The following is a 55,890-nucleotide window of genomic DNA, read 5'->3' as shown; positions in this document are numbered from 1 at the left end:
CGCCCAGGTCCCGCTCAGCTCGCGGGTGACCAGAGCGATCAACTCGTCCCCGGTCACCGTGGCCCCGGGGGCCGGCACCACGTACGCGTACGGCACCTCGCCGGCCACCTCGTCGGGCACCCCGATCGCGGCCGCGGCGCGTACCTCCGGGTGGGCGGCGAGCACGTCCTCGATCGGGCGGGAGTAGATCGGCCAGCTGCGCTGCCGGGTGAGGATCCGGTCGGCGAGCCGGTCGACCAGGTAGAGGTAGCCGTCGTCGTCCAGGTGGCCGACGTCGCGGGTGCGTACCCAGCCGTCCACCAGCGTCTCGGCGGTCAGCTCCGGCTGGCCGTGGTAGCCGGCGAAGCTCAACCTCGTGCGGACCCACACCTCGCCGTCGGTGCCGGCCGGCAGCACCCGGCCGTCCGGGTCGCGGATCTCCACCGCCACGTCCCCGTAGGGGCGGCCGCAGGAACGCAACCGCTCCGGGTGTTCCGGGTCCTCGGTCAGCCCGGGCAGCGCGCAGATCACCACGGCCTCGCTGAGCCCGTACACGATGCGCAGGCACGGGCCGAAGCGGGCGATCGCCTGGCGCAGCCGGGCCGGCGCGGCGGGCCCGGCGCCCACGTTGAACATGAACATGTGCGAGAAGTCCGCGCCGTCGAGGGCCGGGTGGTCGAGCACCTCGTAGAGCATCGGCGGGGTGACGAAGGTGGAGGTCAGCCGCTCGGTGTGCACGGTGCGGACGAACGCCTCCGGGTCCCAGCGTTCGCGCAGGAAGAGCACCCCGCCGGTGAACAGGTTCATCAGCGTGGTGATCTGGCCGCTGGCCAGCCACATCGGCGAGTGCGACAGGTGCCGCAGCAGCGGGAAGCCGGCCGCGCGGAAGTCGGCGGCCAGGGCGAGGACCTGCCGGTAGAAGCTCTCCCGGTGGTGCACCAGCTTCGGGGTGCCGGTGGTCCCGCTGGTCTGCAGGAACGACTCCGGCGCGGGCGGCTGCGCGGGCAGCGCCGCCGGCGCGCCGTCGGTGCCGGCGGTGAGGTCGGGTCCCGCGCCGCCGGGGCCGAGGCAGAGCACCGGTACGCCGGAGAGCCCGGCGGCGATCTGCGCGCCGAGCGAGTCGGGCTCGCGCGGGTCGAACACGAAGGCGTCCGGGCGGGCCAGGGCGACGAACTCGTCGACCTCGCGGCGGGAGGTCACCGGGGCGACCCACATGCTCCGGCAGCCCAGCAGGTGCAGGGCGAGCTGGAGCAACGGCCCCTCGACGGTGTTGCCGAGCATCACCAGGACCGCGTCGCCCGGGCGTACCCCGTGCCGCCGCAGCGCGCCGGCCAGGCCGCGCACCTCGGCGGCGACCTGCCGGTAGGTCAGCCGCCGGCCCGCGCCGACGAGGGCCTCCCGGTCGCCGAACCCGGCGAACAGTTCCAGTGCCTCGTGCACGTAGTTCGGCCGGTCGGTCATCGGGCAGCCCCCATCGTGATCCGTGGACGGCCGCCCACCCCGGTCGGGGGTGCCACGACGGCCGTCGACGCCAGCGTCCGGGCCGGTTGGCACCGGGACGCGGCGACAGGTGCCAGGGTCGGCGACCGCACCGCCGCCAGCACCGAGCCTAGGCAGCCCCGGTCCACGGCGGACAGAGCCGAACGGCGTCCGGTGGCACCCCCCGGACATTTGATCATGTCGATCAGGTCGATTGACGCTCGTCACCGCCGACGGCTAGTTTCCGGTCCATCGCCCGGTCGGCGGCGCCGATCGTGCCGCGTCCGGGGCTGCCGACGATGGAGGATCAATGCCGACCCCGAAGAGATGGCACGTCATAGCGTCCGCCGCAACGCTGCTGATCGCCGGCACCCCCGCGGTGACCGCCAGCGCCGGCCCCGCCGACACCGACCGCGCCGCGCCCGGACGCACCGTGTGGGCCGGAAGCTGGGCCGCCGCGGTGACCCGCGGCAACACCGTCGGGCTGACCAACACCGGCCTGAACAACCAGAGCATCCGGATGACCGTGCAGACCACCGTGGGGGGCGACCGGGTCCGGATCCGGCTCACCAACCTCTACGGCGAGCAGGCCGTCAAGGTGGGTCACGCCACCGTGGCCCGGCCGAACACCGCCACCGCGGACGACCGGTCCGACGTCGTCCCGGGCAGCGTACGCGAGCTGACCTTCCAGGGCGCCGCCTCGGCCACCATCAACAAGGGCGCCGAGCTGCTCAGTGACCCGCTCACCTTCCCGGTCCGCGAGCAGGAGGACCTGGTGGTGACCTTGTACTTCCCGGTGCTCACCGGCCCGGTCACCTTCCACGGCCAGTCCCGGGCCACCAACTTCATCGGCGCCACCGACCTGACCACCGCGACCGACGGCACCGGCTTCACCATCAAGCCGGACTGCTGCTGGATGTTCCTCTCCGGCGTCGACGTGGAACGCCGGCTCAGCCCCGGCTCGGTGGTCGTCCTCGGTGACTCCATCGGCGACGGCAACGGCAGCACCGTCAACGCCGACCGGCGCTGGCCGGACCTGCTGGCCGCGCGGCTCATCGACGCGCGCCCCGAGGTGCGTACCCCGGGCGTGCTCAACCTGAGCCTGTCCGGCAACCGGCTCAACCACGAGGGCACCGAGCCGGGCGCGGGCGGCTTCCCCGGCTACTACGAGCTGGGCCCCAACGCCCTCGCGCGGCTCAACGAGGACGTCTTCCCGCAGACCGGGGTGCGGACCCTCATCACCCACCTGGGCATCAACGACATCTGGATGAACGGCGACAGCGCCGAGGCGATCATCGCCGCGTTGCGCCAGGTCAACCGGCAGGGCCAGGAGCGCGGCCTGACCAGCCTGGTCGGCACCATCACCCCGTACGAGGGCAACGGCGGTCCGGGGGTGTGGACCGAGGAGAAGGAGGCCACCCGGCAGGCGGTGAACAGCTGGCTGCGCGGCGCCGGCCGGGCCGAGTTCGACGGTGTGCTCGACTTCGACGCGGTGCTGCGCGATCCGGCGCGGCCGAGCCGGTTGCTGCCGGCGTACGACGCCGGGGACCACATCCACCCGAACGACGCCGGCGCGCAGGCGATGGCGAACGCCGTCCCGCTGCGACTGCTCGGTCTGTGAGACCGGCGGGGGCGGCGCCGGCACCGCGCCGCCCCCGTCGTCCTTTCCTGGGGAGGAAGAATCCGCGTGGACGTCGACGAGATCCTCACCGGCCTGTACAGCGAGCAGGGCCGGCAGAACCCCTATCCGTGGTACGCGGCCCTGCACCGGCACGGGCCGATCAGCGCTGTGCCGACCCGCGCCGAGCACAGCACCATCACCGCCGTGGCCGGCGGTTACGACCTGCTCGACCAGGTGCTGCGCGACCCGGGGTGGTACAAGGGCGCCCCGCCGAACTGGCAGGACCAGGAGATCCTGCGCACCTTCCTGACCTCGATGATGTTCATCAACCCGCCGGACCACACCCGGATGCGCGGGGTCTTCGCCAAGACGTTCACCCCGCGCCGGCTCGGCGCGCTGGAGCCGGTGATCGAGCGGGTCGTCGCGGAGCACCTGGACCGGATGGCCGAGGCCGGCGCCGGCGGCACCGAGGTGGACTTCGTCGCCGACTTCGCGTACCCGGTGCCGGCCCGGGTGATGGCCGAGTTCATCGGGCTGCCCGAGGCCGACCTCGCCTGGTACCGGCAGCGGGTCGACTGGATCGACGAGTACATGGACGTGGCCGGCAAGACGCCGGAGCGGCTGGCCCGGGCCAACCAGGCCGCCGACGAGCTGCGCGACTACTACCGTGAGCTGATCGCGCACCGCCGCCGCGTCCCCGGCGAGGACCTGATCAGCGGGCTGGTCGAGGTGCGCGACGCCGGCGGGGTCGAGCTGACCGAGGAGGAGCTGATCAGCAACCTGATCGTGCTCTTCAACGCCAGCTTCGTCACCACCGTCTACATGTTCAGCAACGGGCTGCCGCTGCTGCTGGGCCACCCGGACGTGACCGCCGCGCTGCCCGGCGACGACGCCCTCGCGCGCGGCTGCGTGGACGAGGTGCTGCGACTGGAGAGCCCGGTGCACTTCCTGGCCCGGGCCGCGCCGGAGGACACCGAGCTGGGCGGGGTGCCGGTGCGGCGGGACGAGAACGTGCTGCTGCTGATCGCCGCCGCCAACCGGGACCCGTCCCGCTTCCCCGACCCGGACCGCTTCGACCCGTACCGGGCCGGGCCGCCCTCGCTCGCCTTCGGCGTGGGGCTGCACTTCTGCCTGGGCTCGGCGGTGTCGAAGCTGGAGGGCCGGCTCGCGCTGCCCCGGCTCTTCGCCCGCTTCCCGCGGCTGGCCGTCACCCGCGACTTCAGCTACAGCGGCAGCCTCTTCCTGCGCGGCATCGACAAGCTCTTCGTCACCACCGGCAGCTAGGAGACCAGATGGCCCTCGACCCGCAGGTGGTCGCGTGGCGGGCCGCGCGCGCGGCCGCCGGCGCCGCACCCCTCTACACCCAGACCCTGGCCGAGGCCCGGGCCGCCGACCTCGCCGCGATCCGTGCCGGCGCCGGCGCGGTCGAACCGGTCGCGGAGGTACGCGACACGCACCTGCCCGGACCGGACGGGCCGCTGCCGGTGCGCATCCACCGGCCGGCCGGGGACGGCCCGCTGCCCACCCTGCTCTACTTCTTCGGCGGTGGCTGGACGCTGGGCAGCGTGGACACCGCCGACGGGATCTGCCGCCGGCTGGTGAACCTCGCCGGCTGCCAGACCGTGACGGTCGGCTACCGGCTGGCGCCGGAGCACCGCTTCCCGGCCGGGGTGGACGACTGCCATCGGGCGCTGCGGTGGCTGGCCGGGCACGCCGACGAGTTCCGGGCCGACCCGGACCGGATCGCGGTCGGCGGCGACAGCGCCGGCGGGAACCTGGCCGCCGCGGTCACCCTGCTGGCCCGCGCCGACGGCGGACCCCGGCTCGCCGCCCAACTGCTGATCTATCCCAACACCGACCAGCGGCCCGGCCGGGGCCCGGCGGACGACGAGGACCCGCTGCTGTTCAACCGGCACTCCGTCGCCTGGTACCGGGGGCACTACCTGACCGACCCGGCCGACGCGGCGCACCCGCTGGCCTCGCCGCTGCTCGCCGAGGACCTCGCCGGGCTGCCACCGGCCCTGGTGATCACCGCCGAGCACGACCCGCTGCGCGAGGAGGGGGAGCGGTACGCGGCCCGGCTGCGCGAGGCGGGCGTACCGACCGAGCTGACCCGCTACGACGGGATGGTGCACGGCTTCTTCGCCATGCCGGGCGTGTTCGACGCCGGCCGGCGGGCCCAGGAGCAGGCGGCGGCCTTCCTGCGGCAGCGGCTCGGCACCGCCCCGACCGGGATCACGGCCGGCGCCGGCGGCGCGCCGGGCGGTGCGGTGGCGCGCGACGCGGGCGGCGCCCCGGCGGGTGTCGCGGGCGGGTCCGGCCATGGCTGAACCGGTGACCACCGACCGGAGCCCGGCCCCGGACCCGGCGGCCCCCGACGGCTGGGCGGTGCCGGGGCGGCGGGACGTCGCCGCCGGGGCCGCGTTCGTGCCGCCGGCCAGCCTCCCGGACTTCGCCGAGCTGGCCCGGGCGGTGCTGCCGCCGGCCGTCTGGGACTTCGTCGACGGGGGTAGCGGCACCGAGACCACGCTGGCCGCCAACCGGGCCGCGCTGGACCGGGTGGCGGTGCTGCCCCGGGTGCTGACCGGGGTGGACCGGCCGCACACCGGGGCCGCCCTGCCCGGCGGCCGGTACGCCATGCCGGTGGCGGTCGCGCCGATGGCGTACCAGAAGCTGCTGCACCCCGACGGCGAGCTGGCCCTCGCCGCCGCCGCCCGCGCGGCGGACGTCCCCTACGTGGCGAGCACGCTGGGCAGCACGCCCATCGAGGAGGTCGCCGCGGTCGGCGGCGCGGTCTGGTTCCAGCTCTACTGGCTGCGTGACCGGGGCCTGGTCGCCGACCTGCTGGACCGGGCGCACGACGCCGGCTGCTCCGCCCTGATGGTCACCGTCGACGTGCCGGTGCTCGGCCGGCGGTTGCGTGACGTGCGCAACGGGTTCACCCTGCCGCCGCACGTCACGGCCGCGAACCTGCCCGGCGGCCGGGACGACCTGGCGCACCAGGGCACCCCGGGCGTCTCGGCGGTGGCGGTGCACACCGGCGCGGTCTTCGCCCCCGCGCTGAGCTGGGCGGACCTGGCCTGGCTGCGGGAGCGTACCCGGCTGCCGCTGCTGGTCAAGGGCATCCTCGACCCGCGCGACGCGGTGCGCGCGGCGGAGACCGGGGTGGACGCCGTGGTGGTCTCCAACCACGGCGGCCGGCAGCTCGACGGCGCGCCGGCCAGCGCCGCCGTGCTGCCCGAGGTGGTCGCGGCGGTGGGGGAGCGCTGCGCGGTGCTGCTCGACAGCGGCGTGCGCGGCGGCGCGGACGTGCTGCGCGCGCTCGCCCTCGGCGCGAGCGGCGTGCTGGTCGGGCGACCGCTGCTCTGGGCCCTCGCGGCCGGCGGCCGGGCCGGCGCGGAGGCGGCGCTGGCCCTGCTCGGCGCCGAGCTGCGCGACGCGCTCACCCTCGCCGGTTGCGCCGACCCGGCCGCCGCCCGGCAGCTGCGCACCCTGATCGGAGGCTGACATGGAGCCGGTGGAGCTGACCGTCGCCGACCTGCACCCGTCGGTCGACGACCCCGCGCTGAACTCGATGAACTTCCTCAACGAGGTGGCGCAGCACTATCCGGAGGCGGTGTCGTTGGCGGCCGGCCGCCCGTACGAGGAGTTCTTCGACTCGGCGGCGCCGGCCCGGCACCTGGACACCTTCCGCCGGCACCTCGCCGACGACCTGGGGCTGAGCCCCGCGCAGGTGGACCGGACCCTGCTCCAGTACGGCCGGACCAAGGGCATCGTGCACCACCTGATCGCCCGCAACCTGGCGGTGGACGAGCAGCTCACCGTCGACCCGGAGACGATCGTGGTGACCGTCGGCTGCCAGGAGGCGATGTTCCTGGTGCTGCGGGCGCTGCGCGCCGGCCCGCGTGACGTGCTGCTCGCCGTCGCCCCCACCTACGTCGGGCTGACCGGCGCGGCCCGGCTGGTGGACCTGCCGGTGCGCCCGGTCGCCGGTGGCCCGGACGGCGTCGACCTGGCGGACCTGCGCGCCCAGGTGTGCCGGGTCCGCGCCGAGGGGTTGCGCCCGCGCGGCTGCTACGTGATGCCCGACTTCGCCAACCCGTCCGGGGTCAGCATGGGCCTGGACCAGCGGCGCCGCCTGCTCGACCTGGCCGCCGAGGAGGAGCTGCTGCTGATCGAGGACAACCCGTACGGTCTGTTCCCGGCCGCGGGCACCGAGCGGGTGCCCACCCTCAAGGCGCTGGACACCCGGCGCCGGGTGGTCTATCTCGGTTCGTTCGCCAAGACCGTGCTCCCCGGCGCCCGGGTCGGTTACGTCGTGGCCGACCAGCGGGTGGCCGGCTCCGACGGGACGGTCGGGCCGCTCGCCGACCAGCTCGCCAAGATCAAGAGCATGGTCACCGTGAACACCTCGCCGATCGCCCAGGCGGTGATCGGTGGGGCGCTGCTGGCCCACGACTGCTCGCTGGTCGCGGCGACGGCCCGCGAGCGGGCCGCGTACGCGCGCAACCTGCGGCACATGGTGGACGGGCTGGCGGCCCGCTTCCCGGCCGGCGGGCCGGTGCGCTGGAACGTCCCGGCCGGCGGCTTCTTCGTGGTGGTGACCGTGCCGTTCGCCGTCGACGACGCGCTGCTGCACCGCTCGGCCCGTAGCTACGGCGTGCTGTGGACCCCGATGGCGCACTTCTACGACGACGGGGCGCGGGTGAGGGCGCTGCGGCTGTCGGTCAGCGCGGTCACCCCGGCGCAGATCGAGCTGGGCCTGGACCGGCTGGCCGCCCTGGTCAGCGACGAGTTGGCCGCCGTGGGCAGCCCGGCCTGACGGCGCAGTGTCGCCGTTCCGCCACCACCCGTGTTCCCGGCCCCGGTGGGCACCGTTGATAATGGACGGATGGTTGCCTGGGAGTACGCGTTGCTGGTCCGCCGCTATCAGGGGCAGGGCCGCAATTTCCACGTCTCGTTCGTCTGGTACGCCCCGGACGGGTCCCGCACCGACGTGACACCCTACGGCGATACCGCGATCGCGCACCTGAACCGCGTCGGCCGGGAGGGCTGGGAACTGGTCTCCGCCGCCGAGGACGTCAACAACGTCCAGGGCAGCACCGAGGTCCACCGCTACCACCTCAAGCGCCCACTCCGCGGCTGACCCACCCCCGCCCACGCCGGCGTGATCCTGAAGTTGGCGGCCGGGGCAGGCGCGTTCCGTGCCGCCAACTTCATGATCGACAGCCCCGGCGTGGGGCGGTGGGACAGCGTCAGGTGAGGTTGACGGCCGGGTAGAGGGGGAAGGCGGCCAGCAGGTCGCTGGCCTGCTTGTTGACCTGGTCGGCCAGGGCCGGGTCGAGCACGTACTTCGCCTTGGACTCGCCCGGCTGGGTCTGGCTGAGCACGGTGTGGATCAGCTCGGCGGTGGCGTCCATCTCCGCGGTGCCCAGCCCCCGGGTGGTCAGCGCCGGGGTGCCGATCCGGATGCCGGAGGTGTACCAGGCGCCGTTCGGGTCCTGCGGGACGGCGTTGCGGTTGGTGACGATGCCCGAGTCGAGCAGCGCCTGCTCGGCCTGCCGACCGGTGAGGCCGTAGCCGGTGACGTCGATCAGCACCAGGTGGTTGTCGGTGCCGCCGGTGACCAGCTTCGCGCCGCGGCGCAGCAGCCCGTCGGCGAGCGCCCGGGCGTTGTCCACGATCCGCTGCGCGTAGTCGGCGAAGTCGGGACGGCGGGCCTCGGCCAGCGCGACCGCCTTGGCGGCCATCACGTGCGGCAGCGGGCCGCCGAGCACCATCGGGCAGCCGCGGTCGACCTGGTCGGCCAGCTCCGGGCCGCAGAGCACCATGCCGCCGCGCGGGCCGCGCAGCGACTTGTGGGTGGTGGTGGTGACGATGTGCGCGTGCGGCACCGGGTCGAAGTCGCCGGTGAAGACCTTGCCGGCGACCAGGCCGGCGAAGTGCGCCATGTCGACCATGAAGGTGGCGCCGACCTCGTCGGCGATCTCCCGCATGATCCGGAAGTTGACCTTCCGGGGGTACGCCGAGTAGCCGGCCACCAGGATCAGCGGCTTGAACTCGCGGGCCGCCTCCCGCACCTGGTCGTAGTCGACCAGGCCGGTCGCCGGGTCGGTGCCGTAGCTGCGCTGGTCGAACATCTTGCCGGAGATGTTCGGGCGGAAGCCGTGGGTCAGGTGCCCGCCGGCGTCCAGCGACATGCCCAGCATCCGCTGGTTGCCCAGCTCGCGGCGCAGCGCGAACCAGTCCGCCTCGGTCAGCTCGTTGACCTGGCGCACCTGCGCCTTCTTCAGCGCGGGCGACTCCACCCGGTCGGCGAGGATCGCCCAGAAGGCGACCAGGTTGGCGTCGATGCCGGAGTGCGGCTGCACGTACGCGTGGGCCGCGCCGAACAGCTCCTTGGCGTGCTCGGCGGCGAGCGCCTCGACGGTGTCCACGTTCTGGCAGCCGGCGTAGAAGCGGCGGCCGATGGTGCCCTCGGCGTACTTGTCGCTGAACCAGTTGCCCATGGCCAGCAGGGTGGCCGGGGAGGCGTAGTTCTCGCTGGCGATGAGCTTGAGCGATTCGCGCTGGTCGGCCAGCTCCGCCCCGATGGCGTCCGCCACCCGCGGCTCGACGGCGCGGATCACCTCCAGCGCGCTGCGGAAGGCGGTGGATTCGGCGTTCGGCGACATGCGACCTCCTGATGACGTGCGGAAGGCCCAGGCGCTCGGCGTGCGTCCTCATGACGGGACCGCTTCCCGATGGTTCTCCATCCCCACGCGCCAGTCACGGCCCGGCCTGATCCTACCGGGTACGCCCGGCCCGGCCGCCGGGGTCACCCGGACGTCCCCGGGGTGTCGCCCGGCCCGGCCGGTCGCGGCGGCGGGAATTAGCCGCGGCGGGGGCGGGCAGGGCAAGATCGTCCCGGATCGGCTGAAGGCGGAGCAGCACCGGAAGATGGCCGAGCCCGGCTCCGGCGACTGACCGGTACGCGCGACGGCGGGACCCGGCCGAGGCCGGGTCCCGCCGTCGGGTGGTCGGTCCGGCTCAGGCGACGACGGCGTCCAGCGACTTCTTCAGCGCCTTGGGGGCGGTCGGGGTCTTCGGCGCCTTCGGGCGCAGGTCGATCATCCGCTGCCCGATCTCCTGGAGCTGGTTACGGCCGAGCGCGTCGCGGACCTTGGGGAACCACTCCTGCTCCTCCTCCTCGACGTGGTGCAGCACGTTCTCGATCAGCACCGTCGTCTTGGCGTTGTACCGCTCGTCGTCGGCGTCCATGGTGTACAGCTCGAAGCAGAGCACGTCGGCCACGTGGTGCTCCTCGTACGACTCGAGGATGTCGTCCTCGACGTCCGGCACCAGCTTGCGCACCTCGGGGTACATGACCTCGTTCTCGAGGTAGGTGTGCACGGTCAGCGCTTCGAGGATCTGGGTGACCAGCTTCTTCCGCTCGCTCGCCGGCCCTTCCTCGGCATCCTGGAACGCCTTGAACAGGCGGCGCATCTCCTTGTGGTCCTCTTTGAGCAGGACGATGGCATCGGTGGACACCGGTGACCTCCTAGAGTCGGCTGATGTCGCCCCGGTACCCCCGCCCCGACCTGGACAAACGGGTGGGGCCCGGCGACAGGTCGCCGGGCCCCACCGAAGGGTTGGAACTACCGCACCACGTTGTAGGCGTCGACCATGCCGGCGCCGTAGAACGAGTTACGCGCGCCGCCGGAGCAGGTCGCGTCGTAGAGGTGCGGGTCGGTCGCCGAGATCAACGGGACCGGGTTGTAGACGCCCGCCGGGCAGGCCTGCGCCACCGACGTACGCTCCAGGAACGACGCCAGCTGGCCCGGGGTCATCCCCGGGTGCGCGGAGAGCGCCAGCGCCGCGACGCCGGTGGCGTGCGGGCCGGACATCGAGGTGCCCTGCTTGTACCCCCACCCGTTGGTCCGGGTGGTGGTGTTGAAGGTGGTGGACAGGATGGAGTCGGTGCTGGTCGAGCGCACACCCTGGGTCCGGAACCGGGTGTCGCCGCCCGGCGCCGTCACGTCCACCACGCCCTGGCCGTAGGAGGAGTAGTAGCTCTTCTCCCCGGTCGGGCCGACCGCCGACACGGTCACCACGCCCGGCGCCTCGGCCGGCAGGTCGAGGCAGGCGTTGGTGAGGTTCTCGCGGTTCTCCGGCGTCCCGTTGTTCGGGCTGCCGGTGTCGGTGATCTTGTGGGCCAGGTCGTAGTTGGAGTTGCCCGCGGACGCCACGTTGAGCACGCCCTTGGACTGCGAGTAGCGGATCGCCCGCTGCACGGCCTGCCACACCGGCCGCTGCCGCGGGTCGTTCTTGCAGTTCAGCTCCCACGGGTCGATGTAGTAGCTGTTGTTGGTCAGCTGCATCCCGTGCTCGGCGGCCCAGACGAAGCCGCAGACCGCGGCCTCCGGGAAGATGTAGCCGTCGTCGTTGACCACCTTCACGGCGGCGACCTTGGCGCCCGGCGCGATGCCGGTCACGCCGACGCCGTTGACGGCGGCGGCGATGGTTCCGGCCACGTGGGTGCCGTGGTCGCTGGTGGTCGGGTTCCACGCCGCCTCGGTGGTGTCGGTGACACCGCCGATGCAGGACGTGCTCTTGTCCTTGGCGATCTGGCTCGCCAGGTCCGGGTGGCTGCTGGAGATGCCGCTGTCCAGCACGCCGACGACGACGTTCGGGCTGCCGTTGTTGACCGCGTGGGCCTGCGGCACGTGGATCATGTCCATGTCCCACTGCAGGCTGTAGAGCGGCTCCGTGGTCGGGTCGCCGGTGGCGGCGGCGACGTCGGCCGCGGTGGCCTCCACGGTCTCGCCCTCGTCGAGGGCGGTGCCCAGGCCGGCGGTGGACGCGACCGATTCCACGCCGGCGCCCGCCACCTGGGTGGCGAAGTCCGGGTTGGTGGAGCGGACGACGAGCACGCCGATCTGGTCGTAGCTGGCCACGACGGTGCCCTTGGCGGCCGCCACGCGGGCGGCTGCCTTGCTGGTGTTGGCGCCCTGCGGGGCGAGGACCAGATACGAGGTGTCCGGTCCGGCGGCCGCCGCCGGAGCCAGCCCGCCGGTGACGGCGAGGCCGGCGCCGAGCGTCATCGCGGACGCGGCGGCCAGTGTCTTGCGACGGAGGTTCTTCACACAGACTCCCAGGGGGCCGATCTGGCCGGGCCCACTGCCTGGTGGGCAGCGGGCCGGCGGAGCACAAGCAGGTCGCTTGCTCTCGGGCAATCAGCGTAGGGAGCGGGTGTGTTGTTACACACACCCGAACGGGCAGACCATAACCGTCAGACGGTGGCCAGCGTGTAGGGGATCTCGTCGAGCAGCTCACGGGCCAGAAAGCCGATCCGCCCGTACCGGGGCACCAGGCGTTGCCCGCTCACCGCGTGCGCGAACGCGGCCCAGCAGGCGGCCTGCGCCGGCTCCGCGCCGCGGGAGAGCAGCCCGGCCAGCAGGCCGGCACGCACGTCACCGCTGCCGGAGGTGCCGAGGCCGGCGTCGCCGCTCTCCTCCCGCCAGCCCTGCCCGTCCGGGGTGGCGATGTGGCCGTAGAGCGAGACCACCGCGTCGTACCGGCGGGCCACCTCGGCCGCGGCCGCGTCCAGGTCGTCGCCGGGCTCGTCGCCGAGCAGGTGACGCGCCTCGGTGAGGTTCGGGGTGAGCACCACCCGGCGGCCGGAGCCGACCAGCAGGTCCGGCTCGTGGCTGAGCGCGCCGAGGGCGTACGCGTCGAGCACCAGCGACGTCTCCGGCCGGGCCGCGCCGAGGACCAGGTGCAGCAGGCCGCCGGTGGCGTCGATGTCCTTGAGTCCGGGCCCGACGGTCACCACGTCCGCCTCGGCGACCAGCCCGTCGAGCAGGTCGCCCGGGTCACCGCGCACCGCGCCGTCGCCGGTCTCGGGCAGGCCGACGACGAGCGCCTCGGGCACCTGGATGCTCAGCGCGGCGGCAGTGGACTCGGCCGCGGCCAGTTGCAGCACCCCCGCACCGGCGCGCAGCGCGGCGACCCCGGCCAGCAGCACCGCGCCGGGGGTGAACCGGGAGCCGCCCACCACCAGCACGGTGCCGCGGGCCTCCTTCCCGCCGGTCGGCACGGGCAGCGTCCAGTCCCGCAGCAGCGCGGGCGTGATCACCTCAGACCGGTTCGGCATGGACCTCGTCCTCCCTGGTCGGCCGCGCGCCCTGCTGGTGCAGGTGGGCCACGTCGTTGAACACCGCCGGGACCAGCCGGCCGGCCCGGTCGGCGGACCAGCCGGTGACCGAGCAGTTGGCGATGACGTGCTCCCGGGTGAGCGCCATCAGCTCGGCCTCGGTCAGCCCTTCGACGAGGTAGCGGAGCAGGAAGACCAGCGCGTCGTGCCCGAAGAGCAGCACCCGGCCGCCCGCGTGGTCACGGCGCAGGTCGCCGAGGAGCGCGCGTAGCCGCAGCGCCACGTCGGTCCACGACTCGCCGCCGGGCGGGCGGTAGTAGAACTTGCCGAGCCGGGCGCGGCGCCGCGCCTCCTCCGGGTACCGGTGCCCGACGCCGTGCCCGGTGAGCCCGTCGAGGATGCCCAGCTCCCGGTCGCGCAGCCGCTCGTCCCGGCTCACCGGCACGTCCGTGCCGTGCAGGGCCAGCTCGGCGGTCCGCACCGCCCGCAGGTACGGCGACACCACCGCCACGTCCGGGCGGCGGTCGGCGGGCAGCCCGGCCAGCCAGCGGCCGGTGGCCCGGGCCTGCTCCTCGCCGGTGGGGGAGAGCGGCACGTCCGCGTCCCGGTGGGTGAGGTCGATCAGCTCGGCGCCGGAGGCCTCGGCCGCGGTGGCCGCGACGTTCGCGGTGCTCTCCCCGTGCCGGATGATCCAGAGCCCTGCCAGTTCCGCCATGCGGGCTGCGGTACCCCCGGCCCACGCCGGGTAACCGTGCCGGCGGCCACCGTGCCGCGCCCGGGTCGGGACGCGGCCCGGGCCGGCCGGCGCGGGTCGGGCGGGCCCGGTCGGGCTGCGGCCCTGGGGGCGGCTCGCGCGGGACGCCGCCGGTCGCATCGACGTGCGAAACTACCGATCAGGCAGGGACGGGTCGGTCGGGGGCGGCACGGATGACGGTGATCAGGGGTCTGCGCGAGGCACTGGTGCTCTTCGTCGTCGCCGTGGCGCTGGTGGCGGCGATCGTCGGGGTGTGGGTCGCGGTCGACGGCGGGGACTTCGGGCACCGGCTCGGCGTGGCCTGCATGGTGGTCGGCGCGCTGATCGGGATGACCGGCGACCTGACGTTGAGCCGGATCGAGACGATGCCGGCCCGCAGCGTGTTCGGGCTGGCGCCGGAGCGGGAGGGGGCCGGCGACGGGCGGGTGCTCACCGGGGCCGGGATCTTCCTCTTCGTCGGGGTGCCGCTGATCGGCCTCGGGGCGCTGCTGGTCGCCTGACGACCTCCCCGCGCGCGGGCCCCCGGCGTCGTACGGTGTGAGGCGTGGCGACCACGGCGGCCGAGGAGATCCGGGTGGGGGAGCGGCTGGTCCGCGTCTCCAGCCCCGACAAGCCCTACTTTCCGGAACGCGGGCTGACCAAGCTGGACGTGGTCCGCTACTTCCTGGCCGTCGGCGACGGCATCCTGCGCGCCCTGCGGGACCGGCCGACCATGCTGGAGCGCTGGCCGCGCGGGGTCTTCGAGGGCGCCAAGGTCGCCACCCGGCAGACCAACAAGGGCGACGCGTTCTACCAGAAGCGCCTGCCGGCGGGCGCGCCCGACTGGGTACGCACGGCGCACATCACCTTCCCGAGCGGCCGGACCGCCGACGAGGTGGCCCCGAGCGAGCTGGCCGTGGTGATCTGGGCGGCCAACCTGGGCACCCTGCGGTTCCACCCGTGGCCGGTGTCGAAGACCGACGTGGAGCACCCCGACCAGCTCCGCATCGACCTCGACCCGATGCCGGGCGTCGACTTCGCCCAGGTGGTGCCGGTGGCCCACGAGGTGCGGGCGTTCCTCGACGAGCTGGGGCTGGTGGGCTACCCGAAGACCACCGGCGGGCGGGGCATCCACGTCTACCTCTCGATCGAGCCGCGATGGAGCTTCGGGGAGTGCCGGCGGGCGGTGCTGGCGCTGGGGCGGGAGGTGCAGCGCCGGCTGCCCGACCTGGTCACCACCACCTGGTGGCGCGACCAGCGGGACCGGCCGGTCTTCGTCGACTACAACCAGATGGCCCGGGACCACACGGTCACCTCGGCGTACTCGATCCGGCCCACCCCGCGCGCGCTGGTCTCCGCCCCGCTGGACTGGGCCGAGCTGGACGACGCCCGGCCGGAGGACTTCGACGTGCTGAGCCTGCCGGCCCGGTTCGCCGAGCGGGGTGACCCGCACGCCGGCCTGGACGACCGCCGGTTCTCCCTGGAGCCGCTGCTGGAGCTGGCCGACCAGGAGGGCCTGGAGGCCCCGCCGGAGCGCTGAGCGCCGTCACTGCCAGGGGCTCTGCGTCCCGTCGTACTCCTCGAAGACCAGCCAGGTCCGGGTCGACAGCACCCCGGCGATGCTCTGCACCCGGTCCAGCACCACGTCCCGCAGGGTGGCGTTGTCCGGCGCCCGGACCAGGGCCAGCACGTCGTGCTCGCCGCTGAGCAGGGCGACGTGCTCGATGTAGCGCACCTGGGCCAGCTCGGCCGACACCTCGCGCCAGGTGTTCTGCTCGATGGTCAGCGCGATGTACGCCGAGGTGCCCAGCCCGGCCGGCTCCGGCGCCACCAGCGCCCGGAACCCGGCGATCACCCCGTCCCGCAGCAGCCGTTCCACCCGGGCGTACGCGTTGGTGCGCGAGACGTGCACCCGTTCGGCCAGCGTGCGGATGGAGAGCCGGCCGTCGCGGACGAGTTCGTGCAGGATCCGCCGGTCGACCTCGTCCAGCGGCCCGGCCGAACGTCCCGTTCCGGCCGCCGCGCCCGGTGTGGTGCCGGTCTCCTGGCTCATGACGACCTCATCTCACTGCCATTCGTCCCGCGTTCATCCCGGATGTTGAGTCAATCATCCAACAGCAGGAGCATAGGGCCACCACACGTCCAGGAGGTCCCCGCCGTGACGACCACACCCCAGGCGGTCCGCAGGGCATCCCCCCGCACCCGCCGGCCGGCCACCCCGGCCGCCCCCGATCCGTCGGCCGGCCTGCTGCCGCACACCGAGCCGGTCCGCCTGCTCGACCCGGACGGCACCCCGCTGCCGGCCCGGGACGACTACCCGGAGCCGCCCGTCGAGGCGCTGCGGGAGATGTACCGGCGGATGGTCGTCGGCCGCCGCTTCGACGTGCAGGCCACCGCGCTGACCAAGCAGGGCCGGCTCGCCGTCTATCCGTCCTCCCGGGGCCAGGAGGCCTGCCAGGTCGGCGGTGTCCTCGCGCTGCGCGACACCGACTGGGTCTTCCCCACCTACCGCGAGTCGATGGCGCTGACCGCCCGCGGCATCGACCCGGTCGAGGTGCTCACCCTGCTGCGCGGCGACTGGCACTGCGGGTACGACCCGGCCGCCGCGCACACCGCACCGCAGTGCACCCCGCTGGCGACCCAGTGCGTGCACGCCGCCGGCCTGGCGTACGGGGAGTCCTACCAGGGGCGCGACACCGTGGCGCTGGCCTTCATCGGCGACGGCGCGACCAGCGAGGGCGACTTCCACGAGGGGGTCAACTTCGCCGCCGTGTTCAAGGCCCCGGTGGTCTACTTCGTGCAGAACAACAAGTACGCGATCAGCGTGCCGCTGTCCCGGCAGACCGCCGCGCCGAGCCTGGCCTACAAGGGCGTCGGCTACGGCGTGCCCAGCGAGCAGGTCGACGGCAACGACCCGGTGGCCGTGCTCGCCGTGCTGAACCGCGCCGTGGCGCACGCCCGCGCCGGCAAGGGGCCGTTCCTGGTCGAGGCGCACACCTACCGGATGGAACCGCACACCAACGCCGACGACCAGACCCGCTACCGGGACGCCGAGGAGGTCGAGGCGTGGCGGGACCGCGACCCGATCGCCCGGCTGGAGGCGTACCTGCGCAACCGGGGCGCGCTGGACGACGCCGCCGTCGCGGCGATCGCCGAGGAGGCCGAGGCGTATGCCGCCGCGCTGCGCGACCGGATGAACGCCCACCCCGAGGTGGACCCGCTCAGCCTCTTCGACCACGTGTACGCCGAGCCGACCCCGCAACTGGTCGAGCAGCGCGAGCAGGTCCGCGCCGAACTGGCCGCGGCCCGCGACGAGGAGGGGGACGCCTGATGGCCACCATGACCATGGCGAAGGCGCTCAACGCCGCGCTCGCCGACGCGATGCTCGACGACGAGCGGGTGGTCGTCTTCGGTGAGGACGTCGGCCAGCTCGGCGGCGTCTTCCGGATCACCGACGGGCTGCAGGCCCGGTTCGGCGACAAGCGCTGCTTCGACACCCCGCTCGCCGAGGCCGGCATCGTCGGCTTCGCCGTCGGCCTGGCCATGTCCGGGCTGCGGCCGGTGGTCGAGATGCAGTTCGACGCCTTCGCGTACCCGGCGTTCGAGCAGATCGCCTCGCACGTGGCGAAGCTGCGCAACCGCACCCGGGGCGCGTTGAGCGTGCCGATCGTCATCCGGGTCCCGTACGCCGGCGGCATCGGCGGGGTCGAGCACCACTGCGACTCGTCCGAGGCGTACTACGCGCACACCCCGGGCCTGAAGGTGGTCACCCCGGCCACCGTCGAGGACGCGTACTCGCTGCTGCGCGAGGCGATCGACGACCCGGACCCGGTCGTGTTCATGGAGCCCAAGAAGCTCTACTTCGCCAGCGCCGAGGCGGAGCTGCCGGCCCGGACCGCGCCGTTCGGCACGGCGGTCGTCCGCCGGCCCGGCACCGACGCCACCCTCGTCGCGTACGGGCCGGCCGTGCCGGTGGCGCTGGAGGCCGCCGAGGCGGCCCGCGAGGAGGGCTGGGACCTGGAGGTGGTCGACGTGCGCAGCATCGTGCCGTTCGACGACGCCACGGTCACCGCCTCGGTGCGCAGGACCGGCCGCTGCGTGGTGATCCAGGAGGCGCAGGGCTTCGCCGGGGTCGGCGCGGAGATCGCCGCCCGGGTGCAGGAGCGCTGCTTCCACGCCCTGCACGCCCCGGTGCTGCGGGTGTCCGGGCTGGACATCCCCTACCCGGCGCCGATGCTGGAGCACACCCACCTGCCGTCGGTGGACCGGGTGCTGGACACCGTGGCCCGGCTGCAGTGGGACGACCAGCCCGACGAGCGGTGGGTGGCGGCATGAGCGAACGCACGCACGGCATGACCACCTCCGTCGGCACCCGGGACTTCCTGCTGCCCGACCTCGGGGAAGGGCTGAGCGAGGCGGAGATCGTCGAGTGGCGGGTCGCCGTCGGCGACGTGGTGACCGTGGACCAGACCGTCGTCGAGGTGGAGACCGCCAAGGCCGTGGTCGACGTGCCCTGCCCGTACGCCGGCCGGGTCGTCGCCCTGCACGGCGCGGCGGGTGAGGTCCGCCCGGTCGGCCAGCCGCTGATCACCATCGCACCGCTCGACGGCGAGGCCGGGGACGATCCGCACGCCACCTACCGCGAGGAGGAGCGGGCCGGCTCCGGCAACGTCCTGATCGGGTACGGCACCGGCCACGGCGGCTCCGGACGGCGGCGACGCCGCCCGCGGCTGGCGCTGGCGCCCGAGCCCGGCGCCGGCACGGCGGCCGGCGGCACCCGAGAGCAGCCGGCGCCGGCCGGCGTGGCCGCCCCGACCGCCGCGGCGGCCGACCGGCGGGACGCCACGGGCCGGCCGGCGGCGGGCGACGGCGGAGTGCCGGCTCAGGCCGGGCCGGCCGGGGCCGCGCTGGTCATCTCCCCGATCGTCCGGCGGCTCGCCCGGGAGCGCGGCGTCGACCTGGCGTCGCTGCGCGGCACCGGCCCGGGTGGAGTGATCCGCCGCGCCGACGTCGAGGCCGCGCTCGTCGCGCCGGCCGCGAGGCTGGCGGCCGTGCCGGACGCGCCCCCGGCGCACGTCGGGCTCGCCCCGGCCGCCGACGGGGACGTGGTCATCCCGCTCACCGGCATCCGCAAGGTGATCGCCGACAAGCTCTCCCGCAGCCGGCGGGAAATCCCCGAGGTGACCATCTGGGTCGACGTGGACGCGACCGGGCTGCTGGCCACCCGGGCCGCGATCAACGCCGCCACCCCGGACGCGCCGGTCAGCATCCTGGCCCTGCTGGCCCGGATCTGCCTCAGCGGGCTGCGGAGGTATCCGCAGCTCAACGCCCACGTCGACACCGAGGGCCAGCGCATCGTCCAGTCGGCCGGTGTGCACCTGGGCATCGCCGCGCAGACCGACCGGGGGCTGGTCGTCCCGGTGCTCCGCGACGCCCAGCGGCTGACCACCCGGGAGCTGGCCGCCGCCCTGGCCGAGACCACCGCCGCGGCCCGGGCCGGCACCCTGCCCCCGGCCCGGCTGACCGGCGGCACCTTCACCTTGAACAACTACGGGGTGTTCGGCGTGGACGGCTCGACCCCGATCATCAACCACCCCGAGGCGGCGCTGCTCGGGGTCGGGCGCATCGTGGACAAGCCGTGGGTGGTCGACGGGCAGTTGGCGGTCCGCAAGGTCACCCAGCTCAGCCTCACCTTCGACCACCGGGTCTGCGACGGTGGGGTGGCCGGCGGGTTCCTCCGCCACGTGGCGGACTGCGTCGAGCAGCCCGCCCTGCTGGTGGCGAACGTCTGACCCGGGACGGCGCCCGCGGTGGTACGCCACCGCGGGCCGCCGTCCCCGGCCGCCCGCTCCTTCCCGCAATTTTCGTGAATTCGCGGCGAAATGCGAATCACAGCGGCCCGAATGTCGTGCGGAATGGCGGTCGCAATACCACTCAATGCCCCCGACCGGTAGCACACTGTGGACAATTTCCGGGGTACGGCAGCGTCGGAAGTTATGCCGATGGCCGGGACACCAGTGCGGGCGCACTCTCGATAGAGTCCAGGGCTATGCGGGTCAGCGCACTCCGTCGATGGATGATGCCGTCGCTGTGTGGCCCGCTGCTGTTCCTCACCCTGTTCGCCCTGGCCGCCTGCGGAAAGGACGAGCCGGCCGACAGGGCGGCCGCCGAGGCGTTGCTCTGCCTGTCGCCCGCCGAGCGACCGGCGGTGGCGCGGGCCGCCGTGCTGCTCCGGCTCGCCACCGCCGCACCCGCCGCCGACCAGGTCCACGACGACGGTCGGGACTGGCCGCTGGAGGAGTGGCGCGGGCGGCACCGGGAGGACTTCGCCCGCGCCTGCGGTGTCGCGGTCGCCGCCGCCCAGCTCGACGAGGGCGGCACCGGCGCCGGTTCCGCCGGGTCGACCTGGAAGGTGCTCTGGCCACTGCTGGTCGGCGCGGCGCTGACCTTGCTGACCACCACCGCCACCACCGGCTGGCGGGAGTGGATGACCGAGGTACGCAAGCACTCCGCCGCGCTGCGCACCGACGCCCGGGCGTTCGTCACCGCCGTCCTCGGGTTCATGGACGCGGCGACCGACGCCAGCCGGCCGGTGCCCCGCGGGGAGACGCTGGACGACCTGCGCACCCGGTTGCAGCTCACCCTGGCGGAGACGCCCCGCCCGGACCGGCACCCCGAGGTGGGGCGGATGCTCGCCGAGCTGGACGACGGAGCGCTCGGGTCCGCGCTGACGACCGGCTGGTCGACGCCGGAGGTGCGCCGCCCGCAGGGCGAGCGGGCCGTGCGGGTGCGCTCCGCCCTCGACGACCTGCGCGCCGGCGTGCGGACAGTCGCCGAGGCCCGGGAACGACCGATCCGCGCGGCCCTGCTGTCCCGGCGCCGCCGCCGGCATCCCACCCCGACCCCCGCTGTCGCGGCCGCCGACCCGCCCACCGAGTCCCCACGGAGCATGGCATGAGTCCGAACGGCGAGCCGGCACGGAACCCGTTCGACATCAAGGAACTGGGGCCGGCGGCGGAGGGCGCGCTGCAACCGTGGGGTTATCCCGAGCACGAGCACCTCTACCTGGGGGTGGACCAGACCCAGCAGGCCTACGATCGGTTCGTCGAGTTCCTGCCGCCGATGCGCAAGGACGGCAAGCAGCCCGGCCGGCTGGTGGTGGTGACGGGCGAGCGCGGCTCGGGCAAGACCTCACTGATCCACCGGTGTGTCCACCACCTCCAGCAGGCGCTCGCCGACACCGCCCTGAAGATCGTCGACCTGACCCGGTACGAGCCGTTCACCCCGCCGGCGCCCGATGGCCGTTCGGAGCTGTGGGGCTACTTCGACCGGCTCGCCCACCGGGTACTCACCGACGTGCACCTCGAGGACGCCAACTATCCCGAGCCGGGGACCGCGCCCGCGCCCTCGGCGTACCGGACGCTCAGCAGCCAGCTGCGCTCCCGCGGCGAGTTCGCCGCGATCATCCTGCCGGCCTTCCTCGACCAGGTGAACAGCCCGGGCCAGGAGGGGGACTTCGCCCCGGTCCACCCGGTCCACCACTACATGGGCTTCCGCGTCGAGCGGGTCTTCTTCTTCCTGGAGAGCCGCAACCCGGACGCGGTCCGGGCCTGGCACCGGCAGCTGGACGGGAACGGAAAGGCCGAGGCGATCGTGCTCAGTCTCGGCCCCCTCAAGGCCAACGACGGCTGGACCTACGCCAGCGGCCGGCTGGCCCGTAATCCCGACCTGGGCTGGCCGAAGGTCGACAAACAAATGATGGAAAAGCTCGTTCCGGCCGACCCCGGCTTAACGCTGAGCGCACTGCGTGAGTTGTGTCACGATGTGTGGACGCGGGCGATTGCCGACGGCGACGCCACCATCACCGACGAGCACATCAGCACATTCTACGAGCGCCGGGAGGAGTCCTTCGAGGAGCGTCGCCCGTACCTGCCGGACGACCCCCCGGTCACGGAGGGCCCGGCGGCTCCGCGCACAGGAGGACCACCGGAGGCGCCGCAGCGACCAGCGACCGACGAGGACGAGTCAGGGGATCAGACCGATGCCAAGTGACCAGGCAGTGCGGCCGACCCCGGACGGTGCCGGTCGACCCGGGCGCACGCTCTTTCCGGCGGACGGTGTCAACCCCTACCTGCCGACCCCGGTGGCCCGGGTCGGCGACAGCGCGACCAGCGTGGTCACCGTGGCCACCACGGCAGTGGTCCGCGCCAGGGCGGCGCTGGACGAGTACCTGCGCGCGCCGCACACCCCCGAGCAGCCCCGCAAGGGCCGGGTCCTGACGCTCGTGGGGGACTTCGGCACCGGCAAGACGCACCTGACGGCCGCCCTGCGCCGTCGGGTCCTGGAGTCGGCCCCGGCCGCCGACCCGGTCTATCTCGACGCTCCGAACGGGACCTTCGTCGACCTCTACCGGCGATTCATCGCGCAGGTGAAACGCCCGCGGGTGATGGACCTGCTCAGCGACTACTACGCCGAGGTGGTCGCCGACGAGCTGGAGGCGACGCCGTATGCCGCCCGGACCGCCACGCGGCTGCGGCAGGGGGAGATCGACCCGGTCGCGGTGGTCGCCCGGCTGCACCTGCCCGACCGGCTGCTGCTGCAACGGTTGCAGGCCACCCTGATCAGGGTCACCCGGGACAACGACCTCGGTACGGCCTTCACCCTGCTGCTCCAGCCCGAGGTGCAGACACTGGTCTGGGACTGGCTGACCGGCAACCCGCCCCGGGACTTCCTCCAGGAGCGGGGGATCTTCCGCACCATCGCCACCGACGGCGCCGCGCTGGACGCGATGGCCGCGTTCGGGCGGCTGCACCGGGACCGGGGCCGTCCCGCGGTGCTGATGATCGACGAGTTCGACCGGGTGTTGTCGGCGGTGGACAGCCGCAGCGACTTCGCCGACCGGATGGGGCCGTTCAAACGGATGCTGGAGGCGGTCGGCGAGTCCGGGGCCTTCGTGGTGCTCGCCGGCATGCCCGAGATAGTCAAGATCCCCGACGAGAGCACCCGGCAGCGGCTGGGCGAGATCGTCGAGCTCACCCCGATGACCGTCGCGGAGGTCCAGGAGTTCATCCGGTCGTCGCACCGGGCCATCCGGGGTGACGACGCGCTGGAGCCGTTCACCCAGCAGGCGGTGGAAACCCTGGTCGCCCTGACCAAGGGCGTACCCCGACAGTTCATCACCCTCTGCCACTACCTCTACGGCTGGGCGCAGGGGACGCAGGAACTGATCAGCCCGGAGGTGGTGCGGCAGGTCAGCGGCGTCCACTTCGACCTCGCCAGCGTGCTCGACGTCCGCCGGGAGGTCTACCAAGTCCTCACCAAGGTGGGGATCCGGGTCTCGCGCGGACACCTGCGGGAGCCCGGCGGGGAGGCGCCGGTCGACTACTGGGTCTCCGACTCCCAGGGGGAGTACCGCTGCGCCATCCTGCTCACCGGCGGGGTGGTGTCCCCGGCCGACGTCACGGAGGTCCGGCAACGCGCCGCCCGGGCCCGCGCGGAGGCCGGTTCGGTGGAGGTCGTCCTGGTGGTGGTCGGCTACCTGACCGAGGCGTTCGCCGCCCAACTCGTGCCGATCCTCAAGCCCAACGACCCGATCGTCTACGGCCGCGAGTCCTTCCCGGAGACCCTCCAGTCGGTGGTCACCGGCGTGCTGCGGCGCCACCGGGAGACGGTCACCGCCAACCCGCTCGAGGTGATCATCGACGGGGTGGAACGGATCAGCCGGCAACAGTCCACCACCCAGGAGCTGATCGAGTACGTGGCGCAGCACCTGGCCGGGATCGGCGAGACCACCGAGCGGCAACTGACCGAGATCCGCCGCGAGGTGGCCAGCACCACCCGGGGCGGCGACCCCCCGGCCTCGGCCCGCTCCGCCGCCACCCCGACGCTGGCCGCCGTCGACGAGCTCTTCCAGGACGCGTTACGACTGCTGAGCTCCATCGACCGGATGGAGGACGACCTGAGCGCGGTGTTCGTCGAGACGCCGGGCCGCCCGGCGAACGCCGGGGTGCGCGCCGTGCAGGCGCGGCTCAGACAGCAGGAGGGGTTCAGCCCGCTGGGCACCGCGGTCTTCCTCGGCAAGCTCGTGCAGGCTTTCCAGTACGCCTTCCTGGACTGGTACGACGCCTCCGAACTGCGCGCCGGCGGCCAGCCGAGCCCGGCCGAGCGGGACCGGCTGGATCGGATCTGCACCCGCTACGAGGCGCTCTACCACGACATCCCGCTGGACGAGCTGAAGAAACTGGTCGAGTCCAGCGCCCGCGACCCGGAGCACGAGGGCGTCGTCTCCCGGCTGGCCGGCCCGACGATCCGGCTCGACGACATCCGGCGTACCTTCGCCGAACTGGGTGTCCGGGTGGGACGCGCGGTGGACGGTTCGGCGGGCCGGCCCGGCTGACCCGGCGGATTCGCGCGGCGCGGGGGTCTGCGGCTCAGCGCAGTTCCCGCTCGACCGCCGGGGCAGCGGCGGTGGGGTCCGCTCCGGCCTGCACCGGCGGTACCGGAGGCACGGGGGGACCGGGGCGGGCGGCGGCCGGGCCCGCCGGCGGCGACTTCGGCCGCCAGCCGTTCTCCAGCACGCCGTTGGTGGCGGCGTGCAGCACCGCGACCACCAGGATGGCCGGCGCCACCACCCCCACCGTGCCGGGCACGCTCGGCTCCAGCAGGAGGGCGAGGATGATCGCGGTGATCCCGTTCTGCTGCCCGAGCGCCAGGTAGGCCCGGTCGCGCCGGCTGATCCGGGCCGGGATGACCACGCCGACCACGACCTGGGCGGCGAAGGCGGCCAGCCCCAGCACCAGGCCGGCCCACGGATCGACCCCCTGGGCCAGGGCCAGTCCCAACAGGAAGCACGCGGCCAGGAAGGCGCCCTGGGTCACCCCGCCGAGCAGCCGGCCCAGCGGCGGCCGGAAGAAGAGCCCCAGCAGGGCGACGCCGAGGGCCAGGGAGTAGACGACGGCGACCGCGAGCAGCGCCAGCAGGACCGCCGTCTCGACGACGGCCGGGCGGACCGCGCCCCCCGGCCGCCGCCGCGCCCGTCCGCCCGGCAGCCGCCGCAGCGCCCCCCACGCCAGCAGGCCGAGCGCGCCCAGCGCGAGGTTCTGGGCGATGCCGGCACCGATCGAACCGGCGGCGGGACCGACGGTCGCCAGCCGGCCGGTGCCGCCGGAGCCGAGCTGGAGCAGCCAGGCGGCGCCGTAGACGGTCAGCACCACGGTGATCGGGTCGTCGAACGACGCCCAGGCCGCCAGGAGCGCCTTGGCCCGCGCCGACATCCGGGACCCGGCGGTCATGGCCGCGACCGCCAGCGGGTCGATCTGGGCCACCGCGAGCCCGAGCACGGCGTAGCGGGGCTCCCGGAAGACGAGGTACATGGTGCCGGCGATCAGCGCGGCCTTGGCCAGCACCCCGACGGTCACGGCGAGCAGCACGGTGCCGGTGCCGCCCCGCAGCTCCTCGCGGGAGATGCCGTGGGTGCTGCTGTAGAGGCCGACGACCAGCAGCGCCCCGGCCACGGCGAGGTAGCCGACGGAGTTCTCCCGGACCTGCACCCCGGACACGGCCGCCAGCAGCCAGCCGGCACCGGCGGTGCCCCCGATCAGCAGGAGCCGGAGCAGACCCGGGTCGTCGCCGCGCCGGGCGGCCCCGGCTGCCCGGTGGCCCCGTCGGAGGAGCCGACCGATCATGCGCACCGCCCCGTCCTCGATGTTCGCCCGGTCCCACCGGCGCTACCCGGCCGGCGGCCGGCCGCCGCCCCGGTCGGTGACCCCGCCCGCGTCGTCACGGCCAGGCCGCCAGTACGGCGTCGAGTTGGCGTTCGGCCGAGCTGACCTGCGGCTGGTGCAGCGTCAGGCCGACAATATATCGGGAATCGTCGATCATGCGGTAGTAGAGAGCACCGTTCTCGACGTCCAGCACGACGCGGCGGAGCGGGCCGCCGATCGGGACCCGCGCGGTCCGGCCGAGTTCCCGCACGTAGTCCGGCAGTTCGACAGCCACCTGGGTGTAACGGGCCCGGCGCGCACCGGCGCTGGCCCACCGGGGCGCGGTGAACCGCCCGTCCCGCAGCACATCCACGCAGAACACCGGGCGGCCGTTCTCGACCAGGGTGACCAGGTGCAGGTCGTGCGGTCGCACCGCCGCCCGGCAGATCGCCACGGCCGGGTGGTCCTCGCGTCCGGTGACGGTGAGCGAGGTCGCCGGGCCGTCCTGCTCCGGGACACCGCCGAGCGAGGACCGCCGCTGCTGCGCCGCCCGGAGGATGCCGGAGAGGCCCTCGGTGCGCCAGCCACCGAGGTCGTACCGCCGGGCGTGGATCTCTTCGCGGTAGCGCTCCACCGCGTCGGAGAGCGTCGTGTCCACCCGGGTGACCAGCTCGCCGCGTTCCGCCGGGTCGTCTGGCAGGTGCAGCACCGCGCCGAAGAGGTAGCTGCCCGGGATGATCTGGTCGCAGTAGGCGACCCCCCGCTCGGTCTGGAGGACGAGCCGGATCAGCGCGCCGGTGCCGAGGCCGGCCAGCCAGTCGTGCAGCGGGTGGTCCATCTGGAAACTGGCCCGGCGGGCCAGCCGGTGGCACGCCTCGCGGGTGCCCTCGGCGCCGTCGCCGGCGAACCGGTCCTCGTGGTGGTCGCACCGGCCGTCGGTGCACCAGGAGACGTACGCCAGGTCGGCTTCGGCGCGCAGCAGCTCCGCGACCCGCTGCTGCCGGTCGGTGCCGGCGTCCGCCGCACCGCCGGCCACGGCACTGGCCACGGCGGGGCCGGGATCGGGCTGGTCCGCCGGGGGCGGTCGCTCTTTGTCGGCGTTCACCGGTGCAGCCTCCTTCGGTGGGTGGGGCGGGCGGTCACATCTGCGGTGCGTCGACGGCGATGCCCTCAAACCACGACAGGTCGGCCGCGGAGGAGTCGAGCAGCCGGAGGTTGCCCTGCGCGGTCACGGTGTACGGGTGCTCCGGGCCCAGGTCCTCCACACACCACTGGGCGGTCTCCCGGCCGAGCTCGCGCGCCCGCCCGCTGTCGCCGAGGGACGCCAGGTGGGCGGCCTGGTTCACCATCGCGGCCAGCACCCACGGGTGGGTCGGGCCGGACAGCGTCGCGCGTAACCCGTGCCACGCCCGTTCCCCCTGGTTCCGGGCCTCCTCGGGGTCGCCGGCGCGGCGCAGGAACAGTGCCAGGTTCATCCGGCAGAGCTCGGTGAACGGATGGTCCGGCCCGAACGCGGTCGACGTGAGGTAGCGGGCGAGCACGTCCCGGGCGATGCGGACAGCCTCGTGCGGGGTGCCGGTCCGGTGGTGGTCCGCGGCCAGGGCCATCCGGCAGCCCCAGGTGTCCGGGTGCTCCCGGCCGAGCAGCCGGTCGAAGGCCCGGACCAGGTCGGCGTTGCTGGCAATGGCCTCCCGCGGGCTGCCGGCGACGCGCAGGGTCACCGCGAGACTGCGCGCCACCCGCAGCGCCACCCGGTGCTCCCGCCACCGCCCGTCGAGGGCCCGGTCGACCCAGCCGTACGCCAGCCGCAGCGTCTCCAGCGCCGCCTCCACGCTGCCGACCTCGCGCTGGTAGGTGCCGAGGCTCTCGGCGGTCCACCAGGTCCTCGGGTTGGCGTCGCCGAGCAGCCGCAGGCGCCGGGCCAGGAGATCGGACTGGATGAGCATCGCGGTGTGCGGGTAGCCGTCCAGGTAGGACGAGAGCGCCAGGTTGTGCCCGGCCATCAGGGTGTGCGCGTGGTCGCCGCCGAGGATCCGGTCGAACCCGTGGTACGCGATGCTGTCGTACTGCTCGGCCTCGTCGTAGCGGCCGAGCGCGCGCAGGTCACCGGCGAGCCCTCGGGTGGTGACCAGCGTGCGCAGGTGGTCCACCCCCTGCGCGTCGGCCTGCTGCAACCGCACGGTGTCGTCGACCGACCGGGCCCCGGTGTAGTCACCCTCGGCCCGCAGGATGTTGGCCCGTTCCACCTCCAACCAGAGCAGCGTCGGATCGTCGGGCGGGACGACCGTCCGCCACCGGGTCAGCGCCTCGTCGGCGATCCGCAGCGCCGCCTTGGCGATGGTCCCGACCTGTTGCAACTGCATGAACCGCACCTGCCGGGCCACCCACCGGCGCACCTCCACGTCGGTGGCGGCCACCGCTCCGCTGGGCTCGAGATGGTGCCGCAGCTCCTCCAGGCGTTCCCGGTGCTCCTGGTCCTCGTCCTCGAGGATGCCGGGGGCGAACCGGGCCAGGGCGAGCTGTACCTGGCGCTGGCGGGTCTCGCGTTCGGCGTCGGGCATGCTCCGCCCGATCACGTGCTGCAACGGGGGGCTGAGCCGGAGCAGGCCGCGCGGTCCCCAGGTGAGGTCGAAGACGCCGTACCGCACCCCGGTCCAGAGCACCCGGTCGAACTCGATGGGGTCGGCCAGCAGCGGGGCGGCGTCCGCCCCGGCGGCCTCGACCAGCGCCGCCACCATCGGGCTGCTGCGTAACAGCTTTAGGCTGATCCGGTCGCCGGAGAGGTGGACGCAGAGTTCGGCCAGCCGGGCGGTCAGACCACCGACCGGGATGTGGTCGAGGGTGGTGGCGACCACCTCCCACAGCCGCCACAACCCGCCCCGGCGCTGCCCCGCGCCGGCCGGCTCGGTGATCCGCTCCAGCAGCAGGTGGGCCATGGCGGCGATGGTGGCGGTGGGCTCCGCGGGCGCCTGGCGGCTGACCAGGTGGACCTGCTCGCGCAGCCAGGCGCCGGCCAGCCGCAGCGGCAGCGGGAAGTGGTCGACGGCGGCGGCGATGGCGCGGGCGTGCGGGACCGCCAGGTCCGGTGCGAACTCGTGCAGGAGGGAGACGGCCTCGTCCGGGCTGAGCCGGCCGACCACGACCTCGCTGTCGGTCGACGCCAGGACGCCGGGCCGGGCGACCAGCACCACGTGCCCGCCCGGGCCGGCCGGCACCAGGTCGTCGAGCTGATCGAGGTCGCGGACGTCGTCGTAGACGAGCAGGTACGGACGGCCGAACGCCGGCCGGCCGAGCAGCTCGACCACCTCGCGGGCGCCGAGGCGCTTCTCCTCCTCGGCGGCCGCCCCGCCACGGGCCGGTGGCAGCCGACCGTCGATCAGCCCCTCCCGGCGTAACGCCTCACCGAGGCGGCGCAGGGCCCGGCCCGCCGACTCCCGGCTCTCGGCCGGGACCCACCAGACCACGTCGTAGTCGCCACCGAAGCGGACGGCGAACTCCCGGGCCAGCGCGGCCTTGCCGATGCTCACCGGCCCGGTCAGGGCTGCCGGCGCCTCGGGGTGGGCGAGGAGCACGTCACGCAGGCGCTCCAGGGTGGCCCCCCGGCCGCCGAACCCGGTGACCCGGGCCGGCAGGTCGACCACCCGCGGGACCGCCGGGACGCCCGCGCCGCCGGGGAAGCGGGGACGGAACCGGTCGGTGGCGGCGTCGGACCGGGTACGCATCCCGAGGTGGGTGAGGAGGCGGCCCCGCGCGTCCGCCTCGTCGGCGTCGGTGAGGTCGACCACGTAGAGGTTCCCTGCCCGGGCGCCGTAGTCGCCGTCGTCGACCTGGAGTTGCAGGATGCTCGGCCGGCACGACCGCGGCGACGCGTCGGCTCCGGCCCCCGGCCCCGATCCGGCCGCGGCGGGTCCGGCCTCGCCGTCCGCGACCGCCGGGCGCTCCGGCGCCCCGACCGGCCCGGCCCCGGCGTCGGGCAGCGGGCAGAGCAGTGCCTCGACCCGCGCCTCGCGCAGGGGGCGGTGGCCGACGACGACGACCTGGTCGGCGTCGGTGAGGTCGCCCGGCTCGTCCGGCAGGTCCCGGGTACGGGCCCCGGCGCGGCCCAGCGCCTCGCGCAACCAGTCCGCCCAGCGGCGGTCGGCCGGATCGTAGGCGAGGTGGACGGCCCCGATGCTCTCCTCACCGGAGACGTCCGCGAAGTCGGTGCGGTACCAGTGCAGCACGCCGGGGTCCACCGCCGGCGGGACCACCGGCGGTTCCCCGCCGACCAGCTCGACCACCCGGAGCAGCCCGTCCCGCACCGCGCCCTCGTCCAGCAGGATCGCCAGGTGCTCGTGGTACGCGTGCTGCGGGATCTCCACCACCGTCGGGGCCGTACGGCCGGCCGCGCCCGACTCGTCGAGGCGGGCGAAGGCGTCGTGGATCGTCGTCACGTGCCGGCTCGCCTCCGGCTGGTCGTGGGCGATCTGGGTGGCCACCGCCACCAGCCGCAGCTCCGCCGGGCCGTCGCTGCACAACCGCCCGACCACCCGGGTGGCCTCCCGGACCGACTGGGGGGCCGGCCGGAAGCAGACCACCACCACGTCGCAGAGGTACGCGAGACCGACCCGGCTCAGCGCCGGGGACTGGGCCGGGCAGTCCAGCAGCACGTGGTCGTACCCGGTCGCCGCGAGCTGCTTGCGCAGCCGGTCGCCGGTCACCGCGTTGCCGAGCAGGTCGGTGAACCTCGACTGGTCGTCCAGCCCGGCGGTGACCACGTCCACGTGCCCGCCGTCGGCCTGGCGGGGGGTGACGTACCGGTCGACCTCGGGCGAGCTGCCGGGCCGGTGCACCAGGTCGATGGCCGCCTCCAGCGCGGCGTCGGGCTCCAACCGGGCGACCCGTGGCGGGAAGTGCGCCGGTACCGAGGGCCGGTTCGTCGCCCAGTCCAGGACGAGCACCCGGCGACCCGCGGCGGCCAGCGCCCAGGCGGCGTTCGCGACCGTGCTGGTCTGCCCGGACCGGCCGCCGGGGGAGCTGAACCCGACGATCCGGGGGTGCGGGATCGGTGCGGTGTCCACCCGCGTCGCTGCGGTCATCGCCGCTCCAAGTCTGTCGATCGGGGAGGGGGCAGAGCTGTCGTCCGGCCGGTGGGGGGGGAGCCGGGGCCGGCGCCGGACGGGAATCAGTTGTCCGGACTGAGTGCGCTCATGAATCCGAGATACGAATCGGGTTGGTCGGCGAGTTCGTCGCCCAGGCGGCGCAGCGCCATCTCGAACACGGTCGCCGGTAATTCCGGGATCGCGCGCAGATCGATCCCGGTCAGGTCGATGACCATCGTCTCCCGGTCGGTGTGGTCCTGGCTCATTCGCCTGTGCACCATCCGTTTCCACGTCCGCCAGTGCCGGACCCGACCACGACCGTTCGGTCGACGCCGGAAAGGCGCCCGTCGGGGTTGATTCCATTCAAGGGCACCCCGGCGGGGAACGTCCATCCACCTCACCGTCCTACCGCCACTGTCGGGGGTGCGATACCGCGCCACCGAGGCCGCCCGGTCGGCGTACCGAGGTGCCGGACCGACACCGGATCCGCCGGTCAGGCGGCAGTTTGCCGAACGCGGAATGCGGATCGGGAAAGGCGCACCCGCTGGCCGCGGCGCGGCCCGCGCCGAACTTCAGTCGGATTCGCGACTTCCCGTCGCGGCGGGCGGTGCCGGCGGTCCGGCAATTGCCGGGACCCCGCCGCAACGACGATGGACTACCCTCGATGGCAGGTAGGCCACTGTCCGAAACCCGACCGCCACGCCAGAGCAGCCAAGGGAGCCTCCTTGACCGATCCGCTCCGGCCCGCCCTGACCGATCCCCCTCCCGCCGCCGCGGCGTCGCCCGGATCCGTCCCGCTGCGGCAGTTCATTCTCAAGGTGCACGGCCGCTGCGATCTGGCCTGCGACTACTGCTACCTCTACCGGTTGGGCGAGCAGCGCTGGCGGGACCGGCCACCGGTGATGTCCCGGCACGTCGTCGACCGGACCGCGGACCGGATCGCCGAGCACGCCGAGCGGCACGGGCTGTCCGCACTCGAGCTGGTGCTGCACGGCGGTGAGCCACTGCTGGCCGGCGCCGACCGGCTGGCCTACACGGTCCGGCGGGTGCGGGCCGCGGTCGGCCCCGACGTCACGGTCCGGGTGGCCATCCAGACCAACGGCGTACGTCTGGACCGGCGCTTCCTGGACCTCTTCCGGCAGCTCGACGTCGGGGTGGGGGTGAGCGTCGACGGGGGACGCGAGCTGCACGACCGGCACCGCCGCGACCATCGGGGGCGGGGCTCCTACCGGGCGGTGAGCCGGGCCCTGGCCCTGCTGGCCGAGCCCCGGTACCGCCGGCAGTACCTGGGCCTGCTCTGCACCGTCGACCTCGACAACGACCCGGTACGGGTCTACGAGGAGCTGCTGGCGTTCCGGCCGCCAGCGATCGACCTGCTGCTGCCGCACGGCAGCTGGTCCGGCCCGCCGCCCGGCCGCGATCCCCGGTCCGCCGACGCCCCGTACGGCCGCTGGCTGGTCGCGGTCTTCGACCGGTGGTACGACGCACCGGCTCGGGAGACCGGCATCCGGCTGTTCGAGGAGGTCATCCGGGTGCTGTTCGGCCGGGCCTCCCGGCTGGAGGGGATCGGGTCCGGCCCGGCGGCCTCGATCGTGGTGGAGACGGACGGCGCCATCGTGGAGTCCGACCACCTCGTCGCGGTCTCCGGGCAGGGCGCCACCGGACTCACCGTCAGCACCGACGGTTTCGACGCGGCGCTGCGGCTGCCGCTGGCCCGGGCCCGGCGCGGCGGCCTCGACAGCCTCTCCCCGGCCTGCCGGTCCTGTCCGGTGCTGGAGGTCTGCGGCGGCGGCCTCTTCTCGCACCGCTACCGCGCGGGCGTCGGCTTCCGCAACCCCTCGGTGTACTGCCGGGACCTGCGCCACCTGATCGACCACGTGCACCACCGCCTCATCGGGGACGTCCGCAGGCTGGCCGGGTCGGCGGCATGACCGCGGCCGGCCCCGCCCGGGCCCACCGGCTGCCCGAGGAGGCGCTGCGGGCCCTGGCGGGCGGGGGCGGCGGCCCCGAGGCGGTCCGTGCGCTGGCCGCGATCCGGTACAGCCGGGACCGGCTGCTCGCCACCGCCCTGGTCGAACTCGCCCGCCGGTCCGGGCACCCGCAGGCCGGGGCGGCCCGGCAGGCGTACCGGGCGCTCGCCGAGATCGAGCGCGTGGCCCCCGAGGCGGTCCGGCGGGTGCTGTCGTACCCCGTGGTGGGGAACTGGCTGGCCGCCACGGTGCGGGCGCTGCTGCGGCCGACCGGGGCGCCGGTCGCGCCGTCGGCGCTCGGTCAGGTCGCGGCGGCGGCCGCCGTCCGGGCCGGGGTGACCACGCGGGTGCCCGCCGCCGGTCCGCTTCTCGTCCTGCCCTCGCTGGGGCAGGTCTGGCTGCCGGGGGACGAGCCCGTCGTCGAGGTGCGGGCGGGACCGGACGGCCCGGTCCTGCGCCGGGACGGCCACCGCGTGCCGCTGACCCGGGCCGGCGACCCACCGGACGACCCGCGGCGCCCGTGGAACCCGCTGCACCGGATCTCCACCGGGTCGGCGCCGCTGCGGCTCGCCGTCACCCTCGACGGGCCGGGGTGGCGGTTGGCGACCGGTGACGGGCCGGATCCCCGGCTGCTGCCGCAGCTGGGACCGGCCGAACACCGCCGGTGGCGGCGGCGGTGTTCGGCCGGGTGGGCCCTGCTCAGCCGGCACCACCAGGCCGTGGCCGGTGAGGTGGCCGCGGCAGTCCGCGTACTCGCCCCGCTGCGCGGCGCCCCGGACGGGCTGGTCAGCGGCACCTTCCGGGACGCCTTCGGAGCAGTGGCGATGTCCCTGCCGCCGGACGCCACCGCGCTGGCGGTGACCCTCGCCCACGAGGTGCAGCACGCCAAGATGGCCGCCCTGATGAGCGCCTTCCGGCTCACCGAGCCGGGCCGGGACGACCGCTTCTACGCGCCCTGGCGGGACGATCCCCGGCCGCTCGGCGCGCTGCTGCACGGCACCTACGCACACCTCGGGGTGGCTGCGTTCTGGCGGCGGCAGCGCCGGGTGGAGGAGCACCCCGACGCGGCGTTCGCCGCGCAGGTCGCCTTCGCCCGCTGGCGGGCGGCGGCATGGGAGGCCACCGAGGCGCTGGCCCGCACCGGCCGGCTCACCGAGGCCGGGGAGTTGGTGCTCGACGGGATGCGCGGCACGCTGCAAGAGTTCCTCGCCGAGCCGGTGCCGGCCGCGGCCCGGCGCCGGGCCGACGCCCTCGCCGCCGGCCACCGGCGGCGCTCCGGCACCGCCGGCTGAGCACACCCGTCGCCCCGGCGGGTCGGGCGGAAACCGGTCGTGCCGCCCATCGGGAGCAGCCGTGACGGACCTCCCGTTTCTCGGCCGGCAATTCCGATTCGGTACGCCGGAGCCGAGATCGAAGTCGACTGCGGCGGGCAGTTCCGCCGAATATGCCACGGCTCCCCGGCGGCCATAGACAATGTGGGCAAGGGGGAGTGGAAATGGGGTGCGGAATATGGATGTGAGGCGCCGATTTGCGCTTCTGGCGGTAACCATCGCGGCCACACCGCTGGTCGTCGTCGGGTGCACGGCCGACCAGAAGTCCGCGGTGCACGGCGGGCATGCCAGGGCGGCGTCCACGCCGTCGCTGGCGGTGAGCCCGGCTGATCGGACGAAGAACGTGCCGATCAGCGCCGAGGTGGGGACCACGGTCCGGGACGGAAAGATCACCGCGGTCAAACTGACCGACGACAAGGGGCGGGCGGTGCCCGCCGAGCCCCGCGAGGACGGGACGAGCTGGGTGCCGAGCCGCCCGCTGGAGAATTCGCGGACGTACACGGCGGAGGTGACCGCGACCGGCGATTCCGGGCGGACGACCACGCAGAAGACGACGTTCACGACAATGCCGAAACGCACCACCCGGCAGGCCGTCACCAGCGAATTGCTGTTCACCAGCAATCAGACATACGGTACGGCGATGCCGGTGGTCGTCACATTCGATCCGCCCATTCCGGAAGAGGCCAGGGCGGACGTGCAGCGCCGGTTGTTCGTGAAGACCGACCCGCCGCAGCCGGGCGCCTGGTCGTGGGAGTCCGACGGCAAGCAGGTCGAGTACCGGGCGCCGGACCACTGGAGGTCGGGCACGAAGATCAGTGTGCGGAGCGCGCTGGAGGGGCTGCCGATCGGCAAGGACGCCATCGGCGACACCGACCACTCCGCGGCCTCGAAGATCGGCCGGCAGGTCAGCCTCGACATCGACAACGCCACCAAGCAGATGTCCGTGTTCCAGGACGGCAAGCTGCTGCGCAAGATCCCGGTCAGCCTCGGCAAGCCGAGCACGCCGAGTTCCAGCGGGACCATGGTGATCATGGAGAAGTTCGACCGGACCACCTTCGACACCCGGGGCGAGCCGAACGGCGGCTACGTGGTCGACGTGGACGACGCGCAGCGGCTCACCTGGGGCGGTGAGTTCATCCACTCCGCGCCGTGGTCCGAGGGCGAACAGGGCTACAGCAACACGTCGCACGGGTGCGCCAACGTGTCGGCCACCGCGGCCGACTGGCTGATGGGCATCACGCAGGTCGGCGACCAGGTGACCGTCAAGGGCACCGAGGTGAAGCTCGACCAGGGCAACGGCTTCACCGCCTGGAACGTCGGCTGGGACGAGTTCATCAAGGGCAGCGCGTTGCCGGTGCCGGCCGGGCTGCGGCCCACGCCCAGCGCCACGACGCACCCGGGCGCGGTGGCCGGCGGCTCGTCGCCCGCCCCGGCCCCGTCGAAGAGCATCGCCGGCGGCTGACGACCGGGGAGGAACGGCCAGGGGCCGGCCCGCCGTGACGGCGGGCCGGCCCGGGGTCGTCAGGTCAGGTCGACCCGGGCCACCCCGGTCGCCGTGAGGCTGCCCAGCCAGAGCTGCCCGCCGTGCTGCCGCACGCCGGTGACCATCGGGTACGCCCCACTGGGCCCGTGCAGCGTGCGCAGCACCCGCCCGGCACCGTCCACCAGCGCCACCAGCCCGTACCGGCGGGGTTTGGGCTGCACGGCGCCCGGCAGCAGAGCGACCAGCTGGCGTACCCGAGGGTGCGGCAGCAGCTTCTCCATGACCGGCAGGCGAGGGCTGGGCAGCGCGATCCAGTACGTCCCGTCGCCCACCGCCGAGACGTTGTCCGGGTACGCCGGCAGGTCGGTGAGCACCGTCGTCGCGCCGCCCGGCAGGTCGACCCGGAGCAACCGGTGGGTGGCGGTCTCCACCAGCATCAACGCCGACTCGTCCGGGGTCAGCGCCACCCCGTTGGGGAAGTAGAGCCCGTCGGTCACCACGTCGGTGCGCCCGGTGCGCCGGTCGTAGGCGAGCACCCGCCCGTTGGGCCGGTGCTCCAGCAGGTCCCGCTTCCAGTGGGAGAGCGGGAACCGGTCCGACGAGTCGGTGAAGTAGACCGTGCCGTCCCGGGCCACCGCGGCGTTGTCGGCCAGGTGCACCGGGGGCGCCGCGCCGGTCAGCTCGTGCACCGCCCCGTCCGGGGTGACCCGCAACAGCCCCCGGTACGCGTCGCAGACCAGCAGCCCGCCGTCGACCGGGTCCAGCTCGATGCCGAGCGGCCGGCCGCCGGTCTCGGCGAGCAGGGTGGGGCGGGTGCCGGCCGGCGCGTCCACCGGCCACCACCAGAGCCGGCCGTCCTCGTCGCCGCTGACCACCCGCCCGTCCGGGTCGATCAGCACGTCCTCCGGTCCGTGCGCGCCGGCCGGCAGCGGGAGCAGGTCGGCCCGGTCGAGCCGGACGTCGGTGGTCGCCCAGGGTCCGGCGAGCGGCGGGGGCACGGTGGCGGGCTCGCGGACCGGCCGGATCAGCCGGGGCGGGCGCTGGCGGGGAACGACCATCCGGCCATTCTTCCCCGCCGATGCCCGCGCCGGGCGGTCCCCGGCGGCGTGTCGCCTGGGACCGCCCGGGGGAGTGCTCAGGTCACCCGGCGGCGGACCTGCCACCGGCCGAAGCCGGCCAGCAGTCCGCTGAGCGTCAGGTAGATCCCCGACTCCAGGAACTGGAACACCCAGTAGCGGTGGTTCGGCTGGTACGACAGCACCACGTGCAGGTCGAGCCGGCCCAGGCAGACCGCCGTGTCGCCGAACGTGCCGGTGGCCCCGGTGGCCGGTGGGTCCTGGAAGCAGCGGTCGAACCGGTCGGCGGAGAGCGGCTTGCCGTCGGCGGTCAGCAGCTCGCTGACGTCGCTGACCCAGGCGTCCGGCACGGACAGCCCCTTCACCACCGGCGCTCCGGTGATGCTGCCCAGGCCGCGCGCCTCGTTGATCGCCGCCGCGGTCATCGGGCGGGACACCGTCACCGGCGGCATCAGGTGCGGCCGGAGCACGTTGGGCAGCACGAACTGCACGATCGCGAACGTCACCGCGGTCAGCGCCATCGCCGGCAGGGTCCGCCGGACCAGCAGGCCGATCACTGTGCCGAGGGTGAACGCGAAGGCCGCGTACGCCACCGGCGCCAGGTTCCGGGCGCCGAAGACGATGGTGCTGAACCGGTCCCCGGCGAGCCGGTCGACGGGGCTGGCCGCCCAGGTCAGCAGGGCACTGGCCAGGCCCGCGACGGCCATCGCGGCCATCCCCACCACCAGCAGCTTGACGGTGAACCAGCGGGTCCGGGTGATGCTCTGGTTCCACACCAGCCGGTGCGTGCCCGCCTCCAGCTCCCGGGCGACCAGCGGCGCGCCCCAGAACATGCCCAGCGCGGCCGGCACCAGGGCGAGCAGCCCGGCCAGGTACAGCAGGGTGTTCTGGTACTCGCCGAGGAACTGGGCGAGGGCGCGTCCGCAGTCCCCACCCGAGTGGCAGCGGGACAGGTAGGCGTCGTGGCCCTGCCGCACGGCCAGGCCCAGATGCACCAGGTAGGCGGCGAGCAGGGCCAGCCCGCCCAGGCCGGCGAGCGCCGACGCCCGGAACTGCCGCCAGGTCAGCCAGGTCATCGCGGTGCCCCCGGCGGCGCGACCGGTCCGGCCGGCGTGCCGGCGGCCCGGCTCAGGTACGCCAGCACGAGCTCCTCGAGCCCCACCGGCTGCACCGGCCCCGGCAGCGGTCCGGCGCCCGGCGCGACGCGGACCAGCCACCGGTCGTCCGAGCCGGCCGGCTCCCGCCTCACCGGTTCCACCCCGGCCGGCAGCCGGTCCCGGGCGCCGCGCGGCGCGGCGAGCCAACCGTGCTGGGCGAGCAGGTCGGTGACGTCCCCGGCGAGCTGGACCCGGCCGCCGGCCAGCACCACCAGGTGGTCGCAGACCCGCGCCACGTCGCCGAGCAGGTGCGAGGAGAGCAGCGCGCTGGCCCCCAGCTCGCCGACGAACTCCATCAGGTGGTGCAGGAAGCCGTCCCGGGCGAGCGGGTCCAGGGCGGCGGCCGGCTCGTCGAGGATCAGCAGCTCGGGCCGCTTCGCGGCGGCGATGGTCAGGGCGAGCTGGGCGCGCTGCCCGCCGGAGAGCCGGCCGGCCCGCTGCGACCGGTTCAGCCCGACCTGGTCGACGCGCCGCGCCGCCAGGGCCGGGTCCCAGGACGGGTTGAGCCGGGCCCCCATCCGCAGGTGATCGCCCACGGTCAGGCCCGCGTACACCGGGGTGTCCTGGGCGACGTAGCCGACCCGGGCCAGGTGGGCCGCGTCGGCGGCGGGTCGGGCGCCGAGCACCCGCAGGGTGCCGGCGGTGGGGGTGATCAGTCCGCAGGCGAGTTGCAGCAGCGTGGACTTGCCGGCGCCGTTCGGCCCGACCAGGCCGATCACCCGACCGCGCGGGATCCGCAGGTCGCAGTGGTCCAGCGCGACCCGCTTGCCGTACCGCTTGGTCAGGCCCTCGGCGTGCAGCACCGGTGGGGAGTTCTCGTCAGTCATGCCCTGAGCCTGCGCGGGCGGGCGGGTCCCGCCATCAGCCCGGTGACCGGTTCCCGGGCGTCGGCGACCCTCCTTTTGACCGGTTCGGCCGGCGACGCGCCCGCCTAGCCTGGGCGGCATGGGAGTGACGGATCGGTGGGCCGCGGTGGCGCGGGTCGGGCTCGGCCTGGTCTTCGCGGCGGCGATCACGTTCCAGGCGGCCGCGTTGGCGGCGAGCTGGGGCGGGACGTACTGGTGGTTCGACTGCGGGGTCAGCGTGGTGGTCGCGCTGCTCGCCCTGGCCCGCCGGTGGCATCGGGGGTGGACGGCGACCGCGGGCCTGGTGGTCGCGCTGGTCGCCGTCCTGGTCGCCGACCGGGCCGGGCTCCCGCACGAGCCGGGTCCGGCCGCCGCGCTGCCGTTGGCCGTGCTGGTCGGCTCGGCTGTCGCCGCGCTGCCGATCGCGGCGGCGGGTGCGGTCGCCGCGGGCGGGCTCGCGGTGGTGATGGCCGCCGGGTGGTCCGCCGGCCTGACCGCGGTGACCTGGTGGAACCTGGTGGCCTGGCTGACCGCCGCCGGTGTCGGCGGCGCGTCGCGGGCGATCGCCGCCCGCCGCCGCGCCACCACCGAGCGGATCCGCCAGGACGAGCGCCTGGACCTGGCCCGGGAGCTGCACGACGTGGTCGCCCACCACATCACCGGGATCGTCGTGCAGGCCCAGGCGGCGCAGCTGGTCAGCGACCGCCGTCCGGAGCGGGCGCGCCAGTCCCTGCCCGGCATCGAGTCGGCCGGCGCCGAGGCGCTCGCCGCGATGCGTCGGCTGGTCGGCCTGCTCCGCGACGACTCGGACGGCGCACCGGCGTCGGCCGGCCCGGAACAGCTCGCCGAGCTGGTCGCCCGCTTCGAACGGCACGGCGTGGCGGTGGCCCTGCGCGTGCCGGACGACGACCCGGGGTGGCCGCCGGAGGTGGCGGGCACCGTGTACCGGGTCGTCCGCGAGGCGCTGACCAACGTGGCCCGGCACGCGACGGGGGCGCGGAGCGTCGCGGTCACCGTGGCCGCGGCCCCCGGCTCGGTGACCGTCGAGGTGGTCGACGACGGACCGCCGGCCCGGGCCCGGCACCCCCGGCGCGGCTACGGTCTGGTCGGGATGCGCGAGCGGGTCGAGGCCCTGGGCGGGACGCTCGCCGCCGGTCCCCGCCCGGGCGGCGGCTGGTCCGTCTCGGCCGTGCTGCCCGTGCCGGCCCGGGAGTGCCGGTGACCATCCGGGTGCTGCTCGCCGACGACCAGGCGATGGTCCGGGGCGGCCTGCGGATGATCCTGGAGGACCAGCCGGACATCGAGGTGGTCGCCGAGGCCGTCGACGGGGTCGACGCCGTGGCGCAGGCCCGGCGGCTGCGCCCGGACGTCTGCCTGGTCGACATCCGGATGCCCCGCCTCGACGGCCTCCAGGTGACCCGGGCGCTGGCCGGGCCGGGCGTGCCCGACCCGCTGCGGGTCGTCGTGGTGACCACCTTCGACCTGGACGAGTACGTCTACGGCGCGCTGCGCGGCGGCGCGGTCGGCTTCATCCTCAAGGACGCCGGCCCGGCCCTGCTGGTCGAGGCGGTACGCGCCGCCGACAACGGCGACGCGCTGGTGTCCCCGTCGCTGACCCTGCGACTGCTGCGGCACCTGAACCCGCCGGCGGAGCCGGCCGGCGACCGGTTCCAGCCGGCGCTGTCGGCCCGGGAGCTGGAGGTGGTCCGGGCGATCGCCCGGGGCCGGACCAACCAGGAGATCGCCGCGGAGCTGTTCATCTCGCTGAGCACGGTGAAGAGTCACCTCTCCGGCATCCTGCAGAAGCTGGGTGCGCGTAACCGGGTGGAGATCGCGGCCTGGGCCTGGTCGCACCGGCTCGTGGACAGCGCCTGAGGGTTTCCCCGGAGGAGGTCGGGGTCGCACCCGGTACCTTCCCGGATCCCGCCCCGCGGGCGGCCGGAAACGTCGGTGCCGCGGGATAGGTTTCCGGCATGAGGCAGCGCGGCGACCGGTTCCACGTCGAGATCAGCGTGACCGACCAGGCGGTGGACGTCCGGCCGGTCGGTGAGATCGACATCGCCACCGTGGGGTCGTTCCGGGCGGCCCCGGCCCGGCCCGTGCTGCGGGTGGAGCTGTCCGGCGTGCGGCTGCTCTCCGCCTCCGGGGTGCGCGCGCTGGTCGCCGCCCACCTGCGGGTCCGGGCCCGGGGCGGCGAGCTGGTGCTGGTCGATCCCGATCCGGTGGTGGCCCGGGTGCTGCGGGCCACCGGCCTGCACCGGGTGATGGTGGTGCGCGAGTCGACCCGGCTGGGCGAGCTGGTCCCGGCCTGACCGGCCGGCGGCGGGAGCCGCCGCGCGAGGCACCGGGCGGCCGGCGGCGGGACGCCGCCGGCCCCGGCGTGCCTCGGCTCGCTCAGCGGACGCCGAGCAGGTCCACCACGAAGACCAGGGTCTCGTTCGGCTTGATCAGCCCGCCGGCGCCCCGGGCGCCGTAGCCCAGGTGCGGCGGGATGGTCAGCCGGCGTCGGCCGCCGACCTTCATGCCGACCACGCCCTGGTCCCAGCCGGCGATGACCTGGCCGCCGCCGAGCGGGAACTCGAACGTCTCGCCCCGGTTCCACGACGCGTCGAACTCGCGGCCGGTGGAGTGGGCCACGCCGACGTAGTGCACGCTGGCCAGCTGGCCGGGGCGGGCTTCCGGGCCGTCGCCGACCGTGATGTCCTCGATGACGAGATCGGCGGGCGGGGCGCCCTCGATCGGGCCAACCTCGGGCTTGTCCATGAACGGGTCTCCTCGGTGCTGACGGTGCGGTCACCGTCGATCCTGCCCGATCGCGTCCGGCCGATACGCGACGGTCCCCGCCGCGGCGTGGCGGCGGGGACCGGTGACGGCATGAGATGGCGGGCGCCGCCTCTCGGCGACGCCCGCCCGGTGGGAACTGCGCTCGGTGTGGTCACTTCAGCCAGGGCAGCCGCTGGACGATGGGGAGCTTCGCCCACACCTTGCCGAGGCCGAGGGTGTTGCCGGCGCCGACCAGGGCCAGGACCGCGAGCACACCGGCGTAGATGAGGTGGTCGTCCATGAAGGGGTTGTTCTCGGGGGGCAGGACGGCCGTCCACATCATGACCAGCAGGAGCCCGCCGGCGACCGCGGCGATCCGGGTGCCGATGCCGAGCATCAGGGCCACGCCGATGCCGAGCAGGCCGAGCATGAACAGCCAGTCCGCCCAGGCCGCGCCGGCGATCTCGTTGTAGAAGCCCTTGAACGGGCCGGCCGCGCCGAAGGCCAGGAAGCCCTTGGTGGGGCTGCCGCCGTTGATCCAGGCGGCCTTCGCGGCGGTCTCGTGGCCGAGGCCGAACATCTTGTCCAGGAAGGCCCAGAGGAAGGTCCAGCCCAGCGCGATCCGGAGTCCGGCGTAGACGTACCGGGTGGCCTTCTGCGCGGTGGTCTCGGCGTGCCGGGTGGTCTTGGCCGCCGGGGCGATGGTGTTGGTGTTGGCGTTGGCGGTGATCCGCTCGATCGTCGCGGTCATGGTGTCCACGTCCCTTCTCTGCTTCGCACCGCTCTTCCCGGTGGCATCTCTATTCCATCGCTGCCGCGCCGTCCGGAGCAGGGCCGACGGGCCGCTCCCGACCGGGACCTTGGACCCCTTGCCGCCCGGTCCGGTCGGCCCCTCCCGCCCTGGCCGGCCGCCTCTGACCGGCGGGCGCCGGCCGGCCTAGCGTCGCGAGTGGAAGCCCCGGCCGAGGAGGTTCGTGATGAGGACATGGCAGGTGGACGACGTGATGACCAGGGACGTCGCGACGGCGCGGGAGGAAACCCCGTACCGCAAGATCGTCGACGTGCTGATCCGGCGTGGCATCAGCGCCGTGCCCGTGGTGGACTCGTTCGGCCGGGTGCTGGGCGTGGTCTCCGAGGCCGACCTGTTGCACCGGGTGGAGCGCGCGGGTCACCCGGACGAGCGCCGGGTCTTCGAGGGACGGCGCCGGCGCACCGCCCGGGAGAAGGCGGGCGCGCTGGTCGCCAAGGACCTGATGACCAGCCCGGCGGTCACCACCACGGCGCGGGCCTCGCTGCCGGCGGCGGCCCGGCTGATGGACCGTGAGGTGGTCAAGCGGCTGCCGGTGCTGGACGACCTGGGCCGGCTGGTGGGCATCGTGACCCGCAGCGACCTGCTCCGGGTGCACCTGCGCACCGACGCGGAGATCCGCGAGGACGTGGTGCAGGAGGTGCTGCGCCGGGTGCTCGCCGTCCGGGACGGCCTGGTCACCGTGCAGGTCCGCGACGGCGAGGTCACCCTCGACGGCCGGCTGGACCGGCGCAGCGCCGTCGAACTCGCCGGGCGGCTCGCCGCCCACGTCGGCGGTGTGGTCCAGGTGCACAACGCGATCGGGTACGACGTGGACGACACCACCCTGCGCGAGCTGGACCCGGTGCACGCCACGCCGATCGCCTGAGCCGGCGTCCGGGGCGGGCGGGACGGCCCGCCCCGGGTCACGCCGCCCCGGCCAGCTGGGCCGCCAGCAGCCGGGGCGCCGCGGCGAGCGACGGCCCGTACCAGGTCAGGTGGCGGCCGGAGACCAGCGCGGCCGGCACGCCCGGAAACGCCTCCGGCCCGTCCCCGGCGGTGAACCGGTACGGCTCGTCCGGCAGCACCACCAGGTCGGGCCGCCGGGCCCGCAGCTCGGCCAGGCTCGGGCGCGGGTACCGCTCGTCGTGTCCCGCCCACTGGTTGACGACGCCGAGGCGGCGCAGCACGTCCCCGGCGAACGTGTCCCGGCCGAGCACCACCCAGGGCCGCCGCCACACCGGCACCACGGCGGCGCGCGGCGCCGCCGGGACGGGCAGCTCGGCCCAGCCGCGGCGGGCCGCGCGCAGCCACTCCGGTTCGGCGGGTACGCCCAGCGCGCCGACCAACTCGCCGAGCTGGGTCAGCGCCTCGGGCACGGTACGCGGAAAGGTGACCCGCACCGGCACGCCGGCCGCCGCGAGGGCGTCCGCGTCGGCGCGCCGGTTCTCCTCCTCGTTGAGCAGCACCAGATCCGGCCGCAGGGCCAGCACCCGGTCCAGGTCCGGGTATTTGCTGCCGCCGACCCGGGCGACGTCGAGCCCGGCCGGATGGGTGCACCAGTCGGTGGCCCCGACCAGCACCTCCGGGCGGGTCAGCGCGACCGCCTCGGTCAACGACGGCACCAGCGACACCACCCGCACGACCGCTCCCTCGCTCGGCTGCGCCCATCCTCGCGTACCGGCTCCGGCGGTGGTGCTCGGGGCGCCGGCGCTCAGCGGGCGGACTCGTCGAGCAGCGCGGTGACGTCCAGGTGCGCGGGGCGGCAGCCCACCGTCGCCGCGAAGCGCCGCACGGCGGCGTCGACGTGGTCGCGGACGGCGGCCAGTTCCGCGTACGGGGCCAGCCGCACCTCGACCCAGACGTCCGGCCGGGCCACCGGTCCGGTGAGCACCACCCGGGCGTGCCGCGCCCCGGGCGCCCGCAGCAGGTCCCGTTCCAGCGCGCCGGTCAGCACGGCGCCCGCCACCCGGGTCCGCCCGCCGCCCTCCGCCGGCTGCGCCAGGGTGCCGTCCAACCGGTCGGGCACCCGCAGGGCGGCGACCAGCAGCCGCCACCCGGCCAGGGCCGGCAGCAGCCCGCCGACCGTCACCGCCAGCGCGCTCCACGGCGTACCGGCCCGCCACCAGCGCAGCAGGGCGGCGCCGAGCAGCGGCGCGTCCCCGCCGGGGAGCCCGCCGGCGCCCACCGCGAGGGCGGTCCCGCCCCCGGCCACCAGCAGCAGGGCGAGCACCGTCCAGAGCAGCCGGTGCGCGGCGTTGCTCACGTCGCCCGCCGGGACGGCACGAGCCGGACCTCGATCCGGCCGGAACCCGGCGCGGCCAGCCGTTCGAGTTCCCGGCGCAGGGCGAACTCGACGTCGGCGCGGGCCGCCGGGTCGCCGGTGGCGATGACCCGGGGTCGCCAGGCTTCGCCATGCCGGCGCACCCGCACCCGCGCCCGCCGGATGCTCGGCACCGACCGGACCGTCCGGGCCAGCCGCCGCTCCACGCCGCGGCGGTGCAGGTGCCAGCCGTCGTGGCCGGCGGTCGGCAGCCGGACCGGACGCCACCGGCGCAGCTGGGCGGCGAGCACCACCAGGCCGAGCAGGGCGAGGCCGGCGGCGACGGCGCGTACCGGCGGGTCCTGCCACCGTGCCCCGGTGAGCAGGGCGGACCAGCGGCCGAGCAGCGGGCCGGGACGGCCCAGTGCCGCGAGCAGCCCTTCGACGGCGACCAGCACCCCGCCGCCGAGCAGGGTGACGGCGAGCAGCAGGGTGGCGACCCGGTTGACGGTACGCACGTCAGCCCCCGGCTGCCGGGCGGGCGGTCCGGTCGCCCGCCGTCCCGCGGTGCTCGCCGGGCAGCCGCAGGTCCACCACGGTGACGGTGACGGACTCCACGGTGAGTCCGGTGCCCGCCTCGACCCGGTCCGCGATCCGCCGGCGTACCGCCTCGGCGACCGCCGGCAGGTGCGCGCCGTGGTCCACCACGAGATCGAGATCGACCCGGGCCACGTTCCCGGCCACCCGGACGGTCGCGGCCGGCGCGGAGGCGGCCGGCGTACCGCCCGCCGCGTCCTCGGCGAGGCGGGCGATCCGCCGTTCGGTCCAGCGGGCGGCGGTCGCGGCCGGGGCGCGAGCGGGGGTGTTGCCGCGCCGGGGCAGGGTGCCGGTCATCCGGGCGCCCGGCTCAGCGGCGCCGGCCCGCGGTCACCCGGTCGGCGAGGCCGGGGACGGTGACGTCGCCGTCGACGAGCCGGACCAGCAGCCAGCCGACCAGCCCGGCCAGCGTGGCGGCCGCGGCGGCGCCGGGCCCGCCCAGCGCCCAGACCGCGACCAGGAGGAACCCGGCGAGGAACCCGAACTGCTGGCGCGTCATGTCCGCCTCCGCTCCACGACCGACCGGACCGGCGGGGGCGTACCCGTTTCCGCGCCGGGCAGTCGTGTTCGGGCTTCTCCTGAGGACCGGGCGCCACCGGCGGGCGCCGCGGGACGGCGCCGCACGGACCCGGGCCACGCGCCGCCCGGTTCGTCGCCCGCGCCGGCCGCCGCCTCCCGTTCGTCCGGTTCGGGCAGGACCTAGACTCGCTCCGGTCGACCGACCGACGGATGGATCTGGCGAAGATGACGAGTACCCGCACCGAGGGGGCCTCCTGGCTGCGTGCGGTCACGGCCGCGGGCCCGACCTCGCCCACCCGCTCCGGTCTGGTCGTCCACCCCGCCCGCCGGCTCAGCGAGCTGGTGCAGCGCCGGCCGCCGGGCGTCACCGGCCACCAGTGGAGCACCGCCATCCGCGAACTCCTCGACCAGGTGGTCTGCGCGGCCGACACCGGATGGCCGCTGTTCGCCGTCGCGTTCGCCCCGCCGGCGGAGCCCGGCTCGCCGGCCCGGCGGGCCGAGCGGCTGACCGGCACGGTCTGTGCGGCCGTCGGCCTGCCGCTGCTGCGGGTCGAGTCGGCCACCCTGCGCGGCGCGGACCACGGGCGCCGGCTCGTCGAGTACGTCATCGACGCCCGGGCCTACGCGGCCGGCACCGGCCCGGACGGCGGCGACGCGGTGGGCTTCCGGGACATCCTGGGCCGGTTGCCCGACGGTCGCCGTGGTCCGGTCAACGACCTGGGCGCGCTGGCCCGGGCGGCGGCCGTCGCCGGGTACGTGGATGGCGCCCTCGCCGACCCGATCCTGCGCGGGCTGCACGTGCGCTGGACCGGCGGCCCCGCCGAGGGCTGGGGCTGGGTCGAGGTGCGGCCCGGCCGGTGCCTGGTGGAGCGGGTCCGGCTCGACGTCGGGCGGTTCTCCTGCGGGATCGACCCGGGTCGGCTCGCCGAGGACCTGGCCGCGCTGGCGGTGGGGGAGCGGCTGCGGGACCTCGCGGCCGGGGAACCGCCGCTGGTGGCGCGCGACGAGGTGCGCCGCGAGATCCGGGGGCTGGCCGCCCGGCGGGACGAGGCCGACGGCGGCTTCGCCTTCGACCACCTCTACGCCGACTGAGGTCCCGGCCCGGGCCGGGACCGGCCGGACTTCGCCGAAAAATCTCCCGATCGCCGGTTGAACCATCGCCGCCGTCGCTCCGTACCTAAGCGGGAATGGACGAGATCTTCCCGGCCGCGCGGCACAGGCGCGGTGACGGTGCGGAAAGGGCATCGTCGCTCATCGACGTGCAACCGGAACGTCGCAGTGATCCTCACCCCGAATTCCGTCGGTCCGCCAGGGTCACGAATCAGCTACCGGATCGAGAAGGAGAGCAATTCGATGCGCAGGTCCACACGGGCGCGCCGGTCATCCGGTAACGCGCGGAGCAAGCGGCTGCTGGCCGTGGTCGGCACGCTCGCGGTCTTCGGCGGAATCGTCGCCGTCACCCAGATCTCGTCCGCCCAGGACCGGCGGACGAACCTCCGGTCGGCCTCGGCGTCGTGCACCGCCCCGAGCCCGGGCTCCACCGCGCCGGGCCAGCAGGGCAGCACCACCCGTACCTGGCAGAACGGCCGCTGGGTCCGCAACCACTGGGGTGACGGGCAGATGTCGGTCGGCGAGTGCCAGCAGACCAAGGGGGGCGGCGCGGGCGCCGGTACTCCGACGGTGGCCTGCCCGGACGTCCGCGCCAAGCTGCCCGAGGTGCCCGCCCAGGCGCGCGCCGAGGTGGACCGCAACCTGGCGCTGCTGGACAGCCAGATCGCCGACGCCAACCGGCGGCTCGCGGCGAACGCCCGCAACGGCGGCGACGTCATCAACAACACCATCCTGCGGCCGCTCGCCGACCGGCGGACGGCGATCCTCAACCGGATCGCCACGGCGATCGGCCGGGTCGCCCAGCGCCCGCAGGGACTGGACCAGCTCGCCCAGTGCGCGATTGCGGACAACGCCCAGAATGGCGGCCAGAATGGCGGCCAGAACGGTGGTCAGAACGGCGGCCAGACGGGTGGCCAGAACGGCGGTCAGCCGGGTGGCCAGAACGGCGGTCAGCCGGGTGGCAACAATGGCGGCGGCCAGAACGGCGGCGGCAACAACGGGCTGGAGGTTCTGGCCAAGGACTGCGCCAACAGCCAACTCGAGGCGCACAACGGTTTCCAGGCCGGGAACCGCTGCGTGAGCACCGCGTTCGGTGAGGTCGGCGCGGCGGAGAACAATCCCTCGCTGCTCATCACCCAGTTCCCGAACCGGGTCCAGCGCAACCAGCCGTTCACGCTCCGGGTCACCACCCGCAACCTGATCCGCGACCGGTTCCTCGCCGCCGGCCAGGGCGGCTACTACCTGGAGAGCTCGCTGCTCAACGACCAGGGCCTGGTGCGCGGCCACTTCCACACCGCGTGCCGGATGCTGAGCAGCACCCGCCAGCCCCCGAACCCGCAGGACGTGCCGGCGTTCTTCGTGGCCACCGAGGACGGCCGGGGCAGCGACCAGGCGGACGACGTGCTCATCCAGGTCCCCGGCCTGGCCCAGTCCGGGATCGCCCAGTGCGCGGTCTGGGCCGGTGACGGCTCGCACCGCATTCCGATGATGGAGCGGGCCAACCAGACCCCCGCCTTCGACGTGGTGCGGATCCGGGTCAACTGACCTGGCACGACGGCCGGGGCCGGCCGGGCGAGACCCGGACGGCCCCGGCCGTGCCGTTGCCGGTGCCCGCCGGAGACCGCTCGCCGGTGCCGGTCCCGCCGCCGGGCACAAATTGTCGGGCGGCCGGAAAGCCGACGGGGCCACGCCGATTTCTCAGCGTGACCCCGGGACGCCCGACGGTGAGCCGGGACCTCAGCGGTTCTTGTACGCCTCCACCACGGAGACCGGGATCCGGCCCCGCTCGGAAATCTCGTAGCCGTTCTTGACGGCCCATTCCCGGATGGCGCGGTTCTGCTCGCGATCCATTCCGGAGGTGGCGGAGGTGGCCCGGCGGGTCGCCCGCCCGGTCTCCACCGGTCCGCGCCCGATCCGCCGGCCAGCGTTGATGTACGGGTCCAGGGCCTTGCGCAGGACCCCGGCGTTCTCGTCCGAGACGTCGATCGTGTACGCCACGCCGTCCAGGCTGAACTCGACGGTCCGGTCGGCCTTTCCGCCGTCCAGGTCGTCGGTCAGAACGGTGATTACTTTCCTTGCCATCGCCATTACTCCCTGTGTCGGGCGGGGTGTGAGTACGAGTTTGACGTATCTCGCGGCGAATTCGCAACAATACTTGCCGTTCGCCATTCGGCGGGTCGGCATATCCGTCGGCCGAATCGTGCCGCGCCATGCGGGGCGGGGCTCCGGAGGCGAGGGTGGAGCGTGGCGTGGGTCACAGCCAGGAACAAGGGGAACGCTTTGTTACTTGAGTCTGACACGCTCAACTCAACGTGATAGCAGGTGTTCGATGGCAACTCTTCCGGTACTGCCCCTGACCGACGCCGTCCTGCTGCCCGGCATGGTCATCCCGGTGACCCTCGACCCGACCACCCAGGCCGCGGTCGACGCGGCCCGCGCCACCGGCGACAAGACGCTGCTGGCCGTGCCCCGCCTCGACGGCGAGTACGGCTCCGTCGGCGTGGTCGCCACCATTGAGAAGGTGGGCCGACTGCCCAGCGGCGAACCCGCCGCCGTGGTCCGCGGCCTCACCCGGGCCCGGATCGGCTCCGGCGTGCCCGGCCCGGGCGCCGCCCTCTGGGTGGAGGCCACCGCGCTCGACGAACCCGCCCCGGCCGGCAAGGCCCGGGAACTCGCCCGCGAGTACCGCGCGCTGATGACCTCGGTTCTCCAGCAGCGCGGCGCCTGGCAGGTCATCGACGCGATGGAGCGGATGACCGACCTCTCCGAGCTGGCCGACGCGGCCGGCTACGCGCCCTGGCTCAGCCTGGCGCAGAAGACCGAGCTGCTCGCCGCCCCGGACGTCACCGCCCGGCTCGAACTGCTGGTCGGCTGGGTGAAGGACCACCTCGCCGAGCAGGAGGTCACCGAGCAGATCAACAGCGACGTCCGCGAAGGGCTGGAGAAGTCCCAGCGGGAGTTCCTGCTCCGCCAGCAGCTCGCCGCCATCCGCAAGGAACTCGGCGAGGACGAGCCCGACGGCTCCGCCGACTACCGGTCCCGGGTGGAGTCCGCCGAGCTGCCGGGGAAGGTCCGCGAGGCGGCCCTGCGCGAGGTCGGCAAGCTCGAGCGGGCCAGCGACGCCTCCCCGGAGGCGGGCTGGATCCGTACCTGGCTGGACACCGTCCTCGAGATGCCGTGGAACACGCGTACCGAGGACAACACCGACCTGGCGGCGGCGCGCGCGGTGCTCGACGCGGACCACGCCGGCCTCGCCGACGTGAAGGACCGGATCCTGGAGTACCTGGCGGTGCGCAACCGGCGCGCCGAGCGCAACCTCGGCGTGGTCGGCGGCCGCGGCTCCGGCGCGGTGCTCGCCCTCGCCGGCCCGCCCGGCGTCGGCAAGACCAGCCTCGGCGAGTCGGTGGCCCGCGCGCTCGGCCGCACCTTCGTCCGGGTCTCCCTCGGCGGCGTCCGGGACGAGGCCGAGATCCGTGGCCACCGCCGTACCTACGTCGGCGCGCTGCCCGGCCGGATCGTCCGCGCCCTGCGCGAGGCCGGTTCGATGAACCCGGTCGTGCTCCTCGACGAGGTCGACAAGCTGGCCGTCGGCTACGCCGGCGACCCGGCCGCGGCCCTGCTGGAGGTGCTCGACCCGGCCCAGAACCACACCTTCCGCGACCACTACCTGGAGGTCGACCTCGACCTGTCCGACGTGCTCTTCCTGGCCACCGCCAACGTGGTGGAGACCATCCCCGGCCCGCTGCTGGACCGGATGGAGCTGGTCACCCTGGACGGCTACACCGAGGACGAGAAGGTCGCCATCGCCCGCGACCACCTGCTGCCGCGCCAGCGGGAGCGGGCCGGGCTGACCGCCGACGAGGTGACCGTCGCCGACGAGGCCCTCGCGCTGATCGCCGGCGAGTACACCCGGGAGGCCGGGGTCCGGCAGCTCGAACGGGCCCTTGCCAAGATCCTGCGCAAGGTCGCCGTCGCGCTGGCGTCCGATTCGGCGCCGGTCCGGGTGGACGGGAACAACCTGGCCCGCTACCTGGGCCGGCCCAAGTTCACCCCGGAATCGGCGGAGCGGACCGCGGTGCCCGGCGTGGCCACCGGCCTGGCCGTCACCGGTGCCGGCGGCGACGTGCTCTTCATCGAGGCCACCAGCATGGAGGGCGAGCCGGGGCTGACCCTGACCGGCCAGCTCGGCGACGTGATGAAGGAGTCCGCGCACATCGCGCTGTCGTACCTGCGCTCCAACGGGCGACGCCTCGGCATCGACCCGAACGCCCTGGCCGGGCGGCGGATCCACGTGCACTTCCCGGCGGGCGCGGTGCCCAAGGACGGCCCGAGCGCCGGCATCACCATGGTCACGGCGCTGGCCTCGCTGGTGACCGGCCGGCCGGTCCGCCCGGAGTTCGGGATGACCGGCGAGGTGACCCTCTCCGGCCGGGTGCTGCCGATCGGTGGCGTGAAGCAGAAGCTGCTCGCCGCCCACCGGGCCGGCCTGACCGAGGTGATCATCCCGAAGCGCAACGAGCCGGACCTGGACGACCTGCCCACCGAGGTCCGCGAGGCGCTGACCATCCACACCCTCGCCGACGTGGCCGACGTGCTCGCCCTGGCGTTGCGCCCGGCCGACGTCGACGCGCAGAGCCTCGGCGGCCAGCCGCTCGCCGCGGCCTGACACGGCGGGACCCCGGCGACCACCGGGGTCCCGCCGCCGTCCGGCCCGGCCGCCGTCCGGCCCGGCCGCCGTCCGGCCCGGCCGCCGTCCGGCCCGGCCGCCGTCCGGCCCGGCCGCCGTCCGGCCCGGTCGCCGTCGGCGCGGTCGCCGTCGGGGGAGCCGGGCGTCGGCGCTCGCGGGTTGGCCGCGGGGTGCGGCACGGCGGGCCGGAGGGCCGTCCTCGCCGCCGTCCCCGGCATACTGGCCGGCGTACGGTCCGCGGCTCGGCGGACGCCGGGCGGAGGGGGTCGGGTCAGGTGGCGCGCAGGACAGGGGACGAGAGCGACCACGCGGACCTCGGTGACCTGCTGGGTCGGGAGCTGAGTACGGCCGTGGTGCTGTTCCACGAGGCGGTCGCCGCCAAGCGCGGCCTGACGGCCACCGAGAACAAGGCGCTGGACGTGCTGGCCCGGCGCGGCCCGCTCACCTCCGGTGAGCTGGCCCGCCAGCTCGGGCTGACCCCGGGCGCGGTCACCGGCCTGGTGGACCGGCTGGCCCGCGCCGGGTACGCGCGCCGCGTTCCGGACGCCGCCGACCGGCGCAAGACCTTCGTGGTCGTCGAGGTGGAGCGGCTCGACGCCGAGCTGGGGCCGGTCTTCGCGCCGATGCGGGCGGCGATCACCGACCTGACGAGCGGCTACACCGCGGCGGAACGGGCCACCGTCGCGCACTTCGTCCGGCACGTGGTGGCCATCCTCGAGGAGCAGACCGCCCGGGTCACCGCCGCGTCCACCGACGGCAGCTGAGGAAACTCTTTCAGCATGCTAAACTGTTTAGCATGCTGAAAGAATCTGCTGACGCCGACGTCCGGCGCACCCTGTCCCGGGTCGCCGACGCCTGGGGCGAGGGCGACCCCGAGGGGTACGCGGCCCTGTTCACCGAGGACGCCGACTACACCGCCTTCGACGGCACCCGGATGCCCGGCCGGCGGGCTATCGCCGACGGCCACCGGGCGCTGTTCGCGGGCATCATGCGCGGCTCGCGCATGACCATGCGGGAGCCGCGCATCCGATTCGTCACCCCCGACGTCGCCGTCGTGTCCGCGCTGGGCGGGATCATCATGCGCTGGCAGCGGGGCCGGACCGAACCGTCGGCCAAGCGGCTGTCGGCGGTCACCTTCGTCCTCGTCCGGCAGGGGGACCGGTGGCCCGTGACGGCCTTCCAGAACACCCGGTACCGCCCCTTCTCGCGCACCGTCATGGGCCGCCTGATGACCCGCACGGCGGGTACCCGGGCCGAATGAGGGCCCGCCCGGCGGGCGCCCGGGCCGGATGACGGCCCGCGCGGCGGGGACCCGGGCCGGGCGCGGGACCCGCGCGGCGACCCACGCGCCCGCGCGGCGACGCCCGGGCGGGCCGTAGTGCCGGCGCCCGACCGGGCGCGACCGGGCGCGGTCAGCGGCGGCCGCGGCGGGCCGCGTCGAACGGGCGCTCGCCGCGGTCATCGCCGCCGCCCCCGTCACGGTCCATCCGGACCGTCGCCTTACGGCCCTTGATGGTGCTGCCCCGCAGCCCCCGGATCACCTCGTCGGCCAGCGCGGACGGCACCTCCACCAGGGAGAACCGGTCGGCGATCTCGATCGAGCCGATGTCCCGGCCGCTGACCCGGGTCTCCCCGGTGATCGCCCCGACCAGATCCTGCGGCCGGACCCCGGCGCGCCGACCCAGCCCGATGAACACCTGCGTGGTGCCGCCCGGGCGGGAGCGGCCGTCGCCGCGCCGGTCGTACCCGGTCCGGGTCTCCCGCGGCGGGCGGACCGCGACCTGCGGGATCTCCTCCTCCTCCTCGTCCGCGCTGCCGGGCAGCGCGGCCTCGTGCGCCAGCTTCACCGCGGCCAGCGCGACCTCCATCATGTCGAACTCGTCCGTCAGCGACTCCACGATCGCCCGGAACGGCTCCAGGTCGTCCTCCAGCAGCGACTCGCGCAGCGCCGCCTGGGTCAGCTCCAACCGCCGGGTACGCAGGTCCGCCACGGTGGGGATCTTGTCGACGGTCATCCGCTGGCCGGTGACCCGCTCGATCGTCTTGAGCATCCGGTGCTCGCGCGGCTCGGCGAGGGTGATCGCCACCCCCTCCCGACCGGCCCGACCCACCCGCCCGATGCGGTGCACGTACGACTCCGGGGCGGACGGGACGTCGTAGTTGACCACGTGGGTGAGCTGCTCGACGTCGAGCCCGCGCGCCGCCACGTCGGTGGCCACCAGCAGGTCGGCGGTGCCCGCCCGCAGCCGGCCCATCACCCGGTCCCGCTGCTCCTGGCTCATCCCGCCGTGCAGCGCCTCGGCCCGGTAGCCCCGGCCGTTCATCGTCTCGGTGAGCCGGTCCACCTCCTCGCGGCTGCGGCAGAACACGATCGCCGCGGTGGGCGACTCCACGTCCAGCACCCGGCCCAGCGCGGCCGGCTTGTGCGCGCGGGCCACGATGTACGCGCTCTGCCGCACCCGGGGCGCCTCGCCGGCCACCGGCCGTTCCCGCTCGATCTGGATGCGGACCGGGTCGGTCAGGTGCTGGCGGGCCAGCCCGTCGATCCGTGCCGGCATGGTGGCGGAGAAGAGCACCGTCTGCCGCTGCGCGGGGGCGTGCTCCAGGATCGCCTCGATGTCCTCGGCGAAGCCCATGTCGAGCATCTCGTCCGCCTCGTCCAGCACCACGGTGGCCAGGGAGCCCAGCCGCAGCGTGCCGCGGGCGATGTGGTCCAGCGCCCGGCCCGGGGTGGCCACCACCACGTCCACGCCGGCGTCGAGGGCGCGCAGCTGGCGGCCGATCGGCTGGCCGCCGTAGATCGGCAGCACCCGGGCGCCCAGGTCCTTGCCGTACCGGTGGAACGCCTCGGAGACCTGCACGGCCAGCTCGCGGGTGGGCACCAGCACCAGCGACACCGGGTCGCCGCCGTCGCGCCGGTCGGGCATCCGGTGCAGCAGCGGCAGCGCGAACGCGGCCGTCTTGCCGGTGCCGGTGGCCGCCTGACCCAGCAGGTCCCCACCGGCCAGCAGCGGCGGGATCGCCTCGCGCTGGATCGGGGTCGGCTCCTCGTAGCCGAGGGCGGCCAGCGCCCCCAGCAGTTCGGTGCGCAGCCCGAGATCCGCGAAGGCGGGCGTCTCGTCGGCGGTGGGATCGGTCGCGGTCGGTGCGGAACTCATGCGGCAAGCCTTTCATCACCCCCGGCGGCCCGTCGCGGCGACCGGCACAACCGTCGGTTCCGCCACGTCCGGCCAGCCGGCGGGGGCCCGCGCCGGGGTCGCGGTCAGGTCGCCTCGACCGGGAGCCGGGCCTCCGCGAGCAGCGCCGGACCGGCGTACGCCACCGGGGCGTACGGCGGCATCGGGCGCAGCGCGGCCAACTGGTCGGTGCTGAGCGCGTACACCACCCGGCCCAGGCCGGCGCGCTCGATCGCGGTGGCGCACATGGCGCACGGCTGGCAACTGGTGTAAAGGGTGGCCACCGCGGCCGCGTCCGCGCCGAGGTTCCGGGCCGCCCAGCGGGCCAGCTTCAGTTCCGGGTGCGCGGTGATGTCGTCGTCGGTCCGCTCGGTGTTGACCTCCTCGGCCACCACCCGCCCGTCGGCGTCCACCAGCAACGAGCCGAACGGGCCGTCCCCGGCGTCCCGGGCGGTGACGGCCAGCGCGACGGCCCGGCGCAGGTGGCGTTCGTCGGTCTCGGTCAGCACGCTCATCCGGCGCGCATTCCCCACGGGACGGCGCGGCACACCGCCGGCGGCTAGCCTGACGGCGTGCGTACGGTCGAACTGCTCTGTTCCCCGGAGCTGGAGGAGGCGGTACGGGCGGCCTGGGACCGGCTGGCCGCCGCGGGCCTGCCCAGCCTGGCGCGGAACACGCACGCCACGAACCGGCCGCACCTGACCCTCGCCGCGGTCGACGAGTTCCCGCCCGGCGCCGAGCAGCGGCTCGCCGACCTCTGCGACGCGGCGCTGCCCCTGCCGGCCCGCCTCGACCGGGTGGAGGTGCTCGACGGCAGCGCCCCGCTGGTCTGGCTGGTCCGGCCCGCGCCGCAACTGGTCGCCCTGCACGGCGCGGTCTGGGACGTGCTCGCCACCGCCCCGGGCCCGCAACCGTGGCACGCCCCCGGCCGGTGGGTTCCGCACCTGAGCCTGGCGCTGCGGTTCCGCGACGCCGACCGGCGCCGGGCCCGGGCGCTGGCCGGCGTCGAGCGTCCCCGGGGGGAGTTCGTCGCCGCGCGCAGCTACGACAGCGAGTCCCGGACGGTCAGCGAGCTGGCGTCCACCTGCCCGCGCTCCTGAGCGGCCGTGCCGCCGTGCGATGGACGGCCCGTGCCGGCCCCGCCCGCACGGGCTGCGCCATACCGCACCCCCGACGGGCCCGTGCCGGCCCGCGCACCTCACCGGCCGCGCCACACCGCACCCCGACGGGCCCGCGCCAGGCCGCCATACCGCACCCCGACGGGCCTGCGCCGGCTCGCGACCGACCCGGGGGGGGGGGGGGGGGGGGGGGGGGCCCCCCCCCGGGGGGGGGGGGGGGGGGCGCGGGGGGGGGGCCGGGGGGGGGGGCGGGGGGGCCCCCCCCCGGGGCGGCCCCC

50 protein-coding genes, 1 pseudogene and 1 riboswitch (1 of these 52 only partly in view) are annotated in these 55,890 nt (G+C 74.8%); of the genes and pseudogenes, 27 read left to right on the top strand and 24 right to left on the bottom strand.

The window, feature by feature from the left end; translation table 11 throughout:
• Positions 1-1,440, bottom strand: partial view of a class I adenylate-forming enzyme family protein gene (locus tag ACIBPB_RS23300; protein WP_396841602.1) — the 5' portion only. It extends 141 nt beyond the left edge of the window; 1,440 of the gene's 1,581 nt are visible here — the first part of the coding sequence; its start codon is at positions 1,438-1,440; its stop codon lies beyond the left edge, outside the window.
• Positions 1,441-1,795: 355 nt separating this feature from the next.
• On the opposite strand from ACIBPB_RS23300, the gene ACIBPB_RS23295 reads away from it, so the two are divergent.
• The 6 genes and pseudogenes from ACIBPB_RS23295 (at position 1,796) to ACIBPB_RS23270 (ending at position 8,225) form a co-directional block, all read left to right on the top strand.
• Complete coding sequence (locus tag ACIBPB_RS23295) at positions 1,796-3,079, top strand: SGNH/GDSL hydrolase family protein (protein WP_396841801.1); 1,284 nt, start codon at positions 1,796-1,798, stop codon at positions 3,077-3,079.
• Between the two features lie 66 nt (positions 3,080-3,145).
• On the top strand, positions 3,146-4,363 hold the full coding sequence (locus tag ACIBPB_RS23290; RefSeq protein ID WP_396841601.1) for a cytochrome P450: 1,218 nt from the start codon (positions 3,146-3,148) through the stop codon (positions 4,361-4,363).
• Positions 4,364-4,371: 8 nt separating this feature from the next.
• Positions 4,372-5,295: pseudogene (locus ACIBPB_RS23285) on the top strand (alpha/beta hydrolase); the annotation flags it as partial.
• A gap of 106 nt (positions 5,296-5,401) precedes the next feature.
• A complete protein-coding gene (locus tag ACIBPB_RS23280) occupies positions 5,402-6,586 on the top strand; it encodes an alpha-hydroxy acid oxidase (protein WP_396841600.1) in 1,185 nt (394 codons plus the stop codon).
• A gap of 1 nt (position 6,587) precedes the next feature.
• Positions 6,588-7,901, top strand: a complete 1,314-nt coding sequence (locus tag ACIBPB_RS23275) for a PLP-dependent aminotransferase family protein (RefSeq protein WP_396841599.1) — start codon at positions 6,588-6,590, stop codon at positions 7,899-7,901.
• A 69-nt stretch (positions 7,902-7,970) separates the two neighbouring features.
• Positions 7,971-8,225: a hypothetical protein gene (locus ACIBPB_RS23270; RefSeq protein ID WP_357322859.1), complete on the top strand. Its 255-nt coding sequence runs from the start codon at positions 7,971-7,973 to the stop codon at positions 8,223-8,225.
• Between the two features lie 109 nt (positions 8,226-8,334).
• Here ACIBPB_RS23270 and ACIBPB_RS23265 read toward each other — a convergent pair whose 3' ends face one another.
• The 5 genes from ACIBPB_RS23265 to ACIBPB_RS23245 form a co-directional block, all read right to left on the bottom strand.
• A complete protein-coding gene (locus ACIBPB_RS23265) occupies positions 8,335-9,753 on the bottom strand; it encodes a glycine hydroxymethyltransferase (protein ID WP_396841598.1) in 1,419 nt (472 codons plus the stop codon).
• Positions 9,754-9,771: 18 nt separating this feature from the next.
• Positions 9,772-9,861, bottom strand: a riboswitch (ZMP/ZTP riboswitch).
• A 247-nt stretch (positions 9,862-10,108) separates the two neighbouring features.
• Positions 10,109-10,609, bottom strand: coding sequence for a hemerythrin domain-containing protein (locus ACIBPB_RS23260; protein WP_357322864.1), 501 nt, complete (start codon positions 10,607-10,609; stop codon positions 10,109-10,111).
• 107 nt (positions 10,610-10,716) lie between these two features.
• Positions 10,717-12,204 carry a S8 family peptidase gene (locus tag ACIBPB_RS23255; RefSeq protein ID WP_396841597.1) on the bottom strand — a complete coding sequence of 496 codons (1,488 nt, stop codon included), beginning with the start codon at positions 12,202-12,204 and terminating at the stop codon, positions 10,717-10,719.
• 146 nt (positions 12,205-12,350) lie between these two features.
• A complete protein-coding gene (locus tag ACIBPB_RS23250; protein ID WP_357322870.1) occupies positions 12,351-13,214 on the bottom strand; it encodes an NAD(P)H-hydrate dehydratase in 864 nt (287 codons plus the stop codon).
• A complete protein-coding gene (locus ACIBPB_RS23245) occupies positions 13,198-13,929 on the bottom strand; it encodes a histidine phosphatase family protein (protein ID WP_396841596.1) in 732 nt (243 codons plus the stop codon). The genes ACIBPB_RS23250 and ACIBPB_RS23245 overlap by 17 nt, the downstream gene beginning before the upstream one ends.
• A gap of 212 nt (positions 13,930-14,141) precedes the next feature.
• Here ACIBPB_RS23245 and ACIBPB_RS23240 point away from each other — a divergent pair, with 212 nt between their 5' ends.
• Together ACIBPB_RS23240 and ACIBPB_RS23235 are read left to right on the top strand one after the other, a co-directional pair.
• Positions 14,142-14,468: a hypothetical protein gene (locus tag ACIBPB_RS23240; protein WP_396841595.1), complete on the top strand. Its 327-nt coding sequence runs from the start codon at positions 14,142-14,144 to the stop codon at positions 14,466-14,468.
• 44 nt (positions 14,469-14,512) lie between these two features.
• Entirely contained in the window at positions 14,513-15,487 is a 975-nt protein-coding gene (locus tag ACIBPB_RS23235; protein WP_396841594.1) for a DNA polymerase domain-containing protein, read from the top strand.
• Positions 15,488-15,493: 6 nt separating this feature from the next.
• Here ACIBPB_RS23235 and ACIBPB_RS23230 read toward each other — a convergent pair whose 3' ends face one another.
• Positions 15,494-16,000: an Lrp/AsnC family transcriptional regulator gene (locus tag ACIBPB_RS23230; protein ID WP_396841593.1), complete on the bottom strand. Its 507-nt coding sequence runs from the start codon at positions 15,998-16,000 to the stop codon at positions 15,494-15,496.
• A 72-nt stretch (positions 16,001-16,072) separates the two neighbouring features.
• Between ACIBPB_RS23230 and pdhA the strand changes: the two genes are divergently transcribed.
• The 6 genes from pdhA (at position 16,073) to ACIBPB_RS23200 (ending at position 24,343) form a co-directional block, all read left to right on the top strand.
• Complete coding sequence (gene pdhA / locus ACIBPB_RS23225) at positions 16,073-17,278, top strand: pyruvate dehydrogenase (acetyl-transferring) E1 component subunit alpha (RefSeq protein WP_396841800.1); 1,206 nt, start codon at positions 16,073-16,075, stop codon at positions 17,276-17,278.
• Positions 17,278-18,282: an alpha-ketoacid dehydrogenase subunit beta gene (locus ACIBPB_RS23220; protein ID WP_357322886.1), complete on the top strand. Its 1,005-nt coding sequence runs from the start codon at positions 17,278-17,280 to the stop codon at positions 18,280-18,282. Before pdhA ends, ACIBPB_RS23220 begins: the two co-directional genes overlap by 1 nt.
• Positions 18,267-19,739 carry a dihydrolipoamide acetyltransferase family protein gene (locus ACIBPB_RS23215; protein ID WP_396841592.1) on the top strand — a complete coding sequence of 491 codons (1,473 nt, stop codon included), beginning with the start codon at positions 18,267-18,269 and terminating at the stop codon, positions 19,737-19,739. Before ACIBPB_RS23220 ends, ACIBPB_RS23215 begins: the two co-directional genes overlap by 16 nt.
• 257 nt (positions 19,740-19,996) lie before the next feature.
• Complete coding sequence (locus ACIBPB_RS23210) at positions 19,997-20,905, top strand: hypothetical protein (protein WP_396841591.1); 909 nt, start codon at positions 19,997-19,999, stop codon at positions 20,903-20,905.
• The gene (locus ACIBPB_RS23205) at positions 20,902-21,999 is read left to right on the top strand and encodes a hypothetical protein (RefSeq protein ID WP_396841590.1); all 1,098 of its coding nucleotides are present in this window, start codon (positions 20,902-20,904) and stop codon (positions 21,997-21,999) included. The genes ACIBPB_RS23210 and ACIBPB_RS23205 overlap by 4 nt, the downstream gene beginning before the upstream one ends.
• Positions 21,989-24,343: a hypothetical protein gene (locus tag ACIBPB_RS23200; RefSeq protein WP_396841589.1), complete on the top strand. Its 2,355-nt coding sequence runs from the start codon at positions 21,989-21,991 to the stop codon at positions 24,341-24,343. The genes ACIBPB_RS23205 and ACIBPB_RS23200 overlap by 11 nt, the downstream gene beginning before the upstream one ends.
• Before the next feature lie 34 nt (positions 24,344-24,377).
• On the opposite strand, the gene ACIBPB_RS23195 is transcribed toward ACIBPB_RS23200, so the two are convergent.
• The 4 genes from ACIBPB_RS23195 to ACIBPB_RS23180 all read right to left on the bottom strand — a co-directional run bounded on the left by ACIBPB_RS23195 (position 24,378) and on the right by ACIBPB_RS23180 (position 30,996).
• Entirely contained in the window at positions 24,378-25,637 is a 1,260-nt protein-coding gene (locus tag ACIBPB_RS23195) for a hypothetical protein (protein ID WP_396841588.1), read from the bottom strand.
• 88 nt (positions 25,638-25,725) lie between these two features.
• Positions 25,726-26,754, bottom strand: coding sequence for a hypothetical protein (locus tag ACIBPB_RS23190; RefSeq protein ID WP_396841587.1), 1,029 nt, complete (start codon positions 26,752-26,754; stop codon positions 25,726-25,728).
• A gap of 34 nt (positions 26,755-26,788) precedes the next feature.
• Positions 26,789-30,727 (bottom strand): FxSxx-COOH system tetratricopeptide repeat protein, encoded by a 3,939-nt coding sequence (fxsT, locus tag ACIBPB_RS23185; protein ID WP_396841586.1) that lies wholly within the window; start codon positions 30,725-30,727, stop codon positions 26,789-26,791.
• Positions 30,728-30,813: 86 nt separating this feature from the next.
• Positions 30,814-30,996 (bottom strand): hypothetical protein, encoded by a 183-nt coding sequence (locus ACIBPB_RS23180; RefSeq protein WP_396841585.1) that lies wholly within the window; start codon positions 30,994-30,996, stop codon positions 30,814-30,816.
• Positions 30,997-31,455: 459 nt separating this feature from the next.
• On the opposite strand from ACIBPB_RS23180, the gene ACIBPB_RS23175 reads away from it, so the two are divergent.
• The 3 genes from ACIBPB_RS23175 (at position 31,456) to ACIBPB_RS23165 (ending at position 35,493) form a co-directional block, all read left to right on the top strand.
• Positions 31,456-32,661, top strand: coding sequence for an FxsB family cyclophane-forming radical SAM/SPASM peptide maturase (locus ACIBPB_RS23175; RefSeq protein ID WP_396841584.1), 1,206 nt, complete (start codon positions 31,456-31,458; stop codon positions 32,659-32,661).
• Positions 32,658-33,992, top strand: a complete 1,335-nt coding sequence (locus ACIBPB_RS23170) for an aKG-HExxH-type peptide beta-hydroxylase (RefSeq protein ID WP_396841583.1) — start codon at positions 32,658-32,660, stop codon at positions 33,990-33,992. Before ACIBPB_RS23175 ends, ACIBPB_RS23170 begins: the two co-directional genes overlap by 4 nt.
• 217 nt (positions 33,993-34,209) lie before the next feature.
• On the top strand, positions 34,210-35,493 hold the full coding sequence (locus tag ACIBPB_RS23165; RefSeq protein ID WP_396841582.1) for an Ig-like domain-containing protein: 1,284 nt from the start codon (positions 34,210-34,212) through the stop codon (positions 35,491-35,493).
• Between the two features lie 59 nt (positions 35,494-35,552).
• Here the strand turns inward: ACIBPB_RS23165 and ACIBPB_RS23160 are convergent, their stop codons facing one another.
• From ACIBPB_RS23160 to ACIBPB_RS23150, 3 genes are all read right to left on the bottom strand, one after another.
• Complete coding sequence (locus ACIBPB_RS23160; RefSeq protein ID WP_396841581.1) at positions 35,553-36,572, bottom strand: SMP-30/gluconolactonase/LRE family protein; 1,020 nt, start codon at positions 36,570-36,572, stop codon at positions 35,553-35,555.
• A 77-nt stretch (positions 36,573-36,649) separates the two neighbouring features.
• Entirely contained in the window at positions 36,650-37,666 is a 1,017-nt protein-coding gene (locus ACIBPB_RS23155) for an ABC transporter permease subunit (protein ID WP_396841580.1), read from the bottom strand.
• The gene (locus tag ACIBPB_RS23150) at positions 37,663-38,574 is read right to left on the bottom strand and encodes an ABC transporter ATP-binding protein (RefSeq protein ID WP_396841579.1); all 912 of its coding nucleotides are present in this window, start codon (positions 38,572-38,574) and stop codon (positions 37,663-37,665) included. Before ACIBPB_RS23150 ends, ACIBPB_RS23155 begins: the two co-directional genes overlap by 4 nt.
• A gap of 118 nt (positions 38,575-38,692) precedes the next feature.
• On the opposite strand from ACIBPB_RS23150, the gene ACIBPB_RS23145 reads away from it, so the two are divergent.
• From ACIBPB_RS23145 to ACIBPB_RS23135, 3 genes are all read left to right on the top strand, one after another.
• Positions 38,693-39,814: a sensor histidine kinase gene (locus ACIBPB_RS23145; protein ID WP_396841578.1), complete on the top strand. Its 1,122-nt coding sequence runs from the start codon at positions 38,693-38,695 to the stop codon at positions 39,812-39,814.
• Positions 39,811-40,467: a response regulator gene (locus ACIBPB_RS23140; protein ID WP_396841577.1), complete on the top strand. Its 657-nt coding sequence runs from the start codon at positions 39,811-39,813 to the stop codon at positions 40,465-40,467. The genes ACIBPB_RS23145 and ACIBPB_RS23140 overlap by 4 nt, the downstream gene beginning before the upstream one ends.
• 98 nt (positions 40,468-40,565) lie before the next feature.
• Positions 40,566-40,904, top strand: a complete 339-nt coding sequence (locus ACIBPB_RS23135) for an STAS domain-containing protein (RefSeq protein ID WP_396841576.1) — start codon at positions 40,566-40,568, stop codon at positions 40,902-40,904.
• Positions 40,905-40,986: 82 nt separating this feature from the next.
• Here ACIBPB_RS23135 and ACIBPB_RS23130 read toward each other — a convergent pair whose 3' ends face one another.
• Positions 40,987-41,355, bottom strand: a complete 369-nt coding sequence (locus tag ACIBPB_RS23130) for an FKBP-type peptidyl-prolyl cis-trans isomerase (protein ID WP_396841575.1) — start codon at positions 41,353-41,355, stop codon at positions 40,987-40,989.
• A 172-nt stretch (positions 41,356-41,527) separates the two neighbouring features.
• Positions 41,528-42,115: a DoxX family protein gene (locus ACIBPB_RS23125; protein WP_396841574.1), complete on the bottom strand. Its 588-nt coding sequence runs from the start codon at positions 42,113-42,115 to the stop codon at positions 41,528-41,530.
• Between the two features lie 217 nt (positions 42,116-42,332).
• On the opposite strand from ACIBPB_RS23125, the gene ACIBPB_RS23120 reads away from it, so the two are divergent.
• Positions 42,333-43,031: a CBS domain-containing protein gene (locus tag ACIBPB_RS23120; RefSeq protein WP_046565165.1), complete on the top strand. Its 699-nt coding sequence runs from the start codon at positions 42,333-42,335 to the stop codon at positions 43,029-43,031.
• 37 nt (positions 43,032-43,068) lie between these two features.
• Here ACIBPB_RS23120 and ACIBPB_RS23115 read toward each other — a convergent pair whose 3' ends face one another.
• The 5 genes from ACIBPB_RS23115 to ACIBPB_RS23095 form a co-directional block, all read right to left on the bottom strand.
• Positions 43,069-43,785 (bottom strand): helical backbone metal receptor, encoded by a 717-nt coding sequence (locus ACIBPB_RS23115; RefSeq protein WP_396841573.1) that lies wholly within the window; start codon positions 43,783-43,785, stop codon positions 43,069-43,071.
• Between the two features lie 71 nt (positions 43,786-43,856).
• Positions 43,857-44,408 carry a hypothetical protein gene (locus ACIBPB_RS23110; protein ID WP_396841572.1) on the bottom strand — a complete coding sequence of 184 codons (552 nt, stop codon included), beginning with the start codon at positions 44,406-44,408 and terminating at the stop codon, positions 43,857-43,859.
• On the bottom strand, positions 44,405-44,923 hold the full coding sequence (locus tag ACIBPB_RS23105; RefSeq protein WP_396841571.1) for a hypothetical protein: 519 nt from the start codon (positions 44,921-44,923) through the stop codon (positions 44,405-44,407). The genes ACIBPB_RS23110 and ACIBPB_RS23105 overlap by 4 nt, the downstream gene beginning before the upstream one ends.
• 1 nt (position 44,924) lies before the next feature.
• A complete protein-coding gene (locus ACIBPB_RS23100; protein ID WP_396841570.1) occupies positions 44,925-45,299 on the bottom strand; it encodes an Asp23/Gls24 family envelope stress response protein in 375 nt (124 codons plus the stop codon).
• A gap of 13 nt (positions 45,300-45,312) precedes the next feature.
• Complete coding sequence (locus tag ACIBPB_RS23095) at positions 45,313-45,501, bottom strand: hypothetical protein (protein ID WP_046565173.1); 189 nt, start codon at positions 45,499-45,501, stop codon at positions 45,313-45,315.
• 245 nt (positions 45,502-45,746) lie between these two features.
• On the opposite strand from ACIBPB_RS23095, the gene ACIBPB_RS23090 reads away from it, so the two are divergent.
• Both ACIBPB_RS23090 and ACIBPB_RS23085 read left to right on the top strand, forming a co-directional pair.
• A complete protein-coding gene (locus tag ACIBPB_RS23090; RefSeq protein ID WP_396841569.1) occupies positions 45,747-46,613 on the top strand; it encodes a hypothetical protein in 867 nt (288 codons plus the stop codon).
• Positions 46,614-46,874: 261 nt separating this feature from the next.
• On the top strand, positions 46,875-48,176 hold the full coding sequence (locus ACIBPB_RS23085) for a hypothetical protein (RefSeq protein ID WP_396841568.1): 1,302 nt from the start codon (positions 46,875-46,877) through the stop codon (positions 48,174-48,176).
• Between the two features lie 192 nt (positions 48,177-48,368).
• Here the strand turns inward: ACIBPB_RS23085 and ACIBPB_RS23080 are convergent, their stop codons facing one another.
• Positions 48,369-48,713 (bottom strand): Lsr2 family protein, encoded by a 345-nt coding sequence (locus ACIBPB_RS23080; RefSeq protein ID WP_357322937.1) that lies wholly within the window; start codon positions 48,711-48,713, stop codon positions 48,369-48,371.
• Positions 48,714-48,960: 247 nt separating this feature from the next.
• Between ACIBPB_RS23080 and lon the strand changes: the two genes are divergently transcribed.
• From lon to ACIBPB_RS23065, 3 genes are all read left to right on the top strand, one after another.
• Positions 48,961-51,297, top strand: a complete 2,337-nt coding sequence (gene lon / locus ACIBPB_RS23075) for an endopeptidase La (protein ID WP_396841567.1) — start codon at positions 48,961-48,963, stop codon at positions 51,295-51,297.
• A gap of 296 nt (positions 51,298-51,593) precedes the next feature.
• Positions 51,594-52,082, top strand: coding sequence for a MarR family winged helix-turn-helix transcriptional regulator (locus tag ACIBPB_RS23070; protein WP_396841566.1), 489 nt, complete (start codon positions 51,594-51,596; stop codon positions 52,080-52,082).
• A 32-nt stretch (positions 52,083-52,114) separates the two neighbouring features.
• Entirely contained in the window at positions 52,115-52,579 is a 465-nt protein-coding gene (locus ACIBPB_RS23065; RefSeq protein ID WP_396841565.1) for an SgcJ/EcaC family oxidoreductase, read from the top strand.
• A 151-nt stretch (positions 52,580-52,730) separates the two neighbouring features.
• Here the strand turns inward: ACIBPB_RS23065 and ACIBPB_RS23060 are convergent, their stop codons facing one another.
• Both ACIBPB_RS23060 and ACIBPB_RS23055 read right to left on the bottom strand, forming a co-directional pair.
• Entirely contained in the window at positions 52,731-54,476 is a 1,746-nt protein-coding gene (locus tag ACIBPB_RS23060; RefSeq protein WP_396841564.1) for a DEAD/DEAH box helicase, read from the bottom strand.
• A gap of 104 nt (positions 54,477-54,580) precedes the next feature.
• Positions 54,581-55,009, bottom strand: coding sequence for a nucleoside deaminase (locus tag ACIBPB_RS23055; RefSeq protein WP_396841563.1), 429 nt, complete (start codon positions 55,007-55,009; stop codon positions 54,581-54,583).
• A gap of 57 nt (positions 55,010-55,066) precedes the next feature.
• Here ACIBPB_RS23055 and ACIBPB_RS23050 point away from each other — a divergent pair, with 57 nt between their 5' ends.
• A complete protein-coding gene (locus tag ACIBPB_RS23050) occupies positions 55,067-55,594 on the top strand; it encodes a 2'-5' RNA ligase family protein (protein WP_396841562.1) in 528 nt (175 codons plus the stop codon).
• Positions 55,595-55,890 lie beyond the last annotated feature (296 nt).

The organism is Micromonospora sp. NPDC049836 (assembly GCF_044465125.1).
In the GTDB taxonomy this organism is placed as follows: domain Bacteria; phylum Actinomycetota; class Actinomycetes; order Mycobacteriales; family Micromonosporaceae; genus Micromonospora.
This window is presented reverse-complemented; position numbering and strand designations above follow the sequence as displayed.

Excerpts from the sequence above, each read along its gene's own strand:
- ACIBPB_RS23280 (WP_396841600.1), top strand. The coding sequence starts at position 5,402 with ATGGCTGAACCGGTGACCACCGACCGGAGCCCGGCCCCGGACCCGGCG.
- ACIBPB_RS23275 (WP_396841599.1), top strand. The coding sequence starts at position 6,588 with ATGGAGCCGGTGGAGCTGACCGTCGCCGACCTGCACCCGTCGGTCGAC.
- ACIBPB_RS23270 (WP_357322859.1), top strand. The coding sequence starts at position 7,971 with ATGGTTGCCTGGGAGTACGCGTTGCTGGTCCGCCGCTATCAGGGGCAG.
- ACIBPB_RS23265 (WP_396841598.1), bottom strand. The coding sequence starts at position 9,753 with ATGTCGCCGAACGCCGAATCCACCGCCTTCCGCAGCGCGCTGGAGGTG.
- ACIBPB_RS23250 (WP_357322870.1), bottom strand. The coding sequence starts at position 13,214 with ATGCCGAACCGGTCTGAGGTGATCACGCCCGCGCTGCTGCGGGACTGG.
- ACIBPB_RS23245 (WP_396841596.1), bottom strand. The coding sequence starts at position 13,929 with ATGGCGGAACTGGCAGGGCTCTGGATCATCCGGCACGGGGAGAGCACC.
- ACIBPB_RS23240 (WP_396841595.1), top strand. The coding sequence starts at position 14,142 with ATGACGGTGATCAGGGGTCTGCGCGAGGCACTGGTGCTCTTCGTCGTC.
- ACIBPB_RS23230 (WP_396841593.1), bottom strand. The coding sequence starts at position 16,000 with ATGAGCCAGGAGACCGGCACCACACCGGGCGCGGCGGCCGGAACGGGA.
- ACIBPB_RS23220 (WP_357322886.1), top strand. The coding sequence starts at position 17,278 with ATGGCCACCATGACCATGGCGAAGGCGCTCAACGCCGCGCTCGCCGAC.
- ACIBPB_RS23210 (WP_396841591.1), top strand. The coding sequence starts at position 19,997 with ATGCGGGTCAGCGCACTCCGTCGATGGATGATGCCGTCGCTGTGTGGC.
- ACIBPB_RS23205 (WP_396841590.1), top strand. The coding sequence starts at position 20,902 with ATGAGTCCGAACGGCGAGCCGGCACGGAACCCGTTCGACATCAAGGAA.
- ACIBPB_RS23200 (WP_396841589.1), top strand. The coding sequence starts at position 21,989 with ATGCCAAGTGACCAGGCAGTGCGGCCGACCCCGGACGGTGCCGGTCGA.
- fxsT (WP_396841586.1), bottom strand. The coding sequence starts at position 30,727 with ATGACCGCAGCGACGCGGGTGGACACCGCACCGATCCCGCACCCCCGG.
- ACIBPB_RS23180 (WP_396841585.1), bottom strand. The coding sequence starts at position 30,996 with ATGAGCCAGGACCACACCGACCGGGAGACGATGGTCATCGACCTGACC.
- ACIBPB_RS23170 (WP_396841583.1), top strand. The coding sequence starts at position 32,658 with ATGACCGCGGCCGGCCCCGCCCGGGCCCACCGGCTGCCCGAGGAGGCG.
- ACIBPB_RS23165 (WP_396841582.1), top strand. The coding sequence starts at position 34,210 with ATGGATGTGAGGCGCCGATTTGCGCTTCTGGCGGTAACCATCGCGGCC.
- ACIBPB_RS23160 (WP_396841581.1), bottom strand. The coding sequence starts at position 36,572 with ATGGTCGTTCCCCGCCAGCGCCCGCCCCGGCTGATCCGGCCGGTCCGC.
- ACIBPB_RS23155 (WP_396841580.1), bottom strand. The coding sequence starts at position 37,666 with ATGACCTGGCTGACCTGGCGGCAGTTCCGGGCGTCGGCGCTCGCCGGC.
- ACIBPB_RS23150 (WP_396841579.1), bottom strand. The coding sequence starts at position 38,574 with ATGACTGACGAGAACTCCCCACCGGTGCTGCACGCCGAGGGCCTGACC.
- ACIBPB_RS23145 (WP_396841578.1), top strand. The coding sequence starts at position 38,693 with ATGGGAGTGACGGATCGGTGGGCCGCGGTGGCGCGGGTCGGGCTCGGC.
- ACIBPB_RS23135 (WP_396841576.1), top strand. The coding sequence starts at position 40,566 with ATGAGGCAGCGCGGCGACCGGTTCCACGTCGAGATCAGCGTGACCGAC.
- ACIBPB_RS23130 (WP_396841575.1), bottom strand. The coding sequence starts at position 41,355 with ATGGACAAGCCCGAGGTTGGCCCGATCGAGGGCGCCCCGCCCGCCGAT.
- ACIBPB_RS23120 (WP_046565165.1), top strand. The coding sequence starts at position 42,333 with ATGAGGACATGGCAGGTGGACGACGTGATGACCAGGGACGTCGCGACG.
- ACIBPB_RS23100 (WP_396841570.1), bottom strand. The coding sequence starts at position 45,299 with ATGACCGGCACCCTGCCCCGGCGCGGCAACACCCCCGCTCGCGCCCCG.
- ACIBPB_RS23095 (WP_046565173.1), bottom strand. The coding sequence starts at position 45,501 with ATGACGCGCCAGCAGTTCGGGTTCCTCGCCGGGTTCCTCCTGGTCGCG.
- ACIBPB_RS23090 (WP_396841569.1), top strand. The coding sequence starts at position 45,747 with ATGACGAGTACCCGCACCGAGGGGGCCTCCTGGCTGCGTGCGGTCACG.
- ACIBPB_RS23085 (WP_396841568.1), top strand. The coding sequence starts at position 46,875 with ATGCGCAGGTCCACACGGGCGCGCCGGTCATCCGGTAACGCGCGGAGC.
- ACIBPB_RS23080 (WP_357322937.1), bottom strand. The coding sequence starts at position 48,713 with ATGGCAAGGAAAGTAATCACCGTTCTGACCGACGACCTGGACGGCGGA.
- lon (WP_396841567.1), top strand. The coding sequence starts at position 48,961 with ATGGCAACTCTTCCGGTACTGCCCCTGACCGACGCCGTCCTGCTGCCC.
- ACIBPB_RS23065 (WP_396841565.1), top strand. The coding sequence starts at position 52,115 with ATGCTGAAAGAATCTGCTGACGCCGACGTCCGGCGCACCCTGTCCCGG.
- ACIBPB_RS23060 (WP_396841564.1), bottom strand. The coding sequence starts at position 54,476 with ATGAGTTCCGCACCGACCGCGACCGATCCCACCGCCGACGAGACGCCC.
- ACIBPB_RS23055 (WP_396841563.1), bottom strand. The coding sequence starts at position 55,009 with ATGAGCGTGCTGACCGAGACCGACGAACGCCACCTGCGCCGGGCCGTC.